The sequence below is a fragment of the Pontibacterium granulatum genome (assembly GCF_029961155.1).
In the GTDB taxonomy this organism is placed as follows: domain Bacteria; phylum Pseudomonadota; class Gammaproteobacteria; order Pseudomonadales; family Balneatricaceae; genus Pontibacterium; species Pontibacterium granulatum.
Map to the genome: position 1 here is coordinate 1 of NZ_JASBRH010000002.1, position 57,671 is coordinate 57,671.

The 57,671-nt window shown below is 54.3% G+C and carries 49 protein-coding genes (1 of these 49 running past the window's edge); 31 read left to right on the forward strand and 18 right to left on the reverse strand.

Annotation, left to right across the window (positions count from 1 at the left end; all coding sequences use genetic code 11):
* The first annotated feature begins 423 nt into the window (after positions 1 to 423).
* A complete protein-coding gene (locus QKW35_RS01800; RefSeq protein WP_282350399.1) occupies positions 424 to 678 on the forward strand; it encodes an FAD assembly factor SdhE in 255 nt (84 codons plus the stop codon).
* Positions 662 to 1,117: a protein YgfX gene (locus tag QKW35_RS01805; RefSeq protein ID WP_282350400.1), complete on the forward strand. Its 456-nt coding sequence runs from the start codon at positions 662 to 664 to the stop codon at positions 1,115 to 1,117. The genes QKW35_RS01800 and QKW35_RS01805 overlap by 17 nt, the downstream gene beginning before the upstream one ends.
* On the opposite strand, the gene nadB is transcribed toward QKW35_RS01805, so the two are convergent.
* Positions 1,110 to 2,720, reverse strand: a complete 1,611-nt coding sequence (gene nadB, locus QKW35_RS01810) for an L-aspartate oxidase (RefSeq protein WP_282350402.1) — start codon at positions 2,718 to 2,720, stop codon at positions 1,110 to 1,112. The genes QKW35_RS01805 and nadB overlap by 8 nt on opposite strands.
* Before the next feature lie 274 nt (positions 2,721 to 2,994).
* On the opposite strand from nadB, the gene rpoE reads away from it, so the two are divergent.
* From rpoE to rlmB, 21 genes are all read left to right on the forward strand, one after another.
* Positions 2,995 to 3,582, forward strand: a complete 588-nt coding sequence (rpoE, locus tag QKW35_RS01815) for an RNA polymerase sigma factor RpoE (protein WP_282350404.1) — start codon at positions 2,995 to 2,997, stop codon at positions 3,580 to 3,582.
* A gap of 40 nt (positions 3,583 to 3,622) precedes the next feature.
* A complete protein-coding gene (locus tag QKW35_RS01820; RefSeq protein ID WP_282350405.1) occupies positions 3,623 to 4,480 on the forward strand; it encodes a MucB/RseB C-terminal domain-containing protein in 858 nt (285 codons plus the stop codon).
* A gap of 3 nt (positions 4,481 to 4,483) precedes the next feature.
* Complete coding sequence (locus tag QKW35_RS01825) at positions 4,484 to 4,918, forward strand: SoxR reducing system RseC family protein (RefSeq protein WP_282350406.1); 435 nt, start codon at positions 4,484 to 4,486, stop codon at positions 4,916 to 4,918.
* Positions 4,919 to 4,955: 37 nt separating this feature from the next.
* Positions 4,956 to 6,374 (forward strand): DegQ family serine endoprotease, encoded by a 1,419-nt coding sequence (locus tag QKW35_RS01830; protein WP_282350407.1) that lies wholly within the window; start codon positions 4,956 to 4,958, stop codon positions 6,372 to 6,374.
* Positions 6,375 to 6,506: 132 nt separating this feature from the next.
* Entirely contained in the window at positions 6,507 to 8,306 is a 1,800-nt protein-coding gene (gene lepA / locus QKW35_RS01835; RefSeq protein WP_282350408.1) for a translation elongation factor 4, read from the forward strand.
* Between the two features lie 9 nt (positions 8,307 to 8,315).
* The gene (gene lepB / locus QKW35_RS01840) at positions 8,316 to 9,128 is read left to right on the forward strand and encodes a signal peptidase I (RefSeq protein ID WP_282350410.1); all 813 of its coding nucleotides are present in this window, start codon (positions 8,316 to 8,318) and stop codon (positions 9,126 to 9,128) included.
* A 14-nt stretch (positions 9,129 to 9,142) separates the two neighbouring features.
* Positions 9,143 to 9,520: a DUF4845 domain-containing protein gene (locus QKW35_RS01845; RefSeq protein WP_282350412.1), complete on the forward strand. Its 378-nt coding sequence runs from the start codon at positions 9,143 to 9,145 to the stop codon at positions 9,518 to 9,520.
* Positions 9,517 to 10,200: a ribonuclease III gene (rnc, locus tag QKW35_RS01850; RefSeq protein ID WP_282350413.1), complete on the forward strand. Its 684-nt coding sequence runs from the start codon at positions 9,517 to 9,519 to the stop codon at positions 10,198 to 10,200. Before QKW35_RS01845 ends, rnc begins: the two co-directional genes overlap by 4 nt.
* Positions 10,200 to 11,141, forward strand: a complete 942-nt coding sequence (era, locus tag QKW35_RS01855) for a GTPase Era (RefSeq protein ID WP_282350414.1) — start codon at positions 10,200 to 10,202, stop codon at positions 11,139 to 11,141. The genes rnc and era overlap by 1 nt, the downstream gene beginning before the upstream one ends.
* Positions 11,141 to 11,833, forward strand: coding sequence for a DNA repair protein RecO (gene recO, locus QKW35_RS01860; RefSeq protein ID WP_282350415.1), 693 nt, complete (start codon positions 11,141 to 11,143; stop codon positions 11,831 to 11,833). Before era ends, recO begins: the two co-directional genes overlap by 1 nt.
* Positions 11,834 to 11,883: 50 nt before the next feature.
* The gene (gene pdxJ, locus QKW35_RS01865) at positions 11,884 to 12,657 is read left to right on the forward strand and encodes a pyridoxine 5'-phosphate synthase (RefSeq protein WP_282350416.1); all 774 of its coding nucleotides are present in this window, start codon (positions 11,884 to 11,886) and stop codon (positions 12,655 to 12,657) included.
* Positions 12,654 to 13,031, forward strand: a complete 378-nt coding sequence (gene acpS / locus QKW35_RS01870) for a holo-ACP synthase (RefSeq protein WP_282350417.1) — start codon at positions 12,654 to 12,656, stop codon at positions 13,029 to 13,031. The genes pdxJ and acpS overlap by 4 nt, the downstream gene beginning before the upstream one ends.
* A gap of 114 nt (positions 13,032 to 13,145) precedes the next feature.
* Complete coding sequence (locus QKW35_RS01875) at positions 13,146 to 13,565, forward strand: universal stress protein (protein ID WP_282350418.1); 420 nt, start codon at positions 13,146 to 13,148, stop codon at positions 13,563 to 13,565.
* A 198-nt stretch (positions 13,566 to 13,763) separates the two neighbouring features.
* Positions 13,764 to 14,663: a cysteine synthase CysM gene (gene cysM, locus QKW35_RS01880; protein ID WP_282350419.1), complete on the forward strand. Its 900-nt coding sequence runs from the start codon at positions 13,764 to 13,766 to the stop codon at positions 14,661 to 14,663.
* Between the two features lie 260 nt (positions 14,664 to 14,923).
* Positions 14,924 to 17,185 (forward strand): GTP diphosphokinase, encoded by a 2,262-nt coding sequence (gene relA, locus QKW35_RS01885; protein WP_282350420.1) that lies wholly within the window; start codon positions 14,924 to 14,926, stop codon positions 17,183 to 17,185.
* Positions 17,185 to 18,006: a nucleoside triphosphate pyrophosphohydrolase gene (gene mazG, locus QKW35_RS01890; RefSeq protein ID WP_282350421.1), complete on the forward strand. Its 822-nt coding sequence runs from the start codon at positions 17,185 to 17,187 to the stop codon at positions 18,004 to 18,006. Before relA ends, mazG begins: the two co-directional genes overlap by 1 nt.
* Before the next feature lie 11 nt (positions 18,007 to 18,017).
* The gene (locus QKW35_RS01895; protein WP_282350422.1) at positions 18,018 to 18,395 is read left to right on the forward strand and encodes a hypothetical protein; all 378 of its coding nucleotides are present in this window, start codon (positions 18,018 to 18,020) and stop codon (positions 18,393 to 18,395) included.
* A 261-nt stretch (positions 18,396 to 18,656) separates the two neighbouring features.
* Complete coding sequence (gene ppc, locus QKW35_RS01900) at positions 18,657 to 21,266, forward strand: phosphoenolpyruvate carboxylase (protein WP_282350423.1); 2,610 nt, start codon at positions 18,657 to 18,659, stop codon at positions 21,264 to 21,266.
* A gap of 338 nt (positions 21,267 to 21,604) precedes the next feature.
* Positions 21,605 to 22,261 (forward strand): adenylate kinase, encoded by a 657-nt coding sequence (gene adk / locus QKW35_RS01905; RefSeq protein WP_282350424.1) that lies wholly within the window; start codon positions 21,605 to 21,607, stop codon positions 22,259 to 22,261.
* Positions 22,262 to 22,400: 139 nt separating this feature from the next.
* Positions 22,401 to 23,411, forward strand: coding sequence for a ferrochelatase (gene hemH / locus QKW35_RS01910; RefSeq protein ID WP_282350425.1), 1,011 nt, complete (start codon positions 22,401 to 22,403; stop codon positions 23,409 to 23,411).
* Between the two features lie 2 nt (positions 23,412 to 23,413).
* Positions 23,414 to 24,154, forward strand: coding sequence for a 23S rRNA (guanosine(2251)-2'-O)-methyltransferase RlmB (rlmB, locus tag QKW35_RS01915; protein WP_282350426.1), 741 nt, complete (start codon positions 23,414 to 23,416; stop codon positions 24,152 to 24,154).
* Here rlmB and QKW35_RS01920 read toward each other — a convergent pair.
* The 5 genes from QKW35_RS01920 to QKW35_RS01940 all read right to left on the reverse strand — a co-directional run bounded on the left by QKW35_RS01920 (position 24,151) and on the right by QKW35_RS01940 (position 30,073).
* Complete coding sequence (locus tag QKW35_RS01920) at positions 24,151 to 24,780, reverse strand: YceI family protein (RefSeq protein WP_282350427.1); 630 nt, start codon at positions 24,778 to 24,780, stop codon at positions 24,151 to 24,153. The two genes, rlmB and QKW35_RS01920, sit on opposite strands and share 4 nt — an antisense overlap.
* A 97-nt stretch (positions 24,781 to 24,877) precedes the next feature.
* Positions 24,878 to 26,638 carry a sensor histidine kinase gene (locus QKW35_RS01925; protein ID WP_282350428.1) on the reverse strand — a complete coding sequence of 587 codons (1,761 nt, stop codon included), beginning with the start codon at positions 26,636 to 26,638 and terminating at the stop codon, positions 24,878 to 24,880.
* Positions 26,639 to 26,651: 13 nt separating this feature from the next.
* Entirely contained in the window at positions 26,652 to 27,785 is a 1,134-nt protein-coding gene (locus QKW35_RS01930) for a substrate-binding domain-containing protein (protein WP_282350429.1), read from the reverse strand.
* A gap of 165 nt (positions 27,786 to 27,950) precedes the next feature.
* On the reverse strand, positions 27,951 to 29,132 hold the full coding sequence (locus QKW35_RS01935; protein WP_282350430.1) for an acetate/propionate family kinase: 1,182 nt from the start codon (positions 29,130 to 29,132) through the stop codon (positions 27,951 to 27,953).
* Positions 29,129 to 30,073 (reverse strand): bifunctional enoyl-CoA hydratase/phosphate acetyltransferase, encoded by a 945-nt coding sequence (locus QKW35_RS01940; RefSeq protein WP_282350431.1) that lies wholly within the window; start codon positions 30,071 to 30,073, stop codon positions 29,129 to 29,131. The genes QKW35_RS01935 and QKW35_RS01940 overlap by 4 nt, the downstream gene beginning before the upstream one ends.
* 253 nt (positions 30,074 to 30,326) lie before the next feature.
* On the opposite strand from QKW35_RS01940, the gene QKW35_RS01945 reads away from it, so the two are divergent.
* The 5 genes from QKW35_RS01945 (at position 30,327) to QKW35_RS01965 (ending at position 35,732) form a co-directional block, all read left to right on the forward strand.
* On the forward strand, positions 30,327 to 31,922 hold the full coding sequence (locus QKW35_RS01945; RefSeq protein ID WP_282350432.1) for a methyl-accepting chemotaxis protein: 1,596 nt from the start codon (positions 30,327 to 30,329) through the stop codon (positions 31,920 to 31,922).
* A 102-nt stretch (positions 31,923 to 32,024) separates the two neighbouring features.
* Positions 32,025 to 33,281 carry a DUF2252 family protein gene (locus QKW35_RS01950; RefSeq protein WP_282350434.1) on the forward strand — a complete coding sequence of 419 codons (1,257 nt, stop codon included), beginning with the start codon at positions 32,025 to 32,027 and terminating at the stop codon, positions 33,279 to 33,281.
* Positions 33,282 to 33,379: 98 nt separating this feature from the next.
* Positions 33,380 to 33,955, forward strand: coding sequence for a GNAT family N-acetyltransferase (locus tag QKW35_RS01955; RefSeq protein ID WP_282350435.1), 576 nt, complete (start codon positions 33,380 to 33,382; stop codon positions 33,953 to 33,955).
* Between the two features lie 111 nt (positions 33,956 to 34,066).
* Positions 34,067 to 35,101, forward strand: coding sequence for a DUF2333 family protein (locus QKW35_RS01960; protein ID WP_282350436.1), 1,035 nt, complete (start codon positions 34,067 to 34,069; stop codon positions 35,099 to 35,101).
* Positions 35,102 to 35,264: 163 nt separating this feature from the next.
* Positions 35,265 to 35,732 carry a DM13 domain-containing protein gene (locus QKW35_RS01965; protein WP_282350437.1) on the forward strand — a complete coding sequence of 156 codons (468 nt, stop codon included), beginning with the start codon at positions 35,265 to 35,267 and terminating at the stop codon, positions 35,730 to 35,732.
* A 68-nt stretch (positions 35,733 to 35,800) separates the two neighbouring features.
* Here the strand turns inward: QKW35_RS01965 and QKW35_RS01970 are convergent, their stop codons facing one another.
* The 8 genes from QKW35_RS01970 to QKW35_RS02005 form a co-directional block, all read right to left on the reverse strand.
* On the reverse strand, positions 35,801 to 36,172 hold the full coding sequence (locus QKW35_RS01970; RefSeq protein WP_282350438.1) for a histidine triad nucleotide-binding protein: 372 nt from the start codon (positions 36,170 to 36,172) through the stop codon (positions 35,801 to 35,803).
* Between the two features lie 64 nt (positions 36,173 to 36,236).
* Positions 36,237 to 37,757 (reverse strand): SpoVR family protein, encoded by a 1,521-nt coding sequence (locus QKW35_RS01975; protein ID WP_282350439.1) that lies wholly within the window; start codon positions 37,755 to 37,757, stop codon positions 36,237 to 36,239.
* Entirely contained in the window at positions 37,754 to 39,043 is a 1,290-nt protein-coding gene (locus tag QKW35_RS01980; protein ID WP_282350440.1) for a YeaH/YhbH family protein, read from the reverse strand. Before QKW35_RS01980 ends, QKW35_RS01975 begins: the two co-directional genes overlap by 4 nt.
* Positions 39,044 to 39,162: 119 nt before the next feature.
* Positions 39,163 to 41,085: a PrkA family serine protein kinase gene (locus tag QKW35_RS01985; RefSeq protein WP_282350442.1), complete on the reverse strand. Its 1,923-nt coding sequence runs from the start codon at positions 41,083 to 41,085 to the stop codon at positions 39,163 to 39,165.
* Between the two features lie 150 nt (positions 41,086 to 41,235).
* Positions 41,236 to 42,369 (reverse strand): dihydrolipoamide acetyltransferase family protein, encoded by a 1,134-nt coding sequence (locus QKW35_RS01990; protein WP_282350443.1) that lies wholly within the window; start codon positions 42,367 to 42,369, stop codon positions 41,236 to 41,238.
* The gene (locus QKW35_RS01995) at positions 42,366 to 43,352 is read right to left on the reverse strand and encodes an alpha-ketoacid dehydrogenase subunit beta (protein ID WP_282350444.1); all 987 of its coding nucleotides are present in this window, start codon (positions 43,350 to 43,352) and stop codon (positions 42,366 to 42,368) included. The genes QKW35_RS01990 and QKW35_RS01995 overlap by 4 nt, the downstream gene beginning before the upstream one ends.
* Positions 43,342 to 44,433, reverse strand: a complete 1,092-nt coding sequence (gene pdhA, locus QKW35_RS02000) for a pyruvate dehydrogenase (acetyl-transferring) E1 component subunit alpha (protein ID WP_282350445.1) — start codon at positions 44,431 to 44,433, stop codon at positions 43,342 to 43,344. Before pdhA ends, QKW35_RS01995 begins: the two co-directional genes overlap by 11 nt.
* Positions 44,434 to 44,455: 22 nt before the next feature.
* Positions 44,456 to 45,496, reverse strand: a complete 1,041-nt coding sequence (locus tag QKW35_RS02005) for a Leu/Phe/Val dehydrogenase (protein WP_282350446.1) — start codon at positions 45,494 to 45,496, stop codon at positions 44,456 to 44,458.
* A 314-nt stretch (positions 45,497 to 45,810) separates the two neighbouring features.
* Here QKW35_RS02005 and QKW35_RS02010 point away from each other — a divergent pair, with 314 nt between their 5' ends.
* Positions 45,811 to 47,019, forward strand: a complete 1,209-nt coding sequence (locus QKW35_RS02010) for a L,D-transpeptidase family protein (RefSeq protein WP_282350447.1) — start codon at positions 45,811 to 45,813, stop codon at positions 47,017 to 47,019.
* Positions 47,020 to 47,040: 21 nt separating this feature from the next.
* Here QKW35_RS02010 and QKW35_RS02015 read toward each other — a convergent pair whose 3' ends face one another.
* Positions 47,041 to 48,201: a response regulator gene (locus QKW35_RS02015; protein WP_282350448.1), complete on the reverse strand. Its 1,161-nt coding sequence runs from the start codon at positions 48,199 to 48,201 to the stop codon at positions 47,041 to 47,043.
* A gap of 351 nt (positions 48,202 to 48,552) precedes the next feature.
* Between QKW35_RS02015 and QKW35_RS02020 the strand changes: the two genes are divergently transcribed.
* On the forward strand, positions 48,553 to 52,431 hold the full coding sequence (locus tag QKW35_RS02020; RefSeq protein WP_282350449.1) for a hybrid sensor histidine kinase/response regulator: 3,879 nt from the start codon (positions 48,553 to 48,555) through the stop codon (positions 52,429 to 52,431).
* Complete coding sequence (locus QKW35_RS02025) at positions 52,421 to 54,094, forward strand: EAL domain-containing protein (RefSeq protein ID WP_282350450.1); 1,674 nt, start codon at positions 52,421 to 52,423, stop codon at positions 54,092 to 54,094. Before QKW35_RS02020 ends, QKW35_RS02025 begins: the two co-directional genes overlap by 11 nt.
* 24 nt (positions 54,095 to 54,118) lie before the next feature.
* Here the strand turns inward: QKW35_RS02025 and QKW35_RS02030 are convergent, their stop codons facing one another.
* The 3 genes from QKW35_RS02030 to purH form a co-directional block, all read right to left on the reverse strand.
* On the reverse strand, positions 54,119 to 55,573 hold the full coding sequence (locus tag QKW35_RS02030) for a tetratricopeptide repeat protein (protein ID WP_282350451.1): 1,455 nt from the start codon (positions 55,571 to 55,573) through the stop codon (positions 54,119 to 54,121).
* 171 nt (positions 55,574 to 55,744) lie between these two features.
* Positions 55,745 to 57,034, reverse strand: coding sequence for a phosphoribosylamine--glycine ligase (gene purD, locus QKW35_RS02035; protein ID WP_282350452.1), 1,290 nt, complete (start codon positions 57,032 to 57,034; stop codon positions 55,745 to 55,747).
* Between the two features lie 64 nt (positions 57,035 to 57,098).
* Positions 57,099 to 57,671: the end of a bifunctional phosphoribosylaminoimidazolecarboxamide formyltransferase/IMP cyclohydrolase gene (purH, locus tag QKW35_RS02040; RefSeq protein ID WP_282350453.1), read on the reverse strand. It continues 1,008 nt past the right edge of the window; only the last 573 of its 1,581 coding nucleotides appear in the window; its start codon lies beyond the right edge, outside the window; its stop codon occupies positions 57,099 to 57,101.

Below are 57,671 nucleotides of genomic sequence, written 5' to 3' on the forward strand. Positions count from 1 at the left end.
ACCCCTCGTCGTCATCGAAGGTGATCAGGGTGCCGGCAGCTTAAAAGCTGCCCTACATCCTACGGCCCAAACACCTCCAGGCTCAGCTTATAGCCAGTAGGTTGGCCATCGCTTTAGCGATGCCCAACACTGCTCAACGATCCTAAGCGCGCAAATCTAAAGGCCGCCGGGCAACGCTGCCGCGTTGACCAACCTACTGTAGAGGGTGTGAATAAATCACGGGGCTCAGCCAAAGGTCGATTGTGGGTATGCCTCACAACAGGCCAATCATTTTCCAAAATCTGTTAAACTACGCGCTGCGGTGTGGGACAAAGGTTTATCTGTCACTGCATGACAATCGTCATTTACCTGTGTCGTATCTGTTGGCATTGTTTGTCTGGATCGACCTTTGATGTAACTGCTGATGTAGGAAGGTTAGTGTAAATGTATAGCGAAGAAGATATCCGCCGTCTCGCCTGGCAGAGCCGCCGGGGAATGCTGGAGCTGGATGTACTGTTTGTTCCGTTTGTGAACGAGGCGTTTCGTGATCTGCCCGAAGATGATCAGGATCGGTTTGTGAATCTGCTGGCTTGTGAAGACCAGGACCTTTTTGTTTGGCTAATGGAACGGGAAGAGCCGACTGACCCGGATATCAAGCGTATCGTACGTATCATTCTGGACCGTGTTCAGCCCGATTGAGTTTCGCTTCAAGCGTTCCCGCTCCCTGATTGCTCTGATATTGGGGAGCCATCTCCTCTCTCTGTATTGCGTTTACGTCGCGGCGCTCGACGTTACAATCGCTTCTGTTTTGTCTTTCGTCCTGCTTCTCTCATTGCTTCTGCAGCTCCGCCATATTGTTGTGGATAACACACAAGGGATCAGAGGTATTCGTTTTAACGGTTTGCGCAAACAGATCTCGGTAAATGACGGGGGAGATTGGCGTGCTGTGAGCAAAGTGGTGAGTGCAGTTGTTTTGCCTTACGCAGTGGTACTGGGATTTCGCGTGGACGGGAGCCGCTTTTCGCGCTACGTCGTGGTGTTCTTTGATGCGCTGAATCGTGATGATTTTCGTCGTTTACGGGTGTTTGCCTTGCACGGGGCCTATGTGAAAGACCCCGAGACAGAGAACGTTAGTTAACAGGTTGATGACGCCATTGGAAGTTAACGGGTGTCAGGATGGTGTCGAGTGCTTCTGGTGCTTCGTCAGGGTAATCCAGAGTGTAGTTCAGCCCTCGGCTTTCCTGTCGTAACATCGCAGAGCGAATAATCAGGTCCGCAACCACGGCGAGGTTGCGTAGCTCCAACAGATCTTTGCCAATTTTGTAGTTGCTGTAGTACTCACTTATCTCCTGCAGCAGCAGGTCGACACGGTGTTTTGCGCGCTGCAGACGTTTATTCGTGCGTACGATACCCACGTAGTCCCACATAAAGCGGCGTAGCTCATCCCAGTTGTGCGAGATAATAACGTCTTCGTCGGAGTCGGTTACCTGACTTTCGTCCCATTCTGGGATATGAACCTCTTCTGCCGGAGCACGCAGTTCCTCAGCGATATGCCGGGATGCTGAGCGAGCATATACCAGACACTCCAACAGTGAGTTACTGGCCAGACGATTTGCGCCGTGCAGGCCGGTAAATGCGGTTTCACCGATTGCATATAGGCCTGGCAAGTCAGTCATCCCTGTTTCGTCTGTCATTACCCCACCACAGGTGTAGTGAGCAGCAGGTACCACCGGGATAGGTTCCTTGGTGATATCGATCCCCAGTTTCATGCAACGTTTGTAGATAGTCGGGAAGTGGTTGCGGATAAACTCTTCTGGCTTGTGGGATATATCCAGGAACAGGCAGTCAGCACCCAGGCGTTTCATTTCGTGGTCAATTGCGCGTGCAACAATGTCACGCGGAGCCAGTTCACCGCGGGAATCAAAACGGTGCATAAAGCGTTTGCCGTTTGGTAGTAGCAGCTTACCGCCTTCACCGCGGACCGCTTCGGTAATCAGAAACGATTTAGCCTGTGGGTGATATAGACAGGTTGGGTGGAACTGGTTGAATTCCATATTGGCGACACGACAGCCTGCACGCCAGGCCATCGCGATACCGTCTCCGGTTGAGCCATCCGGGTTGCTGGTGTACAGGTAGGATTTTGACGCGCCACCGGTCGCCAGTACAACGGTACGGGCGTTAAAGACCTCTACGTGTCCGCTGGCGCAGTTCAGCGCATAAGCGCCGATACAACGGTTGCCAGGAAGGCGCAGTTTGGTACGGGTAACCAGATCAACAGCAGTGTAGTGTTCGAACAGGTCGATGTTCTCCGCAGCGATCGCTTTCTCAATCAATGTGCGCTGAACGGCCTTGCCGGTGGCGTCGGCGGCATGAATGATACGACGGTGGGAGTGGCCGCCTTCTTTGGTAAGGTGATGCTCACCGTCATTCTTTGTAAAAGGCACGCCTTGGTTGATCAGCCACTCGATGCTCTCCTTGCCGTGCTGCACGGTAAAATCAACCGCGTCTTTATGGCTGAGCCAGGAGCCGGCGATCATGGTGTCTTCGCTGTGTTTTTCTTCACAGTCATTATCATCCAGTACAGCCGCAATACCGCCTTGGGCAAGCCAGGTTGAGCCACTTTTCAGGTCGCCTTTACTTAACACTGCTACTTTGATTTCCGGGGCCAGATGCAGAGCAAGCGTTAACCCGGCAGCGCCGCTACCAATAATCAGTACATCGTAATGGTGAGTAATAGCCATTCCCGGATTAGTTCCTTCGTTGTATGTAACAGTTTGGTTTTAATTATGCCTGAATCTTTGATAATTGGGGATTTTCCGCCAATTTCAATTTTTTTAACGATAGCGGGAACTAACTTTTTCTGAGGTGTTCATAGAGTGTAGTTCGAGACGCTCGTAGGATATGAGGTTGCAATGAAGTAGTAGGTAAAAAATACTTTTAAGTGCAAGTAGCCATGAGAACAGGCTACATTTAGCCTCATCCCAAGGAAAAAATTAGCTAACAAAAGGACCGAGAGTGTCGAACGAAAGCCAGGCAGCATTAGATCAACAGCTTGTAGCCCGAGTGCAGGCCGGAGATAAAAGAGCTTTCGACCTATTGGTTAAAAAGTATCAGCACAAAATTGTTGGGCTGATCGGCCGATATGTATATGACCAGCATGAAGCACTGGATGTCGCGCAGGAAGCCTTTATCAAAGCTTACAGAGCTTTGCCGAAGTTTCGTGGCGACAGTGCGTTTTATACCTGGTTGTATCGCATCGCGATCAATACGGCGAAAAATCATCTGGTAGCCAAAGGGCGACGTCCTCCCGATGTGGACGTCGACGTTGAAGACGCACATCACTTTGAAGGTGCAAACGATTTGAAGGACATTGAGAACCCTGAGAATCAGCTTTATCGTGATGAGCTTGAACGCGTCGTTAAAAAAGCGCTGGATCGTCTGCCAGAGGATCTACGCGTGGCATTGACTCTGCGTGAGTTTGAGGGGCTCAGCTATGAGGATATCGCCAGCGTTATGGATTGTCCGGTTGGAACGGTGAGATCACGTATCTTCCGTGCCCGAGAGGCAATTGATAAGGAGATCGTGCCATTAATGGCTAACTAGGTTATCGGGGTAGAGACTGGGAAAGTTTGAGGTAGGGTTTATGACTGATCGATCCATCGAATCAGTGTCCGCATTGATGGACGGTGAAGTGGCGGAGTTTGAATTACGTCGCTCACTGGACAAAATCGCTGAGGATTCTGAAGCATCGGAGCGTTGGCGCAGATACCATGTCGCGCGCTCGGTGATGAAAGGCGAAGCGGTAGCGGTTGTGGATATCGACATCAGCGGTTCGGTAATGGCCGCACTGGATGATGAAGAGCCACTCACAAAAAGCGAAGTACCTGCATCTGAACAGAAATCGTCCAGGGCAAGTGAAATGTTCTGGAAACCGCTCACCAGTATGGCTGTTGCAGCCTCTGTAACTGCAGTGGTTATTTTTGGTGCGCAAAACTTTAGTGGTGCGCCGGTGGCGTCTAAGCCAGCACCGGTGTTGGCCGACAATCGTCCTGAGTACGTACTGCCAGGTGCAGTGAACTCCGGCAACTATGTACGTGCGCAACTCGGCAATCGCGTATCGCTGACAAGTAGCAGTGACACTGTCGAACCTGAGGTGATTCGCTTGTCTCAGGGCTTGTCCCGCTATATCAACCAGCACAATCATCTGCTCACGGCCCAGCAGCCTGAATGGAAAGCAGATTGGTTACCGCAGGGATTCAGCAACGTGCGTCACGAAGTGATGCCGGATGCGGAAGTGATGGTGTTTTCAAACGGACGCAACTCGTTCTCCGTATGCATCGAAACCCTGGGGCGTGAGTCTGTACCGCAGGGCGTGGCGCAGTCCGATGAAATGGTTGCTGTTGCCAAGCGTATGGACAGCCACTTTGTGACTGTTGTTGGTGATGTGCCGTTGATGATTGCGGAGCGAATCGCTTCCTCTGTAACCCCTAAGCGATTGTAAATTATGCTCGAAGAAACAGGGCGCGTAGTGGACGTCGATGATGATGGGGTCTGGGTAGAAACCATCAAGCAAAGTGCCTGCGCGTCATGTAGTGCCCGCAACGGGTGTGGCCAGAAGTTACTGGCCTCGGTAGGTCAGGGTAAGCGATCAGTAATCTGTGTAAACAATCCGGGCCACCTCCACGTTGCAGCTGAAGACAATGTTGTAATTGGTATCGCCGAGAACGCCTTTATGCGTATCTCGTTGCTTATCTACCTTCTCCCTTTGCTTGCACTGTTTTTGGGTGCTGCGATCGCCAGCACACTGGGATTGAGTGAGCCTGGAGTCATCGGATCGGGTCTTGCAGGATTGGGGGTCGGTTTGGTTATTGTTCGCTTTATCAGCCGTACCTACATGACGTCATGCAAGTACCACCCGGTGCTGTTGAAAGTTATCTGACCCTACCTCGGCAATATAATTAGGAAAGGTTATTGTTATGGTGCATTCTGCTCGGATATTTCTCGTTTCTGTTGTTGCGTTACTCTGGACAACATTGGCAAACGCCGCCAGCCTGCCGGACTTTAAAGAACTTGTAAAAGAAACGTCCCCCGCAGTGGTTAACATCAGTACGGTTCAGAGTGCCGCTAGCGCTGATGATCAAAACCCTTTAGGGCAGTTCCGTGGACCTAATGGGGAAGAGATTCCTGAAATTTTCCGTCACTTTTTCCAAATGCCTGAGATGGATAAAGGCCCGCGCCGTCGTTCCCCTCAGTCACTCGGTTCGGGATTTATTATCAGTGGCGACGGCTACATCCTGACGAACCACCACGTCGTGGATGGCGCCGACAAAGTCATCGTACGTCTGAATGACCGGCGCGAGCTGGAAGCTGAAGTGGTCGGCTCGGATAAGCGTGCCGACATTGCGTTGCTCAAGATTGATGCGGAAGACCTGCCGACCGTTAAGCTGGGGAATTCCGATAAGATTGAAGTCGGTGAATGGGTGCTAGCGATCGGTTCACCGTTTGGTTTCGATTACAGTGTGACCGCAGGTATCGTCAGCGCCAAAGAACGCGCACTGGCCAATGAAACTTATGTGCCGTTTATCCAGACCGACGTCGCGATTAACCCCGGGAACTCCGGCGGTCCTCTTTTTAATCTCGATGGAGAAGTGGTGGGTGTAAACTCCCAGATCTACACTCGCTCCGGCGGTTTTATGGGCCTGTCGTTTGCGATCCCAATCGATGTGGCGATGGAAGTGGCCAATCAGCTGAAAGAGAAAGGTTTTGTTACCCGGGGCTGGTTGGGCGTGATCATTCAGGAGGTCAACAAAGATCTGGCTGAATCCTTCGGGCTGGATAAGCCTGCCGGTGCGCTGGTTGCCAAAGTTTTGCCAGACAGCCCGGCTCAGGCCGCGGGCCTACAGGAAGGCGACGTGATCCTGAAGTTCAATAACATGCCGGTGATTTTATCCTCGGATCTGCCGCATCAGGTGGGCCGTGTGAAGCCAGGTGCTAAAGCGAAAGTGAGCGTGATGCGTGGTGGCGAACGCCGGAATGTTTGGGTCACTATAGGTGAACTGCCTACTGAGCAAGAGCTCGCGAACGCCGGTAGCAGCAAGAAAGAGCGCGACCAGTCCAACCCGCTCAACCTGGTTGTATCTGAGCTGGACGACAACCGAAAGAGCAAATGGAACCTGAGTAATGGTGTAGTCGTACGTCGTGTGATGCAGGGCCCAGGTGCAGATGCAGGTCTGATGGTGGGTGATGTGATCACCATGCTTAATCGGGAGCAGATCGAATCGGTTGCCGACTTTGAAGAAGCTGCCCGCAACCTGCCAGATGATCGTGCCGTACCGATGCGTATTGTGCGCCGCGGGAGCCCGCTCTTTATACCGCTCAAGCTAAGCAGTAAATAGAGGGATCTGATAAGACGAAAAAGGGGGCGTTTCGCCCCCTTTTGAGTTTGTGAAGAGTGATGGCCGCAATGCAGTAAATACGGTAAACTTGCCGCCTTTCAAGCGATTCTGAACAGCAATGGTAGCCAACACGTGAGCAGCCTCGATCACATTCGAAATTTTTCCATCATCGCCCACATAGACCACGGTAAATCTACCCTGGCCGACCGTTTTATCCAGACCTGTGGAGGTCTGTCCGACCGTGAGATGGCCGCTCAGGTCCTCGATTCCATGGAGCTGGAGCGTGAGCGCGGTATTACGATCAAAGCGCAGAGCGTGACGCTGGATTACAAAGCGAAAGATGGAAAAACCTATCAGCTGAACTTCATCGATACCCCGGGGCACGTGGACTTCTCCTATGAAGTATCCCGTTCTTTGGCGGCCTGTGAAGGTGCATTGCTGGTCGTGGATGCGGCGCAAGGTGTGGAAGCGCAGTCCGTTGCGAACTGCTACACAGCGATTGAGCAGGGACTGGAAGTACTGCCGATCCTGAACAAGATGGACCTGCCGCAGGCCGACCCTGACCGTGTACGCGTAGAGATCGAAGAGGTGATCGGTATCGATGCAACCGATGCCGTTGCCTGTTCCGCGAAGAGTGGCATGGGTATCGACGATGTGCTGGAAGCGCTGGTTGCGACCGTACCACCGCCAGAGGGCAACGTGGACGGCGACCTGCAGGCGCTGATCATCGACTCCTGGTTCGATAACTACTTGGGTGTTGTATCCCTGGTGCGTGTGGTACACGGTACTCTGCGCAAGAAAGACAAGATTCTGGTGAAGTCCACCGGACAGACCTACAGTGTTGATTCCGTGGGTACCTTCACGCCAAAACGCAACGAAACCGGCATCCTGAAAGCAGGTGAAGTAGGTTTTGTCGTGGCGGGTATCAAGGACATCCACGGTGCGCCGGTGGGTGATACCCTGACCCACAGCAAAACACCGGACGTTGATGTACTGCCTGGCTTCCAAAAAGTACAGCCGCAGGTTTACGCCGGCCTGTTCCCGACCAGCTCCGATGACTATGAAGACTTCCGTGAAGCGCTGGATAAGCTGACGCTGAACGATGCGTCCCTGTTCTTCGAGCCTGAGACTTCCGATGCGCTGGGCTTCGGTTTCCGTTGTGGTTTCCTGGGCATGCTGCACATGGAGATCATTCAGGAGCGTCTGGAGCGTGAGTACAACCTGGACCTGGTCACTACTGCACCGACTGTAGTCTACGAGATTGCGTTGCAGAACGGCGATATCGTGCATATCGATAGCCCGTCCAAACTGCCGGATCCGGGATCTATCCAGGAGATGCGCGAGCCGATCGTAGAGGCCAATATTCTGGTACCGCAGGACTACCTGGGGCCGGTTATCAGCCTCTGTGTGGATAAGCGTGGTATCCAGAAGAACATGCAATACGTGGGTAACCAGATTCAGCTCAGCTACGAACTGCCGATGGCGGAAGTGGTACTGGACTTCTTCGACCGTTTGAAGTCCGTGAGCCGTGGTTATGCATCCCTGGAATACAACTTTGTCCGCTTCGAACCGGCCAAGCTGGTACGTATGGATATTCTGATCAATGGTGACAAGGTGGATGCGTTGGCTGTCATCCTGCACCGTGACAATGCGCAATACCGTGGTCGTCAGCTCTGTGAAAAGATGAAGGAACTGATTCCACGTCAGATGTTTGATGTGGCTATTCAGGCCGCGCTGGGTGGTAAGATTATCGCCCGTACAACCGTAAAAGCCCTGCGTAAAAACGTACTGGCAAAATGTTACGGTGGTGACGTCAGTCGTAAGAAGAAACTGCTGGCGAAACAGAAGGAAGGTAAGAAACGTATGAAACAGGTGGGTAGCGTTGAGATCCCACAGGACGCGTTCCTTGCTGTGCTGAAAGTGGACAACTAAGGGTTTCTCATGCAATTCGATTTTGCGCTGCTGCTGGTGCTGGCCACCGCAATCTGTGGTGTCGTCTGGTTTTACGATAAAGCGGTACTGGCGCCGAAGCGTCGCGTATGCCTGGAGAGCGCCGAAGCTCAGGCAAGTGGGCCGTTGCCGGAGGACGTGGTAGCCAAAATCAACCATGAGCCGGGCTGGGTGGACACCGGGCGTTCCATGTTTCCGGTCCTGTTTGTAGTGTTGGTGCTGCGTTCGTTCTTGGTGGAGCCGTTTCAGATCCCATCCGGCTCTATGCTGCCTACGCTGCAAATTGGTGACTTCATTCTGGTCAACAAATACCACTACGGCATTCGGCTGCCGGTCACCAATACCAAGGTGCTGGAACTGAATAGCCCTCAGCGTGGCGATGTTGCCGTATTCCGTTATCCGAAACAGCCAAACGTTAACTATATTAAAAGGGTTGTGGGCCTGCCGGGGGACCGCATCAAATACGTTGACAAAGTCCTGTACGTAAATGGTGTGCCGCAGTCTCAGGAGTTGCTGGCCAAGTTGCCTCCGTCCCGTCCAGAGCGTCTGGTGATGGAAGAAAACCTGGACGGTGTCCAGCATCAGATTTTCCGTGACGTTTACCGCAGAGGTATTGTTGGGGAGTGGGTCGTACCGGAAGGCCACTACTTCATGGTGGGTGATAACCGTGACAACAGCAATGACAGCCGCTATTGGGGATTTGTTGCTGACGACCTTTTAGTGGGTAAAGCGTTTGCGGTTTGGATGCACTGGCCTACACTGTTCAGCATTCCAGATTTCGGGGACGCCCGACAGATTAAATAAACAAGGAGGATGGGATGAGTAAGATGCGTAACCGACAAACAGGTGCTTCTCTGCTCTCCATCATGATCATCCTGATCATTGGCGGTGTATTCTTTTCAGTAGGCTTTAAGCTGTATCCCGCGTACTTTGATTACAAGCTGGTCGATTCGGTACTCACGGATGTCAGTACTGATCAGGGTGAGCTCTCCAAACCATTGATGCGGCTGCGCCAGGATGTGCAGAAAAAACTACGCATCAACCAGGTGAAACTGCCAGAGAAGGATTCGCTGGTGATCCGGCAGGAGAGGGGTATCCTCTACTTCGACCTTGATTACGAAGTACGGGTGCCAATGTTCTTTAACGTAGACGCCGTTGTCTCGTTCAATAAGCAATACGAAGCTGTAAAACCTTGATCAAACCTATAACTGAATTGATGCGCAAGCTGGGCTATGAGTTTTCTGACGCCAGCTTGCTCGAACTTGCACTGACCCACCGCAGCTGTGGCAAGCGCAACAACGAACGCCTGGAATTTCTGGGTGACTCTATCCTTAACTTCGTAATCGCCGAAGACCTGTATGCCCGCTTTCCACAAGCCCGTGAAGGCGAGTTGAGCCGTTTGCGAGCCGGACAGGTAAAAGGTGACACCCTGGCTGAAATTGCCCGTGAACTGGGCTTTGGCGATTATCTGCGCCTGGGCTCCGGTGAGCTGAAAAGTGGTGGTTTCCGACGCGATTCCATCCTTGCCGACTCCGTCGAAGCGGTCATTGGTGCGATCTACCTGGATAGCGACATGGATACCGTGCGCGGATATATCCTGCGTTGGTACAGTGAGCGTCTGGAGAAGATCAATCTAAAGAAAAGTCAGAAAGATTCCAAAACACGCCTGCAGGAGTTCCTGCAGTCACGTCGTATAGCACTGCCAAAATACGAACTGGTGAAAGTTGAGGGCGAGGCCCACGACCAGACCTTTTATATTCTCTGCCATGTGGAGATGCTGGAGGCGCCAACCCACGGCACTGGTAGCAGCCGCCGCCAGGCCGAGCAGGAAGCCGCACGGGCAGCCATTGAACAACTACAGGTGGAGAAGTCCTGATGGGCGAAGATCTTTCCTATCTGCTGGAACCGCAGAATCCTGACCAGCGTTGTGGCTTTGTCGCCATCGTAGGTCGCCCGAACATGGGCAAATCAACCCTGATGAACCACATTCTGGGTCAGAAACTAAGCATCACCTCTAAGAAGCCGCAGACCACCCGTCATCAGATCATGGGTATCAAGACCGAAGGTGACCTGCAGGTGATCTACGTCGATACGCCGGGATTGCACAAAGACGACGGTAAAAAAGCACTGAACCGCTACATGAACAAGGCCGCGTCCGACGCCCTGCGCGATGTGGATCTGGTGGTGTTCATGGTTGACCGCACTGCCTGGACCGAAGAGGACCAGTTGGTGCTGGAGAAGCTGGAGCGCGCGCGCTGCCCGGTAATCCTGGTGGTGAACAAGATCGACAGCCTGAGCGATAAAGCGTCTCTGCTGCCACACCTGCAGGCCCTGTCTGAGAAGATGGTGTTTGCTGAGATCATGCCAATGTCCGCCACCGACGGTCACAATGTGGACCAACTGGAGAAGGTCATCGCATCCCATATGCCAAAGGGTATGCATTACTTCCCGGAAGATCAGGTGACCGACAAGAGCTCCCGCTTCCTGGCGGCTGAGCTGGTGCGTGAAAAGCTGATGCGTAACCTCGGGGATGAAGTGCCGTACGGTACCACCGTGGAGATCGAAGAGTTCAAGTACGACGAGAAGAAGAAGCTGACCACCATCAGTGCACTGATTCTGGTGGAGCGTGATGGTCAGAAACGAATCGTCATCGGTGACAAGGGCAGCCGCCTGAAAACCATCGGTCGCGATGCGCGTCTGGATATGGAACGTGCCTTCGATAGCAAGATCATGCTCAACCTGTGGGTGAAAGTACGCCGTGGTTGGGCTGACGATGAACGTGCACTGCGCAGTCTCGGGTATAACGACAAAGATTGATGGAGTACGTCGTTGATGGTCAGGCCGCCTATGTGCTGCATGGACGGCCTTACCGCGATACCAGCCTGCTGGTTGATTTCTTTACCCTGGAACATGGCAAAGTCAGTGCTGTGGTCCGTGGCGCCAAACGTCCCAACTCCAAGTTACGCCCCGTTATTCAGCCTTTTCTGCCGTTGCAGATCGGCTGGCGGGGCCGTCAGGAGCTGAAGAACCTGACCTTGGCCGAGCCGGTGGACGCCAACCCGTTTCTGTCCGGTAACGCCCTGATGTGCGGGCTCTACGTCAACGAGTTGCTGGAGCGCCTGCTGCAACCGCTTGATCCGCATCCTCACCTCTACGTCTATTATCAGTATGTGGTTAATGAACTGCGCAGTGGCGAAGACATTGAGGGCGCTTTGCGCACCTTCGAGCGCCGTCTGATGATGGAGCTGGGTCATGCACCGGATCTGACCGATCTGGAACCCGACGGGATCTATGTCTACGATCCGGGACAGGGTGTACAGCGTATTGCACAACCGACAGATCAGAATAGAATGCGGTGTTTCTATGGACGACATCTGCAGGCGATAGAGCAGGACAGCTACGATCAACGGGCGGTCCGGCAGGCCGCTAAGCGTCTGATGCGTCTGCTGATCGACCAGTTGCTGGGTGATAAACCGCTGCGCAGTCGCGAGTTGTTCCAGAAACGCTGATACCGCCGGACACGCATGAGGTCCGGGGCAACCAAATTAAGGAGTTCGCTGTGATTGAACCAAGCCGTCTGTTGCTGGGTGTAAATATCGACCATGTGGCTACGCTGCGTCAGGCACGGGGCACCCGCTACCCGGATCCTGTGCAGGCCGCTGCGCTGGCGGAGGAGGCCGGTGCCGACGGTATTACCGTTCACCTGCGCGAAGACCGCCGTCACATCCAGGACCGCGATATCTATATGCTGGCCGAGACTCTGCAGACCCGCATGAACTTCGAGATGGCGGTAACCGACGAGATGATCAGCATCGCCGAAAAGGTTAAACCGGCGCACGCCTGTCTGGTACCGGAGAAGCGAGAAGAGCTGACCACAGAGGGTGGCCTGGACGTGGTGGGTCAGGAAGCGCGTATCAAGGAAGCCTGCGACCGTCTGAATGCGGCGGGTGTTGAAGTGTCCCTGTTTATTGACCCGGAACCGGCACAGATCGATGCGACCATCCGCTGTGGTGCGCCTGTAATCGAACTGCACACCGGTGGTTACGCCGATGCTGAAAGCGCTGCTGAGCAGGCAGGGGAGCTGAAACGTATCCGTGAAGCCGCCGCCTATGCTTTCCAGAAAGGCGTGATCGTAAACGCGGGTCATGGTCTTCATTACCACAATGTGGAACAGATCGCTGAGATTCCGGAACTGAACGAGCTGAACATCGGTCACGGTATCATCGCCCGTGCCGTGTTTGTGGGCCTGAAAGAAGCGATTGCTGAGATGCGCCGCCTGATGATGGAAACCCAGGCCCGCGTGCAGCCTTTGCGAGATGCTATCCGCAAATGATCTTTGGCATCGGCACGGACATTTTGCAGATCAGTCGGATCGAACGTTCTCTGGTACGCACCCCGCGCTTGCCGGAGCGTATTCTCACGCCGACTGAGCTAAGCAAATTCCGTGTCAGCCGCCAACCTGCGGTTTTCCTGGCCAAGCGTTTTGCCGCCAAGGAAGCCGCAGTCAAAGCGCTGGGTACCGGCATTGGCCGGGGAATCAGCTGGCAGCATTTTGAAACCAGTCACGATGACTGGGGCAAGCCGCTGCTCACCCTCAACGGCGCTGCACGGGAACGCGCCGCGCAACGCGGTATCGCCGCCATGCACCTTTCCTACAGCGACGAGCAGGAATACGTCGTGGCCTTTGTGGTCGCCGAGACTGCTTGACCCTGAGCAACGTCTGCTCAGTTCCTGAATGGCGCTTGCCCCCCTGAACTACACTGAGAGTATGCGCCAGTGAGTATTTACTCGCCGGCGAATATTGATTCAGTGGGGTATGTCATGAACACCATTCTATTGCCGGTGGATCTGTCCTCAAGCACCGGTTTGCTTTATGAAAAAGCCATCAGCATGGCTAAAGCCTTTGCCAGCACGGTCTACCTGATCCATGTGGTCCTCCCCAACGAAGATACCAGCAGTAAAGATAAGAAAGAGATGGGGCGGGAGTTTGCCGATGAGTCTCAGGCCCTGAATCGCCTGGCAACCGGACTGCGTGATGAGGGGATCGAAACTCATGCGTTACTGATGGAAGGTGTGGCCGCTAAGGTGATTCTTGAAGAAGCGAAACGGCTTGATGCTGACCTGATCATTCTCGGTAGTCACGGACATGGTCCATTGGTTGGCACCTTGATGGGGGACGTGAGCCAGGCGGTGACCCGCGATACATCCTGCCCAGTGTTGATTGTGCCGACCCGGGGTTGATACACAGCACGCATTCACACTTAATGCCCGTAGGCTTGGTAACAGTTGGCCGCTTCCTATAGGGCCATCTTTGTATCGGTGTGCGCTTTTCTTGTGCTTTACAGGCGTCAAAGGTATTATCCCGACTTGTCTTGTAGGGTATATAAAACCCGTTTTTTAGTTGTTTTTATTATATTCTTGTAACCCCCGGGTGAATTTATGAGCGTGGAATTTCCGACCATCGAAGATTATGTCGGCCAGACACCACTGGTGCGCCTGCAGCGTATCGGCCAGGGAAGGGGCAACACCATCCTTTGTAAGCTGGAAGGCAATAATCCAGCCGGTTCCGTAAAGGACCGTCCGGCGCTTAGCATGATTCAGCTGGCGGAAGAACGTGGCATGATCGAGCCCGGTGATACACTGATCGAAGCGACCTCCGGCAACACCGGTATCGCACTGGCAATGGCGGCGGCGATCAAAGGTTACAAGATGATCCTGATCATGCCGGACAACAGCAGTGCCGAGCGCAAGGCATCGATGACTGCATACGGTGCCGAGCTGATCACCGTGACCAAGGAAGAGGGTATGGAAGGCGCCCGCGACCTGGCGCATCAGATGCAGGACGAGGGTAAAGGCAAGGTGCTGGACCAGTTTGCCAACCTGGACAACCCGGAAGCGCACTACCGTGGTACCGGGCCGGAGATCTGGCAACAAACCCAGGGCACCATTACCCATTTTGTCAGCTCCATGGGAACAACCGGTACCATCATGGGGACCTCCCGTTTCCTGAAAGAGCAGAACAAAGATGTGCAAATCGTGGGGCTGCAGCCGAGTGAAGGCGCACAGATTCCAGGTATTCGTCGCTGGCCAGAGGAGTACCTGCCGAAAATTTTTGATGCCTCCCGTGTGGATCAGGTGATCGATATCAACCAGCAGGAAGCGGAAGACACCATGCGTGCACTGGCGCGTGAAGAGGGTATTTTCTGTGGTGTTTCCTCCGGCGGCGCGGTGGCTGGTGCTTTGCGTCTGGCCGAGCAGGTTGAAAACGCAGTAATCGTCTGCATTATCTGTGATCGAGGCGATCGCTACCTTTCAACCGGTGTTTTTAACGCGGAATAACGCACACAACACCCGTGAGAAAGGGAGCCGTAGGCTCCCTTTTTTGTCTGTCCAGGGTCAAAGATAAATGTGAAGTGAATGGAACTTGCTCGCGATTGTCTGTCTTAAGGTCTAGAATGTGCGCCCAACCCGCATGTTGAGTGGGTGTGGGTGCTTGCCGTTATAACGTGTATGCGGAATTTGGTACCCGCTCTGTTTAATAAGAATAAAAAACCGTTGCTTCACGGCAGAGTTGTATAAAAAAGGAGTGGCAATTTGCCATGGTAAAGGTTCGAGAAGATCATCCTATCCGTCAGGATGGGACTGTCGATCTTGATCTCTGGCTCGAGCGTTTGGGCGAGCAGGTTGAGATCGAAGATATAGATGAAATACGTCGCGCGTGCGAAGTGGCGAAGGCCGCGTTCGAGCGTGTAGGAACAGAAGAGGATGTCTGGTCCGATCACTCTCCCGGCAGTTACCTGACCGGTCTGGAGATGGCGCAGATCCTCGCCGAGTTGCAGCAGGATCAGCCCACCCTTGTGGCGGCCATCCTGTATCGCTCCGTGCGCGAGGGTAAACTGTCGATCGAGTTGGTGCGCAAGCAGTTTGGCAAAGAGGTTGCCAGACTGGTTGATGGCGTGCGCCAGATGGCCGCGATTGGCAGCATCAAGAATCCCCGTGCCGAAGACAACGTTCTGGGTGGTGCCACCCACATGGACAACCTGCGTAAGATGCTGGTGGCCATGATTGACGACGTGCGTGTGGCGCTGATCAAGATCGCCGAGCGCACCTGTGCGATCCGAGCGGTAAAAAACGGTTCCCGTAAAAAGCGTTATTTGGTAGCGCGGGAAGTGTTCGACATCTATGCTCCACTGGCCCATCGCCTGGGTATCGGTCATATCAAGTGGGAGCTGGAAGACCTGTCTTTCCGCTACCTCAAGCCCAACGATTACAAAAACATCGCCAAACTGCTGGACGAGAAACGTCTCGACCGCCAGAAGTTTATCAACCAGGTTGTAGACCTTTTGCACCGCCGGTTGCATGAGAGCAACATCGACGGTGAAGTGAACGGGCGCGCGAAACATATCTACAGTATCTGGCGCAAAATGCAGCGTAAGAACATCGACTTCAGTCAGGTATATGACGTGAGGGCGGTGCGTATTCTGGTGCCGGAGATTAAGGACTGTTACGCCGTGTTGGGTATCGTGCACGGCGAGTGGAAGAACATTCCGCACGAATTTGATGATTACATCGCCTCACCCAAACCTAACGGCTACCGCTCCCTGCATACCGCGGTATTCGGGCCGGAAGGTAAGGTGTTGGAGATCCAGATCCGTACCCATGAAATGCACGAGGAAGCGGAGCTGGGGGTATGTGCTCACCACCTGTACAAAGGCACTGATACCAAATCCAAGAGCGATGCCTACGAAGACAAGATTGCCTGGTTGCGTCAGGTCCTCGAATGGCATGACGACTTGGGCGAGAGCGAAGCCTTTGGCGAGATGCTGCGCGGCGATATTGTGCAGGACCGGGTGTATATTTTTACTCCGGACGGTCACGTGATCGATATGCCACTGGGCTCTACGCCGGTGGACTTTGCATACCGTGTGCACACCGAGATCGGACACCGTTGCCGTGGTGCCAAAGTAAATGGCCGCATTGTGCCGCTGAATCGTCGCCTGCGTACCGGTGATCAGGTCGAGATCATGACCATCAACGAGGAGCGTCCACGCCGCGACTGGCTGAACCCGAACCTGGGCTTTGTTACCTCCTCTCGTGCACGAGCGAAGGTGGCTCACTGGTTCAAGCAGCAGGACAAAGAGAAGAACGCCGCGGCAGGTTTCAAGATCATCTCCCGCGAGTTCAAACGTCTGGCGTTGGAGCAGGGCGAGATCAGCTTCGAGGTGATGGCAGCAGAGCTGAACTTCAAAGCACCGGAAGATCTGTTTGCGGCATTGGGTGCCGGTGATGTGCGTCTGTCGCAGATTATCAATGCGGCCCAGCGCCAGGTGGAAAAAGCCCATCCGGATGAACAGCTCGATCTGGCATTGCCAACGGACGATCGCATACCAAAAGGGCAGAGCGATATCCGAATCTCCGGTGTCGGCAATCTGATGACCACCATGGCCAGTTGCTGTAAGCCTGTGCCGGGTGACCGCATTGCGGGTTACATCACTGTGGGACGTGGTGTCTCCGTACACCGCGAAGATTGTCCTAACCTGATGCAGCTGCGCGAGAACGAAGGTCAGCGTGTGATCGAGGTAGACTGGGGCCGCGAAGGTGAAAGTACCTATCCGGTGGACATTTACATCGAAGCATACGACCGTTCCGGTCTGCTGCGCGATGTGATGATTCTGTTGGCGGAGGACAACATCAACGTGACCGCTGCCAATACCGTGACCGACAAAAACCACAATACCGCGCGTCTGACCATCACTGTTGAGATTGCCGGTCTGGAATTGTTGGGGCGCATCATGGATAAGATCAACCAGGTGCCAAACGTGATCGATGTGCACCGTCAGCGCAGTGGGTTTAACCTCTGATGGCTCAGTACAGCATCGACGACCTGATCTACCTGATGCAACGTCTGCGAGATCCCGAGAGCGGCTGCCCTTGGGATCTGAAGCAGAACTTCGCCAGCATCGTGCCGCATACCCTGGAGGAGGCGTACGAAGTTGCCGATACCATTGAACGGCAGGATTGGGCGCATCTGAAAGATGAACTGGGCGACTTGCTGTTTCAGGTGATTTTCTACGCCCAATTGGGTGATGAGATCGAGGACGAAACACAGCATTTTGACTTCAATGCCATCGCCAGCAACCTGATCGAGAAGTTGGTGCGGCGCCATCCCCATGTGTTCCCGGAAGGCACCCTGCGTTCCGAGCGTACAGGGGCAAGTATCGACGAGGCGCAGATTAAGGCGAACTGGGAAGCGATCAAGCAGCAGGAGCGCGATGGCAAGGCGCGTACTGGTGTGTTGGATGATATCCCGCGTTCATTGCCAGCGCTAAGCCGCGCGCAGAAGCTGCAGAAACGGGCCGGTCAGGTTGGGTTTGACTGGAACGATCCGATGCCGGTGCTCGATAAAATCGCCGAGGAGATCGACGAACTGCGAGAAGCAATCCGTGAAGGCCGTCAGGAAGAAATTGCCGACGAGATGGGGGATATGCTGTTTGCGCAGGTCAATCTTGCCCGTCACCTGGGCGTGAATCCGGAAACCGCCCTGCGCGGCACCAATCAGAAGTTTGAACGACGCTTTGGCCATATTGAAGCTCAGGTGAATGCATCTGAGCGAGACTGGGAGCAGTACAGCTTGGATGAGCTGGATGCGTTCTGGAACGAAGCGAAAGCCAAAGGGCTGTAAGGAGTCGAGTTGTGGGCGGTATACAGTGGTTTATCCTCATCGTCATTGTGCTCGCTGGACTGGCGCTCTATAACTGGAAAGCCAGCCAGAACCAGTTGGCAGCGCTGCAAAAGCAGGGCTTTAACATCTCTGACGATCTTAAAGGTCAACCCAATCTGCTGGTGGACAGCCAGGCACGGGAGCTGGCTGTAGTCACGGCTAAAGGATTCCAGCGCTACGGCTTTGATCAGGTGGCAAAGGTTGAGCTGCGCTTCGATCAGGGTGTACAGACCGATGAAAAATACCGTGTGCATATCAGCTTTAACGGTGCCAAGGCCACCGAAATCAACTATGAGAACGAGTGGTTGGCGAAGGAACAACAGGCGCGCCTGCAGGACATTTTGCAATAAGCTTTTGACTCCGCACCCCCTCTTTTACAGGCCCTTTTTAGGGCCTGCTTCATTTCTGTTACCTGCTTGTCACATCTGACAGGCAGTGTCTTTTATAACTGACTTCATGCCCTTAAGTTTTTGATTTGTGTAACAAAGGGTGTATGTTGGTTACTAATCAAAGCACAAGTATCTAGATATTTACGGGTGTTGAGTACCGCCAGACTACTGGATGAATACTCTGCATCCGGTACGTTTTAGGACTGTTTGCGGAGGTACACGATGTCTGATCTACATGAAGCCCTGCGAGAGAATGTACGCTCTCTGGGCGAAAGTCTGGGACGAACGATCAGCGGTCATCAGGGAGAGGCGTTCCTGGGGAAGGTCGAGCAGATTCGAAAGCTGGCCAAAAACGCGCGCGACAATGATGAAACGGCACGGGATGAGTTGTTGAAGGTTTTGAGCAACCTCAGCTACGACGAAGTCCTGCCGGTTGCACGGGCATTTACCCAGTTCCTCAACCTGGCAAATATCGCCGAAGAGCACCACCGGGTACGCCGTCGTTTGGAGATCACAGACGTCTGCACGCCGGATTCCCTGTGTAGCCTGTTTGCCCGCCTGCGCCAGCGAGGCTTCAACGCCAAAACCGTGGCCGAAACCCTGAGTGAAATGCAGGTGGATCTGGTGCTGACCGCGCATCCGACCGAGGTGAACCGCCGTACTCTGATCCAGAAATATGACGGTGTTGCGGATTGCCTGCGCCGCCTTGATCAGGGCGAGAGTGCAGAGCACCGCCTCAACGAACTGATCAGCCAGATCTGGCACACTGACGAGATCCGACAGCAGCGCCCAACCCCGGTGGAGGAAGCGAAGTGGGGTTTTGCGGTGATCGAAAACTCGCTCTGGCAAGCGATTCCAGAATTCCTCAAACGGCTGGACGCCCAACTCAATGAAACTCTGGGGGAACGTCTGCCGCTTGATGCTGCACCGATCCGTTTCGCCTCCTGGATGGGCGGCGATCGTGACGGCAACCCGAATGTAACCGCCAAGGTCACCGAAGAGGTGTTGCTGCTCTCCCGCTGGATGGCGGCAGATCTATACTACCGCGATGTGGATGCGCTGCGTGCCGAACTGTCGATGGCAAAGGCAAACGAAGCGCTGCGCAACCGGGTAGGTCATGAGTGTGCTGAGCCGTACCGCGAATTACTGGCGGATGTACGTACCAAGCTGTCCAACACCAAGGCCTGGATCTTTGCGCGCTTGAAAGGACAGCCGCTGCCCGAGACACGGATCTACAACAGCAGTGAAGAGTTGTTGGAGCCGCTGATGTTGTGTCACCAATCGCTGGTGGATTGTGGTATGTCGATCATCGCCGAAGGCGCGCTGGAAGACATTATCCGACGTGTGGCCTGCTTTGGTACTTCGCTGGTCAAACTGGATATCCGGCAGAGTTCCGACCGGCATGCACAGGTGTTTGAAGAGCTGGCGCAGTTCTATGGTCTGGGCTCATACAATGGCTGGAGTGAGGAGGGACGCCAGAACTTCCTGCTGAAAGAACTGCAGAGCCGTCGCCCGCTGTTTCCGCGTGACTGGCAGCCATCGCCGGAAGTGCAGGAGGTTCTGGATACATGCCGTGTGGTGGCGGAAGCCGAGCCAAACAGTCTGGGGTCCTACGTGATCTCCATGGCGAGCAGTCCTTCCGATGTGCTGTCGGTGATCCTGCTGCTGCGCGATATGGGGATCGGCCACAATATGCGGGTGGTGCCGTTGTTCGAAACCCTTGCAGACCTGGATAATGCCCGAGACTGTATCGCTGCGTTGCTGGATGTGGACTGGTATACGCAGTACACCGAAGGTCACCAGGAGGTGATGATCGGTTACTCCGACAGTTCCAAAGATGCCGGCCAGTTGGCAGCGGCATGGGGGCAGTTCAAGGCACAGGAAGCGCTGACCGAACTCTGTAAAGAGCGCGGTGTGCACCTGACCCTGTTCCATGGTCGTGGTGGTACGGTGGGTCGAGGAGGTGGTCCTAGCCATACAGCGATCCTGTCACAGCCACCGGGTTCGGTGGATCGCAGCCTGCGTGTCACTGAGCAGGGTGAGATGATCCGCTTTAAGTTCGGTATTCCTGAGATCGCGGTGCGTAATCTGGAGCTGTATGTAGGGGCAGTGCTGGAAGCGACGCTGGATCCGTCCCCTGCGCCGGAGGAGGTGTGGCGTCAGCAGATGGAACAGATGGCTCAGTTGGGGCTGAAGTCATACCGCGACGTCGTTCGCAACGATCCACAGTTTGTACCGTACTTCCGTGCGGCAACTCCGGAGCAGGAGCTGGCCAAGCTGCCGTTGGGGTCACGCCCGGCCAAACGTCGTCAGGATGGTGGCGTGGAGAGTCTGCGTGCCATTCCATGGATCTTTGCCTGGACCCAGATCCGTCTGATGCTGCCTGCGTGGCTGGGTTCCGATACCGCTTTGGGTAAGGCCGTCGAAGGTGGACAGGCGCAGCTTCTGCGTACCATGTATAAGGACTGGCCATTTTTCCGCTCCTATCTCAACATGCTGGAGATGGTACTGGCGAAAAGTGATCCACAGGTTTCGGCGTACTACGATCATCAGCTCGTCTCGGAAGAGCTGCGGGTGCTGGGTTCCAGCCTGCGTAGCCGCTTGCAGCGCACCATCGATCTGGTGAACGAGATCAAACAGCAGGATCTGCTGTTGGTGGAGCTGCCGGTAATTCGTCAGTCGATCGATGTGCGTAACCCCTATATCGACCCGCTGCATGTATTGCAGGCGGAGCTGCTGAACCGTGACCGTACCCAGCCGGACAAGCGTCTGGAGCAGGCGTTGATGGTAACCATGGCGGGTATTTCCGCCGGGATGCGCAACACCGGCTAAGTTATCAGGTTGACTGCTGGCACGAGACAAACAGGCGCGTTGGCGCCTGTTTTGCGTCATCTAAAACGTTATAAAACGACGATGAAATGACAGAAAGCTTGAGCGATTTCCCCCTTTAACGTAATCTCAATAACCTTTTTGTGAACAGGCTATGTGGATAAGTGTGTTAGTCCTAACGTCTTATTGTCCGGGTTAGGGTGCGTGGTATTGTCCTGTTCAGGTGTAATCTGATATTCAGTTTCAGAAAGAATTTTCTCCGCTCGGTGGCACTAAAACGGGGCGGACAGCAGTTTTATATTTATAACAATTCTTAATTTTGGACTTAGGAGTTTTCCTGTATGCGTATCATTCTTCTGGGCGCACCGGGTGCTGGTAAAGGTACCCAGGCTCAATACATCACTGAGAAATACGGTATTCCGCAGATCTCTACCGGTGACATGCTGCGCGCCGCAGTAAAAGCGGGCACCCCGCTGGGTGTGAAAGCTAAAGAAGTGATGGATGCGGGCCAACTGGTGTCTGACGACATCATTATCGGTCTGGTTAAAGAGCGTATCGCTGAAGCAGATTGCGACAAGGGTTTCCTGTTTGACGGTTTCCCACGCACTATCCCTCAGGCAGATGCCCTGAAGGAAGCAGGCGTAGCAATCGACGCAGTGGTTGAGATCGATGTCGCTGACGAAGAGATCGTTAAGCGTATGAGCGGTCGTCGTGTACACCCGGGTTCCGGTCGTACTTACCACGTTGTGTTCAATCCACCTAAGGTTGAAGGCAAAGACGACGTTACGGGTGAAGAGCTGGTTCAGCGTGCCGACGACAACGAAGAAACCGTACGTGACCGTCTGAAGGTTTACCACGACCAGACTGCGCCACTGATCAGCTATTACAAAGGCTGGAACGAAGAAGACGCAGCGACTGCTCCTAAGTACGTATACGTACCGGGCGTAGGTTCCGTAGACGATATTCGTGACAAAGTATTTGAAGGTCTGGGTGTGTAAGTTACTGTACGCCTGATCGACGAAAACCGCGCTTTTAAGCGCGGTTTTTTTATGTCTGTAATCCACGTAGTGATGGGTGCACCGAAGAGGCTGTTTTCACGTATAATCAGCCCCCTGAATGGATAGGACCGCCAACAACATGCGCACACAGCAGAAAACAGCCATCATACTGGCTAACCTGGGTACCCCGGACAAAGCTGAAGCCGGAGCCGTACGCCGTTACCTGAATGAGTTTCTTTCCGATCGCCGTGTGGTCGAGGGCAACGGCTTGCGCCGCTTGTTGTGGCTGGCAGTGCTCAAAGGGATCATCCTCAACGTGCGTCCGGGGCGTGTGGCTAAGGCCTATGCATCGATCTGGGAGGATGACTCTCCGATGCGTAAGATCCTTAATCAGCAGGTATCTGAGCTGAAGCTGGCGCTGCAAGAGCGCTTTGCGGACAACGCACCGGAAGTGTATTCGGCGATGACCTATGGCCAGCCCGGACTAAGCCGTCTGCTGCCGGAGCTGGCCAAGAATGATTACACCCAGCTGTTGATTGTGCCGCTTTATCCACAGTACTCGGCAACGACTACCGCACCGATCTACGATCAGGTGGCCAAGTTCCAGATGGCGCAGCGCGAAGTGATGGATATTCGGATCGTAAAATCTTACTACGATCACCCGGCGTACATTGAGGCGTTGGCAGGTAGCATCCGTGATTTCCGTGAGCAACAGGGCAGTGCCGATAAGCTGATGCTGTCCTACCACGGTATCCCGAAAGAGTACGCCGACAAGGGCGACCCATACCCACATCAGTGTCATCGTACCTCCGAGCTGCTGGCGGCAAAGCTGGGCTTGAACGACAGCGAATGGATCACCACCTTCCAGTCCCGTTTCGGCCCTAAAGAGTGGCTGCAGCCTTACACGGACAAAACCCTGGAAAAGCTGCCGGGGCAGGGTGTGAAGAATATACAAGTGGCATGTCCGGCATTTTCGGCGGACTGCCTGGAAACACTGGAAGAGATTGCGCTAGAAAACCGCGATGTCTTTAAAGAGGCAGGGGGTGACTCCTACGCCTATATCCCGGCGTTGAACGCCTCCGCCGGATTCATCACCCTGCTTGCCGAGCTGGTTGCAGAACAGGCCGGTGACTGGGTTCAGGAGCGATAAGATTGCAAAACGAAATTCTGTTCGGTATCCATGCGGTTAAAACTGCACTGAAACGTGATGCGAAGCGTATCCGTTCCATGTGCGCGCAGAAAGGGCGCAAAGACGAACGTATCCAGCAGGTGCTGGAACTGGCTCAGGAGCAAGATATCCGCGTCAAGTGGCTGAGCCGCCAGGAGCTGGATCAGTTGACCGACAACGGTGTACATCAGGGCGTGCTGGTGGAGTGTGAGCCGATCCGCTCCCACAACGAAAAACAGCTGGAGCAGATGCTCGATAATCTGGATGAACAACCCTTTCTGCTGGTATTGGACGGCGTAACCGATCCGCATAACCTGGGCGCCTGCCTGCGTACCGCCGATGCGGCGGGCGTGCACGCGGTGATTGCGCCGAAGGACAAGTCTGCCCCGCTGAATGCAACCGTGGCTAAAGTGGCCTGTGGTGCCGCCGAAGCGGTGCCGTACGTACAGGTAACCAACCTGGCGCGTACCCTGAAAGCGTTGCAGGAGCGGGGAATCTGGATTACCGGTACGGCCGGTGAAACCGACCTGGACGTGTACCAGTCCAACCTGACCGGCCCGATGGCGCTGGTGATGGGCGCAGAAGGTAAAGGCATGCGTCGCCTGACCCGTGAACACTGCGACCAGTTGGTTAAGATCCCGATGGCGGGTGAGGTGAGCAGTCTCAACGTCTCTGTGGCGACCGGTGTGTGTCTGTTTGAAGCGGTGCGTCAGCGTTCCCGCTAATCGCTTGGTGATTGGCGCTGGAATTCGGCATAGAACTCAAGCTTGACCTCTTCGCCGACCAGGCCCGTGTAGCGATCGACCCCAAAATCGGTACGGTTAATCGTGCCGCTGGCGGCAAAACCCAGTGTGTACCTGCGGGTCAGCAGGTTGGTGGCGCCGCCGTTAAAACGTCCCTGAAAGCTGACGCTCTTGGTGACGCCGCGCAGTGTCAGGTCGCCAGTAAAGATAAAACGGTTATCCCCCAACGGCTTGATAGCCGTGCTGGTGAAAGCGGCCTGTGGAAACTGTTCGCTGTGAAACCAGTCACTGTTTTGCAGGGTGCCTTCAATGATGCTGTCATCCACATCCACACTCGCGGTGTCTACCCGGGCGCTTAATCGCGTGGCCTCAATATTAGCCGGATCGAACTCCAGACTGGCACCGAAATCGTTGAAACGCCCCACATAGGTGGATAGACCAAGGTGTTCGATCTTGAACAGCAGTGTGCTGTGTTGAGGATCAATCTGGTAGGTACCGGGCTTCAGCGCACCTATCTGATCGGTTTTATCCGGTGTTACCAGTGCACTGCAACCGCTAAGTAACAGGCTGGTAAACAGCGCAAAGCCAAAATGCTTGAACAGACCCATATCTGACGGTTCTCCGTGTTTGTGTATAACACCTACGAACGTTCAGACTAGGCGCCGTGGCATTAGTTCGTGCAGGTGAGCGTCAGCTTGCGCGGGGTTATTCTGCAGGCATGTTCTGCTCGCTATAAGCGTATGCTGCCGGCACAAACACATTAATAGCAACGCCCTCGTTATCACTACCCGGGCCAATACTCAGGGTGGCATTCATGTAATCTGCCCGCTCCTGAATGCTCATCAATCCAAAACCACCCCGTGTGGCTTCTTTCTTCAACGAGCTGGGTAAGCCTACGCCATCGTCCTCGATGATCAGCCGGACTCCCTGCAACTCATCTTTAAGCTTGATAGTGACCAGGGTGCCTTCGGCGTGTTTCATAATGTTGGTCAGGGCTTCCTGGGTGATGCGGTACAGATTGGACTTAATCTCGTCCTTCAACGGTTTTTCCTGCTCCAGTTCCATCAATACACCGTAGTCCTGCATCTCAAGCTGTTTGATGGTAGGTATTTTAGGAATGCTGACACTCAGGCCGAAGTCATTCATCTCGAACGGACGCAGAGACTCAATCCGGTTGTAGACCTTGTCGTACATCAGGTTGATGATGTTAAGGCACTCACTGACGGTTTCCTTCGAAGTTTCTTCGTGCATCAACTGATCCTTCAGGGTGATCAGGTTGATATGCACCACCGCCAGCAGCTGGCTCATGTCGTCGTGCAGGTCATTGGAGATGCGTGATCGTTCATGCTCCTGCGAGCTAATCAGGTGGTGCAGGATACGGCGTTTGTCTTCGTTGATGGCGATCAGTTTGCTGTTGGTGCGCTCCAGCATCTCTTCTTTCTGCTTTAGGTCGCGCATGATCTGCACAATCTCTTCGCCGATTGCGTTAAAGTCGGAGATATTGGTGCGTCGCCAGGTGGTGCGCTTGTCGGCGTGCGCCTTACGGGCAAACAGGATCAGTGACTGCAGCTGGGTATCGACGGAGCTGGAGAGGGTGAATGCGATCGCCAGGGAGATCAGCAGGGCTACCACACAGCCAAAGATCATGGTTTCCCAGAACTGCAGGCGCAGGTCCTGGCTGACATCATTGTCCGGGTAAAACTGAATTTTGAAGTTGTCCCCCAACACCGTATCACCCAAGGACGTCACTACCTTATCGTCCTGCTCCATCGCCAGCAGGGTGGTTAGCCAATTGTCCTGGCGGGTGCTGGGATATTCCACCGTGCTTATCGGTTGGTTGTCGTACTGAAAACTGATTTTGCGCAGGCTATTCTGGTCGTAGAAGGAGAGTTTCTCCAGCAGGTACTGGTTATCGGAGAGTTTGACACCGCCAGCCAGCTGGCCGATCACCTTGCCTGAACTTTTGATATCAAGATTGATAGTGTACACGCCCAGCAGGGTGTCTTTAATCTGCAGGGTATTCCAGCCGTAGCTGTCCAGCCCGCCGTTCTGGACGATTAGCTCGTCACAGGAAAGGTGGTGCAGCTTGGTGAAATAGCCGGTAAACAGGAAGCAGCGATTGGTGTCATGAAAGGCGACCGCGATGAAGTCGTAGCGAACCTTTTCGAACTCTTCTTCCCAGGCTGACAAGGTGGCAAGAAAGTTGGCCTGATCACCCCGGTAGAAGGATTCGATCATACGCTCGTTGGAGCGGATGGTCAGCAGATTGTCCTCCACGCCATCCAGGTAGGTGCGTAAACTTTCCTCCAGGCGAAATGACAGGGCGTGGTTGTGAGAGTCCACCTGTTTGCCGATGATCTCCCGCGATTCATAGAAGATATTGACTAGAAATGAGACGAGGAAGGTAAAGGTTGCCAGCAACAGCAACAGGAAGGTGATCGTTTTAAACCGCAGGTTGGCGCGCATAGTGGGGCCGTGTTCACAAATCCTTGTTGGAGTATCGGAAAGCCTGGCTTTCCATCCGTTTTATCTCATCCAGCGACATACTCTCATCCAGTATAGTGAAGTCTCCCGAGAAGATCAGAGGTACGGGCTTACCTTCAAGGTCGCGCTTGATCGCTTCCGCCATGGAGATGCCGTTGGCGTCATTCATGCGCATCAGCACTACCTTAAGGTTGCCGTTGACCAGTTCCTGGATCTCCTCGGAGCCCCCGCCCCAGCCATTGGCGATGATGTCCTGGCGATCGGTTTCGCGCAGGGCGTCCAGCGCACCAATGGCGGTATCGGTCCCACAGGCATAGATATATTTGATATGCGGTGTCTCCTGCAGAATCTGCAAGGTGGCCTTGTAGCCGCCCTCACGGTTGGAGTTGGCGTAATAACTGGCCTGCAGGTCATGGTAGTCGCCGATCTCGCGGATGAAGGTCAGACCACGCATCTCGCTGACCAGGCCTTTATTGCGGAACAGTACGGCGTAGGGGGTGCCTCGTGGCATGCGTTGCCTGAAGTACTGTGCCAGTCGCTTGGCGCCCTCGGCATGGTCAAAACCGCTGTACATAAACGGCTGACGGTTACCCCAGTCCTTGATTGGGGTGGTGATGTTCTGCAGGATCAGTTTGATATTAGTGCCGCGTATCAGGCGTTCCACCATCGCTTTCTGACGGGCCGAATCCAGAGTGTAGACCAGATAGTCCGGATTCCACTCCAGCATCTCCTCGATCTGGGCGAGTTGTTTGGAGATCTCGCTGAACGGCTTGGTGTAACGGGTTTGCAGCTCGTAATTGATGCCCAGTTCATCCATTCGCAAGGCAAAGGAGCGTACACTGCGCAGCCAGTAACCGGAGTATTGGATGGAGGGGTAGATGATGCCGATCTTGATCTTCTTGTTGGGTTTTGCCAGTGGCACCGATTCGCTGCGTACGGCAGCAATCAGTTCAGCCGAGGCGTACTGTTGCTCCGGATGTTCTGCATAGTATTCGTCATACATCCAGTAATCGGCCAGTTTCCCGGCCCAGACATTGCCGCTAAAAGTAATGAGTAGGGGGGCCAGCAGTGCGGCGCAACGGCTTAAATAGGTGCGAAAAGGGAGGCTGTAAGGGTGATGCTCGGGCATGGTGTGCAAGCCTGCTCAGGGTTGAATCCGTAATTTTTCGGTCTGAACCGTCGATTTTGGCATGGATTCAACCTGGATATAACAAATCGGGGCCAATCTCTACATGATTAGCCCCGATTGCAGGTGCTGTCTATAGTCTGGATCGAATTGACGCAAAGAAAGCGGTTAAGCTCGCAACTCTTCTTCCACATGGGTGGCGATCATCGCCTCTTCGTCTGTTGGGATCACGCGTACCACGATCGTTGAATTCTGGGTGCTGATGACAGGTGCGCCGCGGTCATTGGCCTTTTTATCGATCTCTATACCCAACCAACCACAACGGTCCAGCACGCGCTGGCGCAGGTTGGCATCGTTCTCACCGATGCCGCCCGTGAATACCAGTTGCTGCAGGCCTTCCAGCGCTGCAGTCAGGCGACCCGCCTCCAGGGCGATGCGGTAGGCGAACATGTCGATTGCCTCTTCGGCGTGTGGGTGATCCGCCTGATGCAGTTCCTGCATGTCGGAGCTGATGCCGGATACGCCCAACAGTCCACTCTCCTTGTTGATCAGAGTTTCCAGCGCATCGAGATCCATATTGTAATGGCGTGCCAGGTAGATCAGCACACCCGGGTCGATGTTTCCGCAGCGGCTGCCCATCGGCAGTCCGTCGACCGCAGTAAAGCCCATGCTGGATGCGATTGACCGACCGGCCTTTACCGCACACATGCTGGCGCCGGCACCCAGGTGGCAGATCACGGTATTCAGGTTGCCACTGTCCAGTTGGGTCAGCTGGCGCTGAATATACTCATAGGATAAACCGTGGAAGCCGTAGCGGTGCACACCGTCTTCAGTGAAACGGCGTGGTATTGCATAACTACGCTCCATTTTCGGCTGGCCGACGTGGAACATGGTGTCGAAGCAGGCGATCTGTGGCAGCGACGGTTCCAGAATCTGGCAAGCACGGATCAGCTTCAGATTGTACGGCTGGTGCAGCGGCGCCAGCGGCACATACTGCTCCAGCGCCATCAGCAGTTGGGAATTGACCCGCATTGGGCTACTGAACTGGTCTCCGCCGTGCACCACACGGTGACCAAAGGCGATCAGCTCACTCTTTGGGACATTCTTACCAATCCAGGTCAGTACATGCTGCAGGGCGGCCTGGTGACGGTTGTCGCGGAATGCCGCAGACAGATCCAGATCACCGTTTTCGATCAATTCTCCGCCACCGTTGATGATCTTGCAGCGGGCATTACCGAGGATATTGCTCAGCTTAAGGGTGAACAGGCCTTTAAGTCCGCTTTTATCCTGGGCGAACAGAGCGCATTTAAGGCTGGAAGAACCGCCATTGACGGTCAGTACCGTCTTCATTCCTCAATACCGTTTGGGTGCAGAACTATGTGTGATGCCAGGGCGCAGGAGGCCAGGCGGCCCAGCGTTTTCTCGGATCGGCTGGTGAGGATGATTGGTACCTTGGCACCTAGCGCGATCCCTGCTGCTTTTGCGTCGGCCAGGTAAACCAGCTGCTTGGCGATCATGTTGGCGGATTCCAGATCGGGCGCCAGCAGGATATCGGCATCACCGGACACCACCGACTTGATGTGTTTGTCGATGGCGGCTTGCTGGGAGATCGCATTATCGAACGCCAGCGGGCCATCCAGAATGCCGCCACGGATCTGTTCGCGGTCAGCCATTTTGCAGAGCGCTGCCGCATCAATGGTGCTCTGAATCGCCGGTTTCACTTTCTCTACCGCAGACAGAATTGCCACTTTGGGTACATCCACACCCAGCGCATGGCAGAAATCGATGGCGTTCTGGGTGATATCACGCTTGGTCATCAGGTCGGGCGCGATGTTGATGGCTGCGTCGGTGATGATCAGTGGTTTGTGGTAGTTCGGCACGTCAAACACAAACACATGGCTGAGACGGCGTTCTGTGCGGATTCCCTTGGTTTTGTGCACCACAGCACTCAACAGTTCGGCCGTTGCTAAATTGCCTTTCATCAAGGCACTGGCGTCAGCAGTGCGAATAAGATTGCAGGAATGTTCGGCTGCTGCATGGCTGTGCGGAACGTCGATGATTTCGTATGGGGTGATGTCGAGATTGTTTTCGTCGGCAGCGGCTTGGATTTTGCCTTCCGGACCCACTAAAATTGGCTGGATCAGACCTCGCTCGGCCGCTTCAACAGCGCCCACCAAGCTATTGTGATCGACAGGGTGAACAACGACAGTACGAATTGGAGTGGCTTTGATCGCCTGCTCGATAAAGAACTCCAACTGATCGTGAAGGGGAGGTTTCTCTTTAATGATCATCGTACGTTTTTCCTTCATATTGGGAATCGATGTTTGCGTTTCCCGTTATGCCAGCGTCTATGGGTATTTGACTCTAAAGATACGTTAACTCTGTGAAATCATTATGACGCAGTGCAGCATTGAGAACTATAGATATGTATCAGAGGGCTTAACTTCTGAGTAAGCCTGCCGAAAACACCACTTATTAGATTAGTAAGCTTATAACTTTGTTCTACACTCAAGCGGATAACTTTTTATTGAGGGAGTGTTCTTGATGAATACTGGTATTGCCCGAGTAATCGACGGAATGTTACGTGCATTGGGCTGTCGCACGCTGAACCAGCAGTTTCTGTTGTCGTACGCAATCATTTTCCTATTGGCAGCGGCATCGGGTATCTCTCTGTACCTCAGTATGGCGATCGACCCCAATACCATTAACGTTGCCGGTCGTCAGCGTATGCTGAGTCAGCGTATTGCGAAAGAGGCAATGCTGGTGGAAGCGGGGATCGAGCAACGTGCGGTGCTGGAAAAAACGATCAACCTTTTCGAGCACTCCCATCGGGCCATTGTCGATGGCGATCCTGCACAGAATATGAAACGGATCAGCAATCCTGAAATCCTGGCCCAGTTGCAGAAAGTCGAAGGGCTGTGGAAAAACTATAAAGGGCTTCTGTTGCGTCACATCGACAACGCTTCCAGTGAAACACTCTCCGATATTCATAAACAGTCGCCGGTTGTTCTCAAAGAGATGAACAAAGCGGTGGTGATGATGACCAAGGAGTCCGGCAGCATCACCCGTAGCTACCTGATGATTGCCTTTGTCTGTGTCATTCTGATCCTTGTGCTGGTGGTGATGGGACGCGTCTTTGGCCTGCGTATGCTGATGGATAACATCCTGCGTCTGGAGAAGCGGATGAGTCAGGTGGGCAGTGGCGACTTCAGCCACCGCTTCAGTATCACCCGCGAAGACAACGAAATTGGCCGCTTGTTTAAGTGCTACAACGATATGTTGCAGCACGTCAGCGATCTGATGGCGAAAGTGCAGGTCGTGGCTGGTAATACCGACCGTCATGTAAACCGCGTGGCCAAGGCAACCGCGGATACCGAGCGTGGTGTCAGCCGCCAGTACGATGATTTGGAGCAGGTGGCTGCGGCAATTACCGAGATGGCCGCCACCGTACAGGAAGTTGCTGGTAATGCAGTAGAAGCCGAGCGTGCGGCGGGGGATACCGACCAGCAGGCGAATACGGGTGGTGAAATGGTGCGCCGATCCGAGCAACAGTCCAAAGAGATGTTGAAAACGCTGAAAGCAACAGAAGAGCTGCTGTTGCAACTGGAAAACGAAACCCAGGCGGTTGATCAGGTGACCTCGGTAATCAACGATATTGCCGAACAGACTAACCTGCTGGCGTTGAATGCGGCGATCGAAGCGGCGCGTGCCGGTGAGCAGGGACGGGGTTTTGCGGTTGTGGCGGATGAAGTACGTACCCTGGCACAGAGGACCCAGCAGTCCACCCACCAGATTCAGGACATCGTCGAGCGCCTCCAGCAGCAGTCTCAGACCGCGGTGTCTTCGATGGAGCGTAGCACCCAATTGGCGGGGGAAAGCAGTGAGCTTTCCCAGGCGGGGGCTGAGGCGCTGCAGGGTATTATTGACTCCACCTCGACCATCTCCTCCATGAATACCATGATCTCTACAGCCTCCGAAGAGCAGAGTGCTGTTGCTGCCGATATTGATCAGCGTGTGGTGAATATTTCCGCCGTTGCTGGGGAAACCAAGGAAGATACCCAGCGTGTGGTTGAAGCGACCGAAGAGATCCGTCGGGAGATTCATGAGCTGAATATGCTGGTACAGAAATTCAAGCTCTGATCCCTGTCGATGCCTGAACATGAGAAAGCCCGGTTGTGATTGCAATCGGGCTTTTTTGTTGCCACTGTTTCAGGGCAAGCAGGTCAGTAGAAGGAGCGACAGATGAAAGTTCTTCATACCCGTGCGGTTCAGGTCCAGGAACAGATTGAACGTTTTAATGCGGGGTTGCCCCAGTCGGATCGGGCGCTGAAGTTTGAAAAAATGGCCCAGTCTCCCTTCATCTTCTATCGTGGCAGCAGCCATCTCTACTGGCACGATGTGTCACGGGATTGGCGTATCTCGCTGTTTGGCGGGCGCCCGGAGAGCCAGATCTGGTTGCAGGGTGACGCTCATATCTACAACTTTGGCGCGCTGCATGATCACCGGAATCGGATCTACTTCGGCATGGATGATTTTGATGATGCGGTGGTTGCGGATTATCAGTTTGATCTGTGGCGACTGGCGGCCAGTATGGTGTTGGATCTGCAGGAACGTGAGTTCTACAGCGATGAGTTGATGGACAGCGCAGTGAAAAAGCTGGGTAACAGCTATATCACCACTGTAGCGAAAGCTGGGCCCGATTGTCCGGCTATCCGTATGGAACATGCGCCCAAGCCGCTGCGAAAATTTCTACAGAAAGTACATGAGAAAAATACCCGTGAGAGGATGCTAAGCAAGTGGACGAACGGTAATTTCAGTACCTTTGATCACAACCAAGAAAAACTTGAAACGGTAGGAGATGACCTGTTTCTGAAGATCAAAGCTGCCGTGGATGACTATCACCAGACCCGGATACCGGAAGTAGACGCCGTTCCGAAAGTATTGGATATCGCGCGCCGCACTCAGGCGGGAACCGGATCGCTAGGGAGTCGGCGCTACTACGTGCTGATGGAGGGGGATTGTTCTCAGAACAATGTGATTCTCGATATCAAGCAGCAACGCGAACCGGCTTCGGTGGATGTGATGCCATTGCCGGAGCAACACTGGTACCGGGAAACCTTTACCCATGAGGGGCGGCGTCATGCAGATGCGTTTCGTGCGATTGCTGAGCATCCGGATGGATGGTTGGGCTGGCTAAGCCTGGAAGGGCAACTGTACTCGGTCAGAGAGCGCTCTCCGTTTAAGAAAGACTACCCGGCGCACAAACTCAACGCCGATGAATACCTGGAGATGGCCGCGATCTGGGGCGAGGTACTGGGCCGAGAGCATGCTCGGGGGGCCTACTGTGTGCAGGAGCCGGAATCGCGATTTGGCGATTTCATTCGTAGCGAGATTCTGCCGCAGAAAAAAGCGTTTGTACGCCTGTTGCGCGCTGTTGCGCCACACTATGCACGCTGTGTGCAGCAGGACTGGCAGGTTTTTTGTGCCATGCAGCCATAACATAATCCGTTGATTGTAAGCTCTACGTTACATATTGACCTCAAATCTGAACGTTACGGTCTATCCTTAGAGTGTTAACGATCGTTAGGGGTATGGCGATGAACATCAGACCGGCTTTTTCGACCGATGCCGACGCACTTGCCTATCTGACCAATCTATCGTCCGAAGGGATGTCTGGATGTATCTGGGAGCACCTTGCCGAAGGGGAAGAAACCCCGTTACAGGCGGGAGCTCGTCTGATTGCGAAAGATAGCGGCATCTTCAGTTTTCACAACACAACGGTGATTGCCCAGGGGCACCAGGTTCTGGGGCTGATTTCCGGGCGACATCTGCAAGGTACCAATCTGCCGGTCCGGCTGGATGATTTCCTGCCATTTATCCGACCACTGATTCAGCTGGAAACCAAAGTACAGGAGACGTGGAACATCACAGCGCTGGCGGTGGATGAAAGCATGCGTCATCGCGGCCTCGCAATGCAGTTGCTGGAAGCGATAGAGCAAAAAGCGCAGACGATGCGGCTGCGTCAGCTCAGTATTGCGGTCGCCAGCGAAAACACTGAAGCGTGTTCGTTGTGCCAGGGCTTTGGTTTCCAGTTGATTGCCGAGGAGGAGTTCATCCGCTTCGGTAGCCTTATACACAACGGTAAATGGTTGATGATGGTAAAGGACATTTAATGCTTCACGACTCACACCGATCAGATAGTGTCCGATTTTAATGGTGGAACCTGTCCAGTTGTCGGTGGATGGGGCATAATCACGCGCAGACATAGTACTTAGGGAAGACAGATGGGACGACTATTTGATTGGTGTGTGGATCTTTGGGATGCCACACCGGGCGGCAAACTGGTCCGTATGGTTCTGGCTGCACTGGGTGCATACCTCGTGCTGTCGATTCCGGTAGGCATGTACTGGAGTATGACGCCAGCCGAGTTTAATCCGGTAGTGGCGGCGAAGGAGGATGCGCAGGCGCGTGGCCTGACTCCGGCAACGGGTTACACCACGGTATACACCCTTAATCAGGTGATGACGACCCTGATGGATAAACCCGGTGGCTACATCACCAACGATCGCTCCCCTCCAGGTGTTTGGCTGGATAATATCAGCCACTGGGAGTTTGGTGTTCTGGTGCAGGTCCGTGACCTGAGTCGCGCGCTGCGCAAAGATTTTAGCCGTTCCCAGTCCCAGTCGGTCGAGTACCCGGCGCTGACGGTTGCCGAGCCGCAGTTCCATTTCGACAACAACAGCTGGATGCTGCCGTCATCCGAGTCCCAGTACAAAGAGGGTCTGGAAGCATTGCAGACCTACCTGACGGCTCTGGCTGACGGTGGTCAGGCGGATGCCCAGTTCTATGCCCGTGCAGACAACCTGAACAACTGGCTGGCTGACGTGCAGACCCGTCTGGGTAGCTTGTCCCAGCGCCTGAGTGCCAGTGTCGGCCAGAAGCGCCTGAACACCGATCTGGCGGGTGAAGCGGAAGCAACCCAGTCCACAGCGACGGCATCCGAGCAGGAAGTGAAAACGCCATGGCTTGAGATTGACGACGTATTCTATGAAGCACGTGGTTACACTTGGGCTCTGCTGCACATTCTGCGTGCCATGGAAGCAGACTTCGGCCCTACTCTGGATAAGAAAAACGCCCGCGTCAGCCTGCGTCAGATCATTCGTGAGTTGGAAGCGTCTCAGGATACCGTATGGAGCCCGATGATCCTCAACGGCGGCGGCTTCGGTCTGTTTGCCAATCACTCCCTGGTGATGGCGAACTATATCTCCCGCGCTAATGCGGCGATCATCGATCTGCGTGAGCTGCTGAGCCGCGGTTGATTCGATTGATTCCATTACAAAAGGGCAGCCGATTTGGCTGCCTTTTTCATAATGCCTGGCGATTTCCGCCTACACTTACAATAAACTGAAAACTGATGTAGTGCGCACGAACCCTACTATAGCCAGATATAACGGTTATGAGCGGACGCGATTGGAGGAGCTCATGATGCGTATCTTTTTAATGATTACCCACCTTGGTGCCGTTGCGCTTGGTTTTGCGCTGGGTATCTACATGCTGCCAATCCTGACCGAACCGCAAGGGCCAACGATGGCTGAAGTGCAAGCGGTTGCGTCTACTTCAACCTACAACGCCGAGTTTAAGCGTGATCTGGCGGGCAGTGACCTGCTGCATTGGGGCGAGGGCATGGTATATGTGAGCCCAACAGCAATCTCCCTGATGGGGGAGGTATCGCCAGGCCCTGATTACAAGCTTTATCTTTCACCGGAATTTGTGGAAACGGAAGAGCAGTTCCTGCAGGTTAAACGCAGTTCATTGCGGGTGGGCGAGATAAAAACGTTTGATAACTTTGTGGTGACTCTGCCCGATGGTGTGGATCTGGAGCAGTACAACACGGTGTTGGTCTGGTGTGAGACCTTCGGAGAGTTTATTACGGCAGCCAAATATCGTTAACAAAAACTGCTTAAGTTAGTTTCTCAGTAACTAAAAACGGGCACCTGCAGTGCCCGTTTTTTATGCCGTTATGCCACCGGCTGCTTGAGGTTTTCGTCGAAGTACGGAGGCCAACCCAGTGGCTTGCCACCCAGCAGGTGCAGGTGGATGTGGAAAACCGTCTGGCCGCCGTGGCTGTTACAGTTGAAGACCGTGCGGTAACCGCTCTCGTCGAAGCCCTGCTCTTTAGCGATCTTGCCTGCGACCTGCACCATGTGGCCAACCAGTGCCTGATCGTCATCGGCAATATCATTCACGGTGTCGATATGTTTGCGCGGGACCACCAACGCATGGGTTGGTGCCTGCGGGTTAATATCGTTAAATGCGATGACCTGATCATCTTCGTAGATAATATCTGCCGGAATTTCCTTGTTCAGAATCTTGCAGAACAAACAGTCCATAGTGATACCCTTCATTGCTTGATACGGCTGAGTTCACAGCAGTATAGCGATGAGCGGGGCATCATTAAATCGCTGCTTGAATCATGTCCGTTTGTATCGGCGGACAATGCATCGAGTTGCTGACTGTTCCGTCCGGCAGGACCGACTCCAGATGCACATCAAACCCCCACAAGCGGTGCAGGTGACGCAGCACCTCTTCGCTGTCCTCGGCCAGTGGCTGACCGTTATGCACATAGTGGCGCAAGGTCAGGGCGCGATCGCCGCGTACGTTGACGTTATACACCTGGATGTTGGGTTCGCGGTTACCCAGGTTGTACTGGGCTGACAGGTCTTCACGGATCTGCTGATAACCGATCTCGTCGTGAATCGAAGAAACACCTAACGTCGGCTTTTCAGAATCGTCCAGGATGGTGAACAGTTTCAGCTCTCGGATCAGTGCCGGTGACAGGAACTGCAGGATGAAGCTCTCATCCTTGTAGTTGCGCATGGCGTTGTGCAGGGTTTCGTTCCAGTCGCTGCCCGCAATATCCGGGAACCAGTCGCGGTCCTCCGCCGTTGGGTTTTCACAGATACGGCGAATATCCTGCATCATGTTGTAACCCAGGGTATATGGGTTAATACCGCTGAAGTACGGGCTGTCGAACGGTGGCTGGTAGACCACGCTGGAGTGGGAGTGGAGAAACTCCATCATAAAGCCGTCGGTGACCAGACCCTCGTCATACAAACCGTGCAGCAGGGTGTAGTGCCAGAAGCACGCCCAGCCCTCGTTCATCACCTGGGTCTGTTTCTGTGGATAGAAATACTGGGAGACTTTGCGCACAATACGGATGATCTCGCGCTGCCAGGGTTCCAGTAATGGCGCATTTTTCTCAACGAAGTAGAGAATGTTCTCCTCGGGCTCCGCCGGGAAACGTTGCTCGGTGGTTTTCTGCTCTGTTTCCTTTTGCGGGATGGTGTTCCACAGCTGATTTACGTGGCGCTGGATGTACTCTTCTCGCGCCTTCTGGCGTTCGCGCTCTTCCGCCGCAGTAAGCGGTTGTGGACGCTGGTAGCGGTTGACGCCATAGTTCATCAGGGCGTGACAGGAGTCGAGGATCTCTTCCACCTCGGCAACGCCGTACCGTTCTTCACATTTGCGGATATAGTTCTTGGCGAACAGCAGATAGTCGATGATCGCAGTGGCATCGGTCCAGGTGCGGAACAGATAGTTGCCCTTGAAGAAGGAGTTGTGGCCATAACAGGCGTGGGCAATAACCAGCGCCTGCATGGTCATGGTGTTCTCCTCCATCAGGTAGGAGATACAGGGATCGGAGTTGATCACGATCTCGTAGGCCAGGCCCATGCGACCGCGTTTGTAATTCTGCTCGGTTTCAACGAACTGTTTGCCAAACGACCAGTGGTTGTAGTTGAGTGGCATGCCCACTGAGGCGTAGGCGTCCATCATCTGTTCGGACGTGATAATCTCAATCTGGTTGGGATAGGTGTCCAGACCGTAACCTGCGGCGATACGGGCAATTTCCCGGTCGTATCGCTCGATCAGTTCAAAGGTCCATTCTGCGCCGGTGGAGATAGGTTCCTTCTTCATGCGGCCCCCTCGGTCTTCTTCTCAAACAGCTTACGGAAGACAGGATAGATTTCCGATGCATCCGTTATCTGATGCATGGCGAACGCATCTTCCCATTTCGCATGCACCTTCTCGTATTCCATCCACAGGTTCTGGTGTGGACCGGTGGTAATCTCGACATAGGAGAAATACTGCACTTTCGGCAGGATCTTAGCGTCCAGCAGATCACCACAGATGTTGGAGTCGCCATCCCAGTTATCCCCATCCGAGGCCTGGGCGACATAGATGTTCCAATCGCCTGGTGGGTAGCGGTCTTCCAGAATTTCAGCGGTCAGCTTGAGCGCGCTGGAAACAATGGTGCCGCCGGTTTCGCGGGAGTAGAAAAATTCCTGCTCGTCCACTTCTTTGGCGTGAGTATGGTGACGCACAAACACCACCTCGATCTGCTTGTAGTTCCGCTTCAGGAACAGGTACAGCAGAACAAAGAAGCGCTTGGCGATGTCTTTGATGCTTTGGGTCATGGAGCCGGATACGTCCATCACGCAAAACATCACCGCCTTACTGGACGGCACCGGTACCCGAATCGTGTTGTTGTACTTGATGTCGAAGTCATCGATCCAGGGAATACGCTTGATATGCGCTTTCAGCTCCTCCACGCGCTCGCGCAGACAGACGATCTGTTGTGCCGCCTCCTCATCGGGCAGGCGGGCTTCCAGCGTCAGGATCTCTTGCTCGAGTTCGCGGATCTCACGACGCTCTTTACCGGTCAGCGCCACACGACGTGCCTGTGCCGAACGCAGGGAGCGCACGATATGGATCTTTTCCGGTGCCCCGGCGTTGGTAAAGCCGGCACGACGGGTTTCAAACTGGGTGGTGTTCTTCAGCTGCTTCTTGACCAGGTAGGGCAGTTCGAGGCCATCGAACATGAAGTCGAGAAACTCATCCTGGCTGATCTGGAAGGTGAAGTCGTCCATCCCTTCGCCCTGGTTGCTGGCGCTGCCTTCGCCGGCACCACCGCCTCCGCCACCGCCGGAAGGGCGTTGAAATTCATCCCCAACAACAAATTCCTTGTTGCCCGGGAATACACGTTTTGTCTTACCGCCAGGACCATGGTGGAAGATCGGCTCGGATATATCGCGTCGGGGGATGGTAACCGAACCGCCCTGATCGATGTTGGTGATCGAGCGACTGTTTACCGCATCCTCTACCGCTTCCTTGATGTGCTTCTTATAGCGTTTCAGAAAGCGCTGGCGATTGACCGTGCTTTTCTTCTTCGAGTTCTGACGGCGGTCGATGATATAGCTCATACTTCCGATCCCCATGAAGGGTCGATGCTCACTTACAGTCTGCGCAAACAGCGACCTGCTAATTGATCCGTAATATCCGGAGAGCCAGGTGGCCTTCCGGGCAGTCTGCTATTCAGCGATTACTGCGACTTACGTACGCGGATGTACCACTCGGACAGCAGGCGAACCTGTTTCTCGGTGTATCCACGTTCGATCATGCGTTTAACAAATTCGCTGTGCTTCTTCTGATCGTCGCGGGAAGCTTTGGCGTTGAAGGAGATAACAGGAAGCAGATCTTCTGTGTTGGAGAACATCTTCTTCTCGATCACCGTACGCATCTTCTCATAGCTGGACCAGGCCGGGTTCTTGCCGTGGTTGGAGGCCCGTGCGCGCAGAACGAAGTTGACGATTTCATGGCGGAAATCTTTTGGATTACTGATACCGGCAGGTTTTTCGATTTTCTCCAGCTCTTCGCTGATCGCCTGGCGGTCCAGAATGTCGCCGGTTTCCGGATCACGGTATTCCTGATCCTGAATCCAGAAGTCGGCATAGGTTACGTAGCGGTCAAAGATGTTCTGACCGTACTCCGAGTACGATTCCAGATACGCGGTCTGAATCTCTTTACCCAGGAACTCGATGTATTTCGGCTGTACGAACTCCTTCAGGAAACCCACGTAGCGTTCCTGCATCTCCGGTGGGAACTGCTGCTGTTCGATCTCTTTCTCCAATACGTACATCAGGTGTACCGGGTTGGCGGCTACTTCCGACGGATCGAAGTTGAACACCTTGGACAGAATCTTGAAGGCAAATCGGGTGGAAAGACCATCCATACCTTCGTCCACACCGGCGGAGTCTTTGTATTCCTGCAGGGACTTGGCTTTTGGATCGGTGTCTTTCAGGTTCTCACCGTCGTAGATCCGCATTTTGGAGTATATGCTGGAGTTTTCCGGCGACTTAACACGGGACAGCACGGAGAACTGGGCCAGCATGTTGAGTGTATCCGGTGCACATGGTGCATTTGAAAGTGAGCTGTGTTCCAGCAGTTTCTCGTAGATATGGATCTCTTCGGTTACCCGGGTGCAGTAAGGCACCTTAACGATATACACACGGTCGATGAAGGCTTCATTGGTTTTGTTGTTCTTGAAGGCCTGCCACTCCGATTCGTTGGAGTGCGCCATGATGATACCGTTGTACGGGATGGCGCCCATACCTTCGGTACTGTTGTAGTTGCCTTCCTGGGTGGCGGTCAGCAGAGGGTGCAGCACTTTGATCGGTGCCTTAAACATCTCTACGAACTCCATCATGCCCTGGTTGGCACGGCACAGAGCACCGGAGAAGCTGTAGGCATCGGGGTCGTGCTGGGCAAACTCTTCCAGCTTACGAATATCCACTTTACCCACCAGGCTGGAGATATCCTGGTTATTCTCATCGCCGGGTTCGGTTTTGGCGATGGCGATCTGGTCTAGAACAGACGGATACAGCTTCACAACGCGGAACTTGGTGATGTCACCGCCGTATTCGTGCAGGCGTTTCACCGCCCACGGCGACATAACACCTTTCAGGTAGCGCTGCGGGATGCCGTATTCCTCTTCCAGAATGGAAGCATCCTCTTCCGGATTGAACAGGCCCAGCGGCGATTCAAATACCGGAGAGCCCTTGATCGCATAGAACGGCACGTGCTGCATCAGGTATTTCAGTCGTTCTGCCAGCGAGGATTTACCACCCCCCACCGGACCAAGAAGATAAAGGATCTGTTTGCGCTCTTCGAGCCCCTGAGCGGCGTGCTTGAAATATGCCACAATGTTTTCGATGGCATCTTCCATTCCATAAAATTCACTGAACGCAGGGTAGCGCTTGATCAGTTTGTTCGAGAAGATGCGGCTGAGACGTGGGTCGGAGGCAGTATCTACAATCTCCGGCTCACCAATCGCTTTCAGCATCCTTTCTGCAGCATCGGCATAAACCGACGGGTCTTGCTTACACAGAGCGAGATACTCGTGCAGAGACATCTCTTCTTGCTTCGTTGACTCGTAGCGGGTTCTATAATGCTCAAAAATACTCATTGTGGTCACCTTCCTATTGAGATCCTTTAAAATCAAACGCTTAAGGGCTCATCATGTTGTTCTCTCTGGTGGTTTCGCTTTTTAGTGTAGTTCACATTTAAGGCTGTCGAACGAATTGATTCTGTTTTTTAGACAACGCTTGTTCGAATTTTAACCATTTGATTCTTCAGAGAATTCCCGTTCAAGAACTCGGATGATTTCAGCCATAAAACGAGCGGCCTCCCCTCCAGTCGCTGCGCGGTGGTCAAACGTCAGTGAAAGTGGCATTACCCGGTGCACCACCAGTTGGCCGTTAACTGCGACCGGTTGCTCGCGGATTACACCGGCGCCGAGAATCGCCACCTGCGGTGGAACGACCACCGGTGATGCGTAACGACCGGCTATGGTGCCAAAGTTGCTGAGGGTGATCGTAGCGCCCTGCAGCTCCTTCGGCGGGATGGTGCGGGCTTTCACGTCAGCGCGCATCTGGTCCAGGCCGGCCCGCAACTCTTCGCTGCTGCGTCTCCCTATATCGCGCAGGACCGGTACAAACAGCCCCTGTTCGGTATCCACGGCGACCCCAAGATTGATTTTACGGTGCTGACGCCGGCTCAGGCTGCTGCCGTCGAACCAGGTATTCAGGGCCGGTTCCGCTTTGCAGGCAGCGGCGATCGCGTTCACCAACCTCATGGTGATGTCGGTACCTGCCGGCCAGCTGTGGATATCGGCGTCTTCACACAAGGTAACCGGTACCACTTCGGCATGGGCCAGCGCCATGGTTTTGGCCATCTGCTTGCGCACCCCACGTAACGGTTCGGCATGACCATGGGTTCGGTTCATGTTGGCAGCCTGCTCCACATCCTGGGGGGTAATAGCACCGTCTCGTCCACTACCCTGCAGGCCGTTAAGGTCCACATCCAGGCGTTTGGCCAGTGAACGGACCGCCGGTGTGGCTCGGACGCTGAGGTGGGCGCGGGTACTGGGCGCCGCGCCGATGATAAAGTCATCCCCGGATGCAGCGCTGTCGGCAGTCGGGATTTCGCCCACCACGGTGCCACTGTCGTCGCTCTCTTCACTGACATATTCAACCAGCGGTTCGCCGGTGTGGATGGTGTCGCCCACGTCGCCGAACAGGTGGGCGATCACACCGTCCTGCGGCGAAGGCACTTCAACGATCGCCTTGGCGGTTTCCACCGATGCCAGTATCTGGTCAGTTTTTACCTCATCACCTTCCTTGACGTGCCATTCCACAATTTCGGCCTCGGGTAATCCTTCACCCAGGTCCGGCAGTTTGAAGTATTTCATACGAACTCCAGTGTCTGTCTGACCGCATCCTTAATGTCGGCGGTGTTGGGCATAAAATGGTTTTCCAGTCGGTAGTACGGCATCACCGTGTCATATCCGGTTATACGCACCGGTGGTGCTTGCAGATCCATCAACGCTTTTTCGCACAGGTTAGCTGTGATCTCGGCACCCACACCGAGATTACGGGAGGCCTCGTGAACGATGGCACAGCGACCGGTCTTGGCCACGGATGCCAGGATGGTGTCCATATCCAGCGGGCTGATAGTTGCCACGTCGATCACCTCACAACTGATGCCTTCTTCTGCCAATTGTTCGGCGGCCTCCAATGTCTCTTTCACCATGGCCCCCCAACTGACCAGGGTGATGTCGGATCCCTCCCGCAAGGTAAAGCAGGTATCCAGCGGCAGGGCAGCACCGTTGTCCGGTACCGGCTGTTTGCTCGCACGGTAGATCCGTTTGGGTTCCAGGAATATCACCGGATCCGGGTCGCGAATAGCGGACAGCAACAAACCGTAGGCGCGGGCAGGGGAGGAGGGGATCACCACTCTCAGGCCTGGAATATGCGCCAGCAGGGTTTCGGTGCTCTCGGAATGGTGCTCCGGTGCATGGATACCGCCACCAAAAGGTGCACGCAGTACCATCGGGCAGGTCAAACGCCCCCGGGTACGATTACGCAAACGGGCGGCGTGACAGATGATGTGTTCCAGCGCCGGGAAGATAAAGCCCATGAACTGGATCTCGGCGACCGGTTTTAAGCCTTGGCTGGCCATACCTACTGTGAGGCCGCCGATCATCGCTTCCGCAAGCGGGGTATCCATCACCCGGCGGTTGCCGAAACGATCCTTCAGGCCCGCAGTCGCACGAAATACACCGCCGTTGGTGCCCACATCCTCACCCAGGATGACCACGTTTTCGTCATGTTCCATCTCATGGGCGAGTGCCAGGTTGACCGCTTCGACCATGGTAATTGCTTCATGAGTCATGGTGTGTGCCTCCTTTCATCGCTTTTACCATTGCCCAGTCACGCTGTTCGTGCAGCTGCTTGGGCAGTTCGGCAAACAGATGATCAAAGATCGATTCGATCGGCTGGGCCGGTGTGGCCAGGTAACGTTCGGTGGCGGTCTGGACCATGGTATTGACCTCCTCCTGCCATGCGGTTTCCTGGGTTTCGTCCCACCAGCCCTGGCTGTGCAGGAAGGTCCTCAGGCGCTTTACCGGTTCCAGCTCCCAGGCTTTTTTCAGTTCTTCGTTGTCGCGGTAGCGGGTGGCGTCATCGGCAGTGGTGTGGTCCGACAGGCGGTAGCTGATCGCTTCGATCAGGCTTGGGCCTTTGCCGTCACGGGCACGCTCCAGGGCCAGTTCGAACGCTTCACGCACGGCGATCACGTCGTTGCCGTCTACCTGTTCACCGCGGATGCCTGCGCCGATCGCTTTCTGGGCCAGTGTTGGTGCGCCGTTTTGCAGGGCGCGGGGGACGGAGATCGCCCACTGGTTGTTATTTACTACAAACACCACCGGCAATTGCCAGGCGCCAGCTACGTTCAGGCCTTCCAGGAAATCGCCCTTGGAGGTGGCACCGTCGCCACAGAAGGTCACCGCGACACGTTTTTCGTTGCGCATTTTGATGGCGGTGGCAACACCGCAGGCGTGCATCGACTGGGTAGCGATGGGTACGCAGTTGGGAAAATCCTGTCTCTGCTGAGCAGACGCGTTCCCCCGTTCATCGCCGCCCCAGTACAGCAGGATCTCTTCCATGGGCATGCCACGCAGCATCTGGCAGGCGTGGTTACGGTAGTAGGGGATCAATACGTCTTCCGGACGCATCAGTAAACCGGCAGGAACATCGACTGCCTCCGATCCCAGCAAGGAGGCATAGGTGCCCAGCTGACCGGTGCGTTGCAGTGCAATCGCTTTGCTATCGAGGGCGCGGGCCAGAACCATATTGCGGTAGCAGAGGGTCAGCCATTCGGGATCTTTTGCCCACGCCGGCAACTCGGCCGTGGCCTTGCCCTGCGCGCTGAGATACTGGCGATAACGAATATCGCCTTCATAAACAGTGTCCATGTGCTCTACTCCTCTGTGAGGTTTACGCAGCAGAATGCAGTGCCGCCCGGGCGATGATTGTTTCGGCCCGTTCGTTGGCGATACGGTGGGTGCAGCGATCTTCCTGATCGGCCTGCTGATACAGCTGGCCTAGCGAGGTGCCTATCTGGCGTACTTTGCTGTTGATCGCAGCATCACTTTGTCCGGCGTGTTGCATGGCGACGAAGATCAGGCCTCCGGCGTTGATCAGGTAGTCGGGGGCGTACAGAATGCCTCGGCGGCGCAGCAGCTCACCGTGTTCTTCCCGTTCCAGTTGATTGTTGGCCGAGCCTGCCACGATGCGGCAGTGCAGCTGTTGCAGGCTGTGGTCGTTGATGATGGCGCCAAGACCACAAGGGCAGAACACATCGGCTTCGACCCCATAGATTCGATCAGGAGCGATCGCTTTGGCCCCCAGTTCATTGACTGCTTTAAGGACTTTGGCGTTGTCGATATCGGAGACAGTCAGGTGCGCACCGCTTTTATAGAGCAGTTCGGCGACGGCATAACCGACGTGGCCCAGACCCTGTAAAGACACATGGATACCATGCAGGTCATCGCTGCCGTGGATGTGTTTGACTGAGGCTTTGATCCCTTCGAACACACCCAGCGCAGTGTAGGGTGATGGATCGCCGGTCTGGCTGGTACAAGTGACCCATTTGGTGGTCTGACTGATAGAGTCCATATCACTGGTTTGTGTACCGCTGTCCATGGCTGTGATGTATTTGCCAGCCAAGTCCTGCACAAAGCGTCCGAAGGACTTCATCAGGGCATGCCGATCAAAGTTATGATCGGGTTTGATGACCACCGCTTTGGCGCCGCCATGAGGGAGTCCGGCCAGGGCGGCTTTGTAGCTCATGCCACGGGCGAGTCGGGTTGCATCCGTGATGGCGTCAGCTTCACTTTGGTAGGTGATAAAACGACAGCCACCGATTGCGGGTCCACGTGCCGTGGAGTGAATCGCGATGATTGCTCTTAAACCGCTCTCAGGGTCGCAGGCTAGATGAAGCCTTTCCAGGCCCGCGTTTTCCATCTGTTCAAACATGACGGGATCCTCCGTACTCGTTATCTGGAAAACCGTATTGTGCGTTTTGGAGTCACCCCATACGTGCTGATCGCCATGATTTTTATAGGGATTTCCCGAACGCCACTTTGCGTATCCTCCTTTTTTGGATAGCACAGCTTTTCGCAAAGTTCAGATAAATTTTGCGAATTTTTCTAACAAGTTACGGCCACAGACGCGGTACCGATCACCGCTGACGGTAATGCGGCAGGCGGGTTAAATTTTGATCTGGGGTGTTTGCGCAGATGCGGTTATAATCACGCCCTCAAGACCACCACACTGAGTTTGAGTCACATATGTACAAGCTGGTACCAGGGATACTGTTAGCCGCCGCAATTGCAGCTCCGCCGCTGCATGCGGAGACGCCTGCCAGTTCTCCGGCACAGGTACAACCGGATAACGAAGAGCTGCTGCTGAGCAGCTTGCGGCACCTGCGTGAAAATCGGGTGGATTCTGCCCTGCAGGATCTGCGCACGCTAACCAGTCAGCAGCCCGATTTTCGCCTTGCACAGCTGATCTATGCAGATTTGATGGCGGCACGTGGTGCGCCTCTGACTGATGTGGGGCGTAACCGGGCAATCGATGACAAGCAACTGTACGGTCTGATTTCCGAAGCGAAAGCACGTTTGCTGATCGAAAAGGAGAAACCAGCACCGGACATGGTGCCTGCGTCGATGATTCAGCTAGCGCCGTCGCAGAAGTACGCGATTGTGATGGATACCCGTCTGCGTCGTCTGTTTGTGTTCGAAAACGTGATGGGCGTCCCTAAGCTGATCAAGGATTATTACGCGTCTTACGGTCGTGGTGGTGTCGGTAAAGAGCGGCAGGGGGATCTGAAAACCCCGCTGGGTGTCTACTTTGTAACCGGACGTTTCTTAGATAGGCAACTGCCGGACCGTTACGGTACGGGAGCTCTGCCTCTGAATTATCCGAATCGGTGGGATGAGCGTCTGGGCCGCACCGGCAACGGTATCTGGGTACATGGCTCACCGTTCGAGACATACAGCCGCCCGCCGGAGGCGAGTGAAGGTTGTATCTCGCTGAGTAACGTGGACTTCACGGAGCTTGATGGCCTGGTGGATATCCGTAATACACCGGTGCTGGTGGGGTTTAACGTGCGTTGGATGAAACGCAGCGACTGGCTGGCGCAGCAGTCTTCCTACCGCGAGCTGGTGGAACGTTGGCGAGTGGATTGGGAGAGTCTGGATAGTGAGCGTTACTTGTCCCATTACTCTGCCGACTACAAGAACGGCAGTTGGGATTACAAGCGTTTTTCCTCCCACAAGCGACGTGTGAATGCCGGCAAGAAATACATCAACGTCGATGTGGACCAGCTCAGTCTGTTCACCTATCCGGATCAGCCGGATCTGATGGTCGCAACCTTCCGTCAGTCGTATAAAAGCAGCAACTACAAAGGCGATTCCATGAAACGCCAGTACTGGGTGCTAGGAGACGATGGCTGGAAGATCGCGTATGAAGGGGAGCCGGGTAAAGGTAAACCTTAAGCATTGCAGACAGGTAATGAATTAAGTGCCATAACCCAGCCGGAGGCTGTTTTTGTCAGTCGCTTTGCGGCTTAGATGCTTCTCGATTTTCTGTACAAAGATCTCTTTACTTGCCGGCTTGATGATGAAGTCGCTGGCCCCGGCGTTCATGCACGCCTTGAACACCTCTTTATTCCGGTGGCCCGTCAGCATGATAACCGGGATATCGCAGAGTTGCTGATAACGATCCATGTACTCTAACACCTTGGTGCCGGAGTAATCTGGCATTTCATAGTCCAGCAACAGGATGTCCGGTTTTTGTTTCATCATCGCTGGCAGGGCGTCTTTTGCGCTGGTGTGTATGAACGGCTGATATCCGGAATCCATCAGTATTTTCTTAACGACCGACGCATACATCGAGTCGTCATCGATAACCATCACCCGTTTTTTGAGGTAGATCCCGCCTCTAGCCGGTATCGACAGCTGTTCGCTGAGTTTGTCGTAGCTTTCTTGCAGTGTTTCGGACCAGCTGCGTATGTTTTGCTCCGCACGGCTCTTGAGCGTGTCGGCGCCCTGTTCCAGTTGTTGGGGAAGCCCGGGGGTTGCGGTATTAAGCTGTTTCAAGGCGTCATCGGGCAATGCCCTCAGCTCGGTGAGGGTTTGATTGATCAGTTGCTGAAAATCCTGAAGTGTCTGTGTCTGGCATGCCATGCCATTACTAAGGCCACTTACAATCAACTGGTCGAGTTGTTCCTTGGTTTCGATAATGGTCTCGGAGAATTGAAGAGACTGGCTTTGCTGGTTGGACTGAACCAAGCCTTCCAGCGCCTGATGGATGGTCAGATTGAAACGAAACTTGTCGTGCAAGGGGTCTACAACAATGTAGGTGTCGATCAGGTGATTCATGCAATAACCAAGCGCCTGACCTGTTTCCTCTGCACCGCAGAGTGCAACGCTGTAGTGCTTCACATTACGCAGGTTTTGCACGCTGGAATGCAGTTGAACATAGTGTTCTATCCCTTTTTCAACCCGCTGGAAACGAATAAACAGTATCTTTGGCTCCGGCCGGGCACACGCTTGTGCCATCGCTTCCTCGGTGCCTGTGTCTATGATCTGTAAACCATAGTCGCTGAGGAGTGCTTCGGTTTCTTTAAACAGCTCAGCGCTCTCGCTGAGTACCAGGGCTAAGGGTTGGCTGTCCATATGCGCGGCCTGTCTGGAAATTCCGTTTGATAGCACTCCATAGCGGAGTGTATCCACTGTTTCGCTTCAACCTGAAATATTAGTTGAATTGTTGGTAATGTGAACGCTGTAAATCGATTATGGCAGGGTATTGTTAAATCACTAGCTGGCAGAATAGCCGATTGCAGGGGCTGAAAAAAAGTTGTTATAACGGCAATTCAGCTATTCAGTAAAAGCATATACACTTTATCTCAGTGTGTATTTGGGTTGTGCTTGTTTAAACAGTGCAGCCATGAGCCTTTCGGCTATATAGGTCAAGGCGATTAATCACATCTGTTTACAGATGCATCAGGGACAAAGGATTGGTAGGCGATGGTTGATATTCTGCAGTCATACAAGCACAAATATACAGAGCAGGGATTGATATGGTCGGTCGTCGCCACAGTTTTCTTGGTTGTGCTTGGCGCTCAGTATAGCTACAACCTGTTGGGTAAAGAATATGACCAACGGCTGTCTGGTGAGTTCAGGCGTGTGCTTTTGGGTACGCAGCAGGCACTTCATGTCTGGGCTGACGAGCACCTGAAACGGGCAGAAGTGATCGCTTCGAATGATGTGGTGATAAAGTCAGCTTTGGCGTTGAATACACTGGATCATACCGATGCGCCTGGGTTGATCGAATCAGCCTCCATGCACGCATTACGTGAGTTCTTTCTCCCGCGTCTGAGCAACAGTTCCTACCAGGGTTTTTTTGTCATCAACGATAAAAATGTTAGCTTGGCATCCTCGCGAGACGCCAATGTTGGGACAGAGAATCTACTTGCCCAGCAGCCGGATATGTTGGCGCGTGCCTGGGCTGGTGAAACAGTCATCAGTCGTGTACAGCGCAGTGATGTGCCTCTGGCCCGGGTTACACACGATCCCAAACTCAACAGCATCTCTATGTTTGTTATCTCCCCGCTGAGAGATCGGCTGGGGCGTACTTTTTCCCTCCTGGCATTGCGCCTTAATCCCCACGACTCGTTTTTTCCGATTCTGGAGCGGCAGCAGCTGGGAAGTAGTGCGGAAACCTACGCATTTGATCGTACAGGCGTGATGCTTTCGGATAGTCGCTTCCATAGCTCACTGTATGAACAAGGCCTACTGTCCGTTCCGGAGCGTTCAGCCGGGCGTTTAGTATTGCATGACCCCCGCACCCCTGAGTCACTCACGTTGGCGGTTCAGCGCGCTGTGTTGGGGGAAACTGGTGAAAGTTTCAGCGGTTATAACGATTACGTGGGTAATGAGGTTGTCGGAGCCTGGTTGTGGGATGAGCAGTTTGGGATTGGATTGACTACAGAGCAGTGGCGGAGTGAGTCCCACAGTCTGTTATATAAACTGCGTGTAGCACTTGTGGTCATCGCTGTTCTCGTGGTTGGGATGCTAGCGCTGGTTGCTGTTGCAGCGCAGTTCAGCAGGCGACGAGTGAAAGAAACACGCGATATTCTGCAATCTGTTGTGTCCACTGCGTCGGACGGCATTGTGTTGATTGACCAGCGTGGGGTGATCATGAGCGTGAACTCGGCGGTCACCGAGACCTTCGGATACAGCCGGGAAGAGTTAATCGGACAAAATGTACGTATGCTCATGCCGACAGGGCATCGGGAGCGCCATGACGGCTATATTTCCAGTTATTTGGAAACAGGTGAGAAGCAGATTATCGGTAAGGGACGGGAAACTGAAGGCCAGGCTAAGGACGGGCGCATTATCCCGGTATTGCTGACGGTAAACGCTTTCGATCTGGGGGGCGAGGTCTACTTTTCCGGTTTCCTGAAGGATATTACAGATCTGAAACGGACAGAGATGGCGTTGAAGGAGACATCTGCCGAGCTCGGACTTATGGCGCTGGTGGCAGAGAAAACCGACAACGCGGTGATTGTTGCCGATCTGCAAGGACGGATCGTATGGTGTAACCCCGGTTTTACCTCCATTACCGGTTATGAACTTGATGAAGTCCGTGGACAGCGGCCAGGAGATTTCCTGCAGGGCGAAGGTACGGATAAACACGCGGTACATAAAATCTCCGAAGCATTGCGCAATGGCGAACGTATCGAGACGGAGTTACTGAACTACTCCAAGAGCGGCGAGCCGTATTGGGTGAATCTGGAGATCACGCCGGTATTCGATGAACATGGTGAGATACAGCGCTTTATTGCCCTCGAAAGCAATATAACTGTGCAGAAAGAGATCAACTTCGCTCTGAAAAAGGCGAAAGATGAGGCGGACCAGGCCAACCGTGCCAAGTCGACGTTCTTGGCAACAATGAGCCATGAGATCAGAACGCCACTCAACGGTATAGTGGCGACCATGGACCTGTTGAATCACGATGGTTCCCTGCAGGATGAGCAGCGCAAGCTCGTGCAAACTGCGTGTGATTCTTCGGTCACGCTGATGCACATCATCGATGACATTCTGGACTTCTCGAAGATCGAGGCCGGACGTGTAGAAATCGACAATCAGCCCTTTAATATCGAGCATATGCTGGAGCAGGTGGGAGACTCCCTGGCGTCCTTTGCTGACCAGAAAGGGGTTGAGTTGCTGATATTTTGTGAACCATCCCTGGGGCAGGTAGCCGGAGATATCGTGCAGCTTAAGCAGGTGTTGTTTAACTTAGTTGGCAATGCAATAAAATTCTCTCAGGACAACGATGACCGGCAGGGGCGGGTGCTTGTCACTATCATGCCGGCTACAAACGGCAGTGCGGATATTGTTATCAAGGTGATCGACAACGGTATTGGTATGAGTAAACAGACTCAGGCCAAACTGTTTGCCCCCTTTGTTCAAGGGGAAAGCAATACGACCCGCCGTTTCGGAGGCACCGGACTGGGGTTGGTGATTACCCAGCGTTTGCTAAATCTGATGGGTGGGCGCATCACGCTGGAAAGTGAAGAGGGCGTCGGCAGCACGTTTACAGTGACACTGCCACTGGAGCGTATTGTCGCCAAGGAAGAGGGCGTACTGTCGGATCTTTCAGAAGCACAGATTATATTGCTGCAGAACGACCGCGAGTTGGCCTCTATCGTTACCGGATACCTTCACTCGGTGGGTGCGCGTTGTCACCCGTATACCCCGGAAGCCTTGGAGCAGTTGGAGAGATGCTGTCGTGAAGGCAAGTTGCAGGGTGAGGTGATTGTACTGATTGACGCCTGTGCCGACGAGCGACTGCGTTCACAGTTGGTAGAGCGCGTACGTACTCATTGTCCTGATACCCAGTTACGTTTCCTCCTGCTGGAGCGAGGGCATCAGCGTTATGTGCAGCGCAGGTCGGACAATACGCTGGCGCTGGATATCAATAATATGAAACGCAGCGCCCTGATCAATGCGGTAGCGGCCCTCGCCGGGCTGGAGTCGCCACTGATTGATCAGACCCAGGCGCCCGAGTCGCTGGCGCTGTCCGAGTTGTTGTCTGAGACGGGCAGGGTGCCGGGCGCCGTGCTGTTGGCCGACGACAACGAGGTAAATCAGCTGGTGATCTCGCAACAGCTCAAAGCACTCGGTTATCGTGTGGATATGGCAGATGACGGTAAACAGGCATTGGATATGTGGCTGATCCAGCAGCATGACCTGGTTTTGACCGACTGCCATATGCCGGTGCTGGATGGTTACCAGTTGGCCAGAGAGATCCGCGCTGTGGAAAGGCCGGGAGCGCACACACCGATTATTGCCATTACCGCCGATGCCTTGAAAGGTACACGTGAAAAATGCCTGAACGCAGGTATGGATGATTACCTGACCAAGCCGGTAGAGCTTATGGCACTGAAGACGTGCATGGATCGTTGGTACCCGGTTCAGGCTAGCGATTCGGAGCCAGGTGGGGCGGTGAGGGTGGAATCGGTAAGATTGGAAGAGATCGATCCGGATGCGTTAACGCGTGTGCTTGGCACCGATGATCCGGATGTACTGAGCGGGTTCTACGAAGAATTTGTCACCAAAAGCCGTCCCGTGCTGCAGAGCTTGAAAGCGGCTTTCGAGCGCGGTGATCTGCAAGATGTTGCCGCCGAGGCCCATAAGTTGAAATCGTCAGCCAAGACTGTTGGCGCTATGGCAATGTCGGAATGTTGTGTGCGACTAGAACAGGCGGGCAAGGTGCAGAACCAAGAGGGGGTGGATAGCGCCATTCCTGAGCTTGAGCATCGGTTTAATCAATTTCACGAATGGGCTGCAACGTTTGCAGAGGAACGGATTCAGGAACAGGGAGTTTTCGATGAAACCTGAGCATATACTCGTGGTGGATGACGAAGAGTTTGCGTTAAAGACTGTGTCATTTATCTTGCGTTCGATGGGCTTTGAGCACATAGAAACGGTTGATAATGCGATGGATGCGTTGTCTGTTATTGCCGCCCGTGGAGACAGCATCGACCTGGTCCTCACTGACCTGAATATGCCCGGTATGAATGGTATCGACCTTATCCGGGCATTCGAGGAGCAAGGTTTTCAAGGGCGCTTGGTACTGCTCAGTGGTGAAGACCAGCAAACGCTGGAAATGTCGGAACGCTTGGCACGTGGGCGTAACCTGACCGTGCTTGGTGCGTTGAAGAAACCTCTGCAGCGAGATCAGTTGACGGCGATGTTACATGCGGATGTGAATCAGGGAGAAACGCCGTCAAACAGTCCGTCACCCGCCCAAACCCTGTCTCAACATCGCCTTCGAGATGCTATCGCAACACATAAAATCGTGCCGTGGTACCAGCCGAAGGTTAGGGTATCTGATCGCAAGATCGTGGGTGTTGAAGTGTTGGCTCGCTGGCCGCAGTCGTCTAACGGGGCCGTTTACCCGGATATGTTTATTCCTGCGGCTGAAGAGTACGGTTTGATCGATGAGCTGACTTTTAGTTTGCTGGAGCAGGTGATCCGGGACAAGCAGCTATGGGAGGCGCAGGACCAGCGCTTTAAAGTTGCACTCAACGTATCGATGATGAGCCTGCAGAGCTTACAGTTTTCCGACCGGTTGGAAGCGATGATCGAGCGTCATCACGAACGTTACGAGGACTTTATGCTGGAGGTTACGGAGAGCCAGCTAATGCAGGATCTGGTGACTCCGCTGGATGTCCTTGTTCGTTTGCGGATGAAAAGGCTCTCTTTGTCGATTGATGACTTTGGGACCGGGCATTCAAACCTGGCGCAGCTGCGGGATCTGCCATTTGATGAATTAAAGCTGGATAAAAGTTTTGTCCAGTCTGCGCGGGTGGATAAGCGCGCCAAAGTGATTCTGGAATCCAGCTTATCGATAGCGAAGAATCTGTCCATGACGACCGTGGCGGAAGGTGTTGAGTCGGCTGAAGAGTGGGCATTGGTCGAACAGATGGGGTGCGAGCAGGTGCAAGGCTATTTTATTGCGCGGCCAATGCCCTTTAAGGAGCTGATCTCTTGGTGCCAACGCTGGCAAAGCGATCATAAAACGGCAGATAGCAGCGAGACTGCAGTTGACACCAGGCGTGTGCCGGAAGTGCAGTCCATATCGGACTTCGACCGGATCACGCGGCTTGTTGCGCACATGTTCGGCGCTCCTTTGTGCTGCATCGTGTTAACGGATGAACAACCCGATTGGTTGTTGTCGAGCTACGGGGAAGAGCTGTTACACGACGATGTTGAAATCAGCTTCTGTTGGCGTGTCGCCCGAGCCGGGCAGCCTGTGGTGGTAAAAGGTCTCGAATCAGGAGAGTATCATGCGGTGCTCGAGAAAGATGGTTTTGCGGCCGGTGTACCCCTGTGGCAGGGAGAAGGTGAGGTGCACGGGGCCTTATGTATTTTTGATCGTGAGGTTCGTGACTTGTCAGATGAACAGCTGAGCTTATTGCAGGACTTTGCCGTATTGGCGGAGCAAGCCTTTCTGCTCTATCACTCGTCAGGTGTAATGTCAGGGCCTATGCAGCGTTGATACCTGCTTGGCCTCTATCTGACCTTAAAGTGTTTTTTCCTGAACGATCTTCCAGCCGGAGGAGCGACGCATCAGGTTGATTCTCTTGCGCGCGACATCGCGGTAGCGGTCTGATTGGTAACTCTGACGGAAGGTCGCTTCGGCGCGGTTATCCGACAGCATAGTGATGTCGATTTCACTCAGCTCAACCTTGATAAAGCTTGGTCGGGTCAGACGTGATCGGCGCTGTTCCGCCCACTGCTTATGGCTGGTGGCGTCGTTTGGCTTGTAGCCGGCCACGTAGGCGCGAAGGTAGCCATCGACATCCTGTGCAGACCAGGCTTCAGCCCAGCCTTTGAGGTGTTCGCTGACCAGCTCTTCCGGAGTTGATGGCGTCTCTGCAATCGTCTCCTCCTGGATCTCGGCAAGTGCCTCGTCGGATTCCAGACTCGCCAACAGCTGTGCTGCGCGCTCCGTCTCGCGGGTGATCGCCAATTCTTCGGGCGATGCACTCAGTACAGTACTGTTGACCCTGTCGTTGTCTTCGGCGGAGATTTCCGGGCTGCTTTGTACGGCGGTAATCGCTTCGGAATCAGCTTCGTTCAGCACTACGTTGGTGTAGAGAGGGGACGTTTCCGATACTGTTTCGCTGCTGCCAACGGTTTCTGGGGCGCTGCCTGATGCATCGTTGGATGCGCTAACCCCTGCTTCACTTGAGGCCTCGATGTCGGCTGTAGCGCGCGCAGCGGTTTCTATTTCAGGCTCTACCGTCTCATTTTTGACAACATTTTCAACCGCGACCGGTGTTGGTGTCGTGGCAACAACCGCAGGTGTTGTCTCACCGGTTTCGCTATGCGCTGGTGTTGCGAGGCTGATCAGGGACGTACTCGCGTTGATCGCCGTCTGTTTGCCGAAGCGATCCAGGGCCGCGAGCTGTGGGCCAGATTCGGTACCGGGCAGCCCCAGCGCCTTATTATAAGCCTCGGCCGCCAGTGCCGCGTACATATCCCCTAGGTTCTGGTAAACCTGGTCGTAACTCGGGTGGGTCTTGAACGCTTTCTGCAGGGTCTGAATGGCGCGGCTGCTGTCGCCGGCTTCGGCGTAGAGCACCGCCAGGTTGTTGAGTGGTTCGGGGCGGTCAGGATACTGTTCGTGCAGGGTGTTAAAGCGGCGCTCGGCTTCCGCTGTATTTCCCGTTTTGGCTAGCAGGGTTGCCTGCAGAAGCTGGGCATCCATATTGTTAGCATCGCTTGCCAGCGCTTGGTTGACGGTATTCAGGGCGTCTCGGTACAGGCCGTCCTGTGCAAGGCGGTAAGCCTGTTGCATATTTTGGTCTGTACCCGAAGCATTATCCGTGCTCTGACTGATCGGCGCCGATTGCTTATCAGAGCTATCCAGCACGCTGTATGCAATTACACCGGTGGCAATTGCCGCTACAATCGCAATTGGAAGCCATCTTTTCTTTCCGGGTGCCTGGTCTAGCCGCTGTAATGAAGCCATCGTTGTTCAGTACGTCATTCAGAGAAAATATCGAAGCCGACATTATAAACATCTCGGCCGTCAAAGGCAGGGGGATTACCTGTAGTGCTGTTTATTTTTCCGTAACCTTCCAGTAACACCTACAAAAAAGCCTCCCGAAGGAGGCTTTCTGGTTACACGGTAAATGGGCGATTATTCGCCCTGCTCACGTGCAATGGCGCGGTAAGCGATGTCGGTACGGAAGTACGCATCTTTCCAGCTCACCTGGTCCAGTAGTTCGTAGGCGCGTTTCTGCGCTTCGGTTACGCTGTCGCCCAGTGCGGTCACACAGAGTACTCGACCACCGGCGGTAACAACGTTACCTTCGTCATCCAGCTTGGTACCTGCGTGGAAGATCTTGGTGCCTTCCGGGCATTCCGCCGGGAAGCTGATCACGTCGCCTTTACCGTAGCTGCCCGGGTAGCCACCCGCCGCCATAACAACACCCACGGACTTGCGGCTATCCCACTCAGCTGTGGTTTCAGCCAGCTTCTTGTCCAGTGCAGCGTTGCACATATCAACCAGGCTGGACTTCAGGCGCAGCATGATCGGCTGGGTTTCAGGGTCACCGAAGCGGCAGTTGTACTCGATCACTTTTGGTGTGCCGTCGGCAGTAATCATCAGACCGGCGTAAAGGAAGCCAACGTATTCGTTGCCTTCCGCTTTCATGCCGTTTACGGTCGGCATGATCACTTCGTCCATGATGCGCTGGTCGATCTCTGGCGTTACCACTGGGGCCGGGGAGTACGCGCCCATACCGCCGGTGTTCAGGCCGGTGTCACCGTTGCCGACACGTTTGTGGTCCTGGCTGGTTGCCATCGGCAGTACGTTGTCGCCGTCCACAATCACGATGTAGGACGCTTCTTCACCTTCCAGGAACTCTTCGATCACAACGCGGCTACCAGCTTCACCAAAGGCGTTGCCAGCCAGCATATCTTTGATCGCGTCCTCTGCTTCTTCCAGGGTCATCGCCACGATAACACCTTTACCGGCTGCCAGACCGTCCGCCTTAACCACGATCGGTGCACCTTTTTCGCGTACGTAAGCCAGCGCAGGTTCGATCTCGGTGAAGTTCGCGTATTCAGCGGTAGGGATGTTCTGGCGATCCAGGAAGTCCTTGGTGAACGCTTTGGAGCCTTCCAGCTGTGCAGCGCCTTCGGTTGGGCCGAAGATGCGCAGGCCTTCTGCCTGGAAGTGGTTGACTACACCGGCAACCAGTGGCGCCTCAGGGCCGACGATGGTCAGGTCGATCGCGTTGTCTTTGGCGAAGGTGCGCAGGCCGTCCAGGTCCATCACGTCGATAGCGACGTTCTGCATCTTCTCTTCCTGGGCGGTTGCTGCGTTGCCTGGAGCAACGAAGACGTCGGTTACTTTGCTGTCGCGTGCTGCCGCCCATGCCAGGGCGTGTTCACGACCGCCGGAGCCGATAACCAGTACTTTCATATCTATATCCTCAAACACAGAGCAGCCCGGACATGCCGGGCTGCTGGGTTGTTCTTGTAACCGCTTAGTGGCGGAAGTGACGCATGCCGGTGAAGACCATCGCCATGCCGTGCTCGTCGGCTGCTGCGATGGTTTCCTCATCGCGCATGGAGCCACCTGGCTGGATGATCGCTTCGATGCCTGCTTCTGCGGCTGCATCGATGCCGTCACGGAATGGGAAGAATGCGTCAGACGCCATGACGGAGCCTTTCACTTCCAGACCTTCGTCCGCAGCCTTGATACCCGCGATTTTCGCGGAGTATACACGGCTCATCTGGCCGGCACCGATACCGATGGTCTGGCCGTTTTTCGCGTATACGATGGCGTTGGACTTAACGAACTTGGCCACTTCCCAGCAGAACAGCAGATCGCGGATCTCCTGTTCGGTTGGCTGGCGCTGAGAAACAACTTTCAGCGCAGATGCGTCGACCATACCCAGGTCACGGTCCTGAACCAGCAGACCGCCGTTTACGCGCTTGTAGTCGAAACCGTGCGCACGGTCAGCGCTCCACTCGCCGCACTCCAGCAGACGAACGTTTGGCTTGGATGCGACCAGGTCAGATGCTTCCTGAGATACGGACGGTGCAATGATCACTTC

Excerpts from the sequence above, each read along its gene's own strand:
- QKW35_RS01800 (WP_282350399.1), top strand. The coding sequence starts at position 424 with ATGTATAGCGAAGAAGATATCCGCCGTCTCGCCTGGCAGAGCCGCCGG.
- nadB (WP_282350402.1), bottom strand. The coding sequence starts at position 2,720 with ATGGCTATTACTCACCATTACGATGTACTGATTATTGGTAGCGGCGCT.
- QKW35_RS01820 (WP_282350405.1), top strand. The coding sequence starts at position 3,623 with ATGACTGATCGATCCATCGAATCAGTGTCCGCATTGATGGACGGTGAA.
- QKW35_RS01825 (WP_282350406.1), top strand. The coding sequence starts at position 4,484 with ATGCTCGAAGAAACAGGGCGCGTAGTGGACGTCGATGATGATGGGGTC.
- QKW35_RS01830 (WP_282350407.1), top strand. The coding sequence starts at position 4,956 with ATGGTGCATTCTGCTCGGATATTTCTCGTTTCTGTTGTTGCGTTACTC.
- lepB (WP_282350410.1), top strand. The coding sequence starts at position 8,316 with ATGCAATTCGATTTTGCGCTGCTGCTGGTGCTGGCCACCGCAATCTGT.
- QKW35_RS01845 (WP_282350412.1), top strand. The coding sequence starts at position 9,143 with ATGAGTAAGATGCGTAACCGACAAACAGGTGCTTCTCTGCTCTCCATC.
- era (WP_282350414.1), top strand. The coding sequence starts at position 10,200 with ATGGGCGAAGATCTTTCCTATCTGCTGGAACCGCAGAATCCTGACCAG.
- recO (WP_282350415.1), top strand. The coding sequence starts at position 11,141 with ATGGAGTACGTCGTTGATGGTCAGGCCGCCTATGTGCTGCATGGACGG.
- acpS (WP_282350417.1), top strand. The coding sequence starts at position 12,654 with ATGATCTTTGGCATCGGCACGGACATTTTGCAGATCAGTCGGATCGAA.
- QKW35_RS01875 (WP_282350418.1), top strand. The coding sequence starts at position 13,146 with ATGAACACCATTCTATTGCCGGTGGATCTGTCCTCAAGCACCGGTTTG.
- cysM (WP_282350419.1), top strand. The coding sequence starts at position 13,764 with ATGAGCGTGGAATTTCCGACCATCGAAGATTATGTCGGCCAGACACCA.
- relA (WP_282350420.1), top strand. The coding sequence starts at position 14,924 with ATGGTAAAGGTTCGAGAAGATCATCCTATCCGTCAGGATGGGACTGTC.
- mazG (WP_282350421.1), top strand. The coding sequence starts at position 17,185 with ATGGCTCAGTACAGCATCGACGACCTGATCTACCTGATGCAACGTCTG.
- ppc (WP_282350423.1), top strand. The coding sequence starts at position 18,657 with ATGTCTGATCTACATGAAGCCCTGCGAGAGAATGTACGCTCTCTGGGC.
- adk (WP_282350424.1), top strand. The coding sequence starts at position 21,605 with ATGCGTATCATTCTTCTGGGCGCACCGGGTGCTGGTAAAGGTACCCAG.
- hemH (WP_282350425.1), top strand. The coding sequence starts at position 22,401 with ATGCGCACACAGCAGAAAACAGCCATCATACTGGCTAACCTGGGTACC.
- QKW35_RS01920 (WP_282350427.1), bottom strand. The coding sequence starts at position 24,780 with ATGGGTCTGTTCAAGCATTTTGGCTTTGCGCTGTTTACCAGCCTGTTA.
- QKW35_RS01925 (WP_282350428.1), bottom strand. The coding sequence starts at position 26,638 with ATGCGCGCCAACCTGCGGTTTAAAACGATCACCTTCCTGTTGCTGTTG.
- QKW35_RS01930 (WP_282350429.1), bottom strand. The coding sequence starts at position 27,785 with ATGCCCGAGCATCACCCTTACAGCCTCCCTTTTCGCACCTATTTAAGC.
- QKW35_RS01935 (WP_282350430.1), bottom strand. The coding sequence starts at position 29,132 with ATGAAGACGGTACTGACCGTCAATGGCGGTTCTTCCAGCCTTAAATGC.
- QKW35_RS01940 (WP_282350431.1), bottom strand. The coding sequence starts at position 30,073 with ATGATCATTAAAGAGAAACCTCCCCTTCACGATCAGTTGGAGTTCTTT.
- QKW35_RS01945 (WP_282350432.1), top strand. The coding sequence starts at position 30,327 with ATGAATACTGGTATTGCCCGAGTAATCGACGGAATGTTACGTGCATTG.
- QKW35_RS01950 (WP_282350434.1), top strand. The coding sequence starts at position 32,025 with ATGAAAGTTCTTCATACCCGTGCGGTTCAGGTCCAGGAACAGATTGAA.
- QKW35_RS01955 (WP_282350435.1), top strand. The coding sequence starts at position 33,380 with ATGAACATCAGACCGGCTTTTTCGACCGATGCCGACGCACTTGCCTAT.
- QKW35_RS01960 (WP_282350436.1), top strand. The coding sequence starts at position 34,067 with ATGGGACGACTATTTGATTGGTGTGTGGATCTTTGGGATGCCACACCG.
- QKW35_RS01965 (WP_282350437.1), top strand. The coding sequence starts at position 35,265 with ATGATGCGTATCTTTTTAATGATTACCCACCTTGGTGCCGTTGCGCTT.
- QKW35_RS01970 (WP_282350438.1), bottom strand. The coding sequence starts at position 36,172 with ATGGACTGTTTGTTCTGCAAGATTCTGAACAAGGAAATTCCGGCAGAT.
- QKW35_RS01975 (WP_282350439.1), bottom strand. The coding sequence starts at position 37,757 with ATGAAGAAGGAACCTATCTCCACCGGCGCAGAATGGACCTTTGAACTG.
- QKW35_RS01980 (WP_282350440.1), bottom strand. The coding sequence starts at position 39,043 with ATGAGCTATATCATCGACCGCCGTCAGAACTCGAAGAAGAAAAGCACG.
- QKW35_RS01985 (WP_282350442.1), bottom strand. The coding sequence starts at position 41,085 with ATGAGTATTTTTGAGCATTATAGAACCCGCTACGAGTCAACGAAGCAA.
- QKW35_RS01990 (WP_282350443.1), bottom strand. The coding sequence starts at position 42,369 with ATGAAATACTTCAAACTGCCGGACCTGGGTGAAGGATTACCCGAGGCC.
- QKW35_RS01995 (WP_282350444.1), bottom strand. The coding sequence starts at position 43,352 with ATGACTCATGAAGCAATTACCATGGTCGAAGCGGTCAACCTGGCACTC.
- pdhA (WP_282350445.1), bottom strand. The coding sequence starts at position 44,433 with ATGGACACTGTTTATGAAGGCGATATTCGTTATCGCCAGTATCTCAGC.
- QKW35_RS02005 (WP_282350446.1), bottom strand. The coding sequence starts at position 45,496 with ATGTTTGAACAGATGGAAAACGCGGGCCTGGAAAGGCTTCATCTAGCC.
- QKW35_RS02010 (WP_282350447.1), top strand. The coding sequence starts at position 45,811 with ATGTACAAGCTGGTACCAGGGATACTGTTAGCCGCCGCAATTGCAGCT.
- QKW35_RS02015 (WP_282350448.1), bottom strand. The coding sequence starts at position 48,201 with ATGGACAGCCAACCCTTAGCCCTGGTACTCAGCGAGAGCGCTGAGCTG.
- QKW35_RS02020 (WP_282350449.1), top strand. The coding sequence starts at position 48,553 with ATGGTTGATATTCTGCAGTCATACAAGCACAAATATACAGAGCAGGGA.
- QKW35_RS02025 (WP_282350450.1), top strand. The coding sequence starts at position 52,421 with ATGAAACCTGAGCATATACTCGTGGTGGATGACGAAGAGTTTGCGTTA.
- QKW35_RS02030 (WP_282350451.1), bottom strand. The coding sequence starts at position 55,573 with ATGGCTTCATTACAGCGGCTAGACCAGGCACCCGGAAAGAAAAGATGG.
- purD (WP_282350452.1), bottom strand. The coding sequence starts at position 57,034 with ATGAAAGTACTGGTTATCGGCTCCGGCGGTCGTGAACACGCCCTGGCA.